Genomic DNA, 56180 nt, shown 5'->3' on the forward strand with positions numbered 1-56180 from the left:
CTGTCCGGCGCGGAGCCGGCGGACAACGGCGGATTCCCGCGGATGGCGCTCATGCCCGCCGACGCCGTGGCCACTGTGATGGGCGCCGGACCCGTCCGCCCCGGCCGGAGCGCGCCGTGAGAATCCTGGTCACCGGCGGAGCCGGTTTCATCGGCGGCCACATCGTCGACGCCGCGCTGGCCCGCGGATGGGAGGTCCGGATCCTGGATTCGCTGGATCCGGCGGTGCATCCAGACCAACCCCCGGGAAATCCCGGGGCGGCCCTGATGGTGGGGGACGTCGGCGATGCATCTGCCGTCTCGGCGGCGCTGGAGGGGATCGACGTCGTCGTCCACCAGAGCGCCAAGGTGGGCCTCGGAGTGGACTTCTCCGATGCGCCGGACTACATCCGCAACAATGACCTGGCCACAGCTGTGCTCCTGGCAGGCATGGCCTCGGCCGGCACGAAAAAGCTCGTGCTGGCCTCGTCCATGGTGGTCTATGGCGAGGGCGCCTACACCGACTCCGCCGGCCGGCTGGTGCGGCCCGGCCCGCGCCGCGTGGAGGACATGGAGCACGGCATCTTTGACCCCAGGGACCCTGCCACCGGCGAGCTGCTGCTGCCCGCACTGGTCACCGAAGACGCAGTGCTTGACCCGCGGAACGTCTACGCTGCCTCCAAACTGGCCCAGGAAAACCTGGCGTCGGCGTGGGCCCGTTCCACCGGAGGCACTGCCGCCGCCCTGCGGTACCACAACGTCTATGGCCCCCGGATGCCCAAAAACACCCCCTATGCGGGCGTGGCCAGCCTGTTCCGCTCGGCCCTGGCCCGTGGGGAGGCGCCGCAGGTGTTCGAGGACGGCGGCCAGCGCCGCAGCTTCATCCACGTGGCGGACGTGGCGGCGGCAAACCTGTGCGCCATTGAGGCGTTGGCGGAAGGCAGGGTCATCGCGGCGGGCAGCCTGAGGGCATACAACGTGGGAGCCCCGGAGGTCCACACCATCGGACAGGTGGCGGGGGTCCTGAGCGCTGTCGGCGGCGGCCCGGCCCCTGAGGTCTCAGGCCGATTCCGGCTGGGCGACATCCGGCACATCACCGCCACTTCGGCCCGGGCCACGGCCGAACTGGGCTGGGCTCCGCGGCATGGTTTTGAGGACGGCATGCGCGAGTTCGCCACCGCCCCGCTGCGCGGGGACCGGAGCTAGAGAGCCGGTCCCAGGCGCTCCTTGCCGGCTGGTATCCGCAACAAAAACTGGCACCCGCCCGCAATGTTGGCAACCTCCAGGGTGCCCTGGTGGGCCTGGACGATGCCCTGGACCATGCTCAGGCCAACCCCTGCGCCGCTGTAGCGTGATTTGGTGCGTCCGGTGCCCTTCTGCCAACCTGCGGCGAGCATCCGGGGCAGGTCCTCCTCCGGGATCCCGCCGCAGCCGTCTCGCACCTGCACTACCGCTTCGCCGGCTGATGAGGTCACGGCAATGGACACGGTGCTGCCAGGGGTGCTGTACAGGATGCCGTTGAGGACAACATTGCGGATGGCCCGGGCCAACGACGGCCCATCGGCGGCCACCATGGTGGGGGCGACGGCGTCGCCGTTGATGGTTATGGCCCGGCTGGCCGCGACAGGGGCGAGGTCGGCTATTGCGTCGCTGACGACGTCGTACAGGTCCAAAAGCTGGTGGTTCAGCACCAAGGTTCCGGCCTGGATCTTGGAGAGTTCCAGCAGGTCATTGACCAGCACGGCCATCTGGTCGGCCTGGCAAATGATTCTCTGGTGGTAGCCGGACACATCCTCGGCAACGCCATCCTCCAGCGCCTCGGCCATGGCGCGCATGCTGGCCAGCGGGGTGCGCAGGTCGTGGGAAACCCAGACCACCAGTTCGCGCCGCGCAGCCTCCACCGCCAGTTCCCGTTGCCTGGATTCTTCGAGTTTGTGGCTGGTGGCGGCGAGTTCGGCGGCCACCGCGGACAGTTCCGAGGTCATTTTCCGATGCGGCGCCACGCTCTCGCCGCGGCCGATTCTGGCGGCGTCGCCCGCCAGCCGGTTGGTGTTGTGCGCCACCCCCACGCCCAGCAGCACCGCGACGGCGACCGCCACAAACGAGGCGATCGCCAGAATAACCCACATCACCTGAAGGTCAGCCGCAGTAATGAACATGGCATTGAAGGCAGTCACGATTCCCGCCACCAGGATGGCCAGGGTGGCCAGGACCACCAGCAGGATCTGGACCACAATCGAGGCGCTGCGGAGCAGGCGCTGCAGGACCACAGTCACGGCGCCGATTGCCAAGGCCCATGCAAGCACGACCGCGATAATGGTGAACAGATCACCGCTAGTCATGGCTTGCCAACTCTGTGCCGTCGTCAAATCTGTAGCCCACGCCCCACACCGTTTTCAGCAGCAGGGGTTTGGTGGGGTCGGCCTCGATTTTTTCGCGCAACCGGCGGACGTGAACCGTTACGGTGGAGAGGTCGCCGAAGTCCCAGCCCCAGACGGCCTTGATCAGGACGTCGCGGCTGAAGACCTGGTTGGGGCGGCGCAGAAAAAACGCCAGAAGATCGAATTCCCGTGCTGTCAGGGTGAGGTTCTCATCGCGGTATCTGACGATGCGCGAGGCCGGATTGAGGACAAAGCCCGCCAGTTCCACGGGCTGCTCCGGGGTGAATTCCTTGATGCTGCGGCGAAGCACGGACTTCACCCGCAGCACCAACTCACGCGGCGAGAAGGGCTTGGTCACGTAGTCGTCAGCGCCCATTTCCAGGCCCAGGATACGGTCGTCCTCAGTGCCCAGCGCGGTGAGCATGATGATGGGCATGGACTGTGTGCGGCGGATCCGCCGGCACACTTCCGCCCCGTCCAGGCCGGGTAGCATCCGGTCCAGGATGATCAGGTCCGGGTTGCGCGTCTGGGCCAGATGGAGGGCACTGAATCCATCGCCTGCCATATCCACCTGGAAACCGGCCAGCACCAGATAGTCGTGCACCACCTGGGCGATGGTGGCTTCGTCTTCAACGAGCAGGATGCGCCGGTTGCCAACGTCCACCGCGTCAGCGTCGGGCTGGACAGTGTTCACGTTCCCAGCATAGGTTCCCGCGCGCCGCTGCGAGTCCGTTCAGGGCTGCCGGAGGGCAAGCGTCCCGGTTCCGTAAGGATTACCGCCTGCCGCTCCGGGCCCCGCGGATTCTACGGTCGAAGGGTGGAGAAAAAGCCGAACAATCCTCACGATGGAACCGGTACGGCCAGCAGGCGGGGCGGACCGGACGACGACGCCGCGGGCACGCCCGGCGTGCTCGATGAACGGCTGGCGGCCATCTGTTCGCTGAGTGCCGGCCCGCTGCTGATCCTGGGCATGGACACACCCCAGGCTTCGTGGGCACCACTCGAAGGGCTGCTGGCGGACTGGTCCGCCCCGGCGCCTGGATGGGCCCGGCGTCGGATGGCGGCTTTTGGGCTCTGGGCCTGCACCGGCCCGACGGCGGCCTGGTCCGGGGCGTGGAAATGTCCACCCCGCAGACCGAGGCGCACCAGCTGGCCCGGCTGGCCAGCGCCGGCCGACTCACCAACCCGAGAGGCGGCCCGGTAATGAGCACCCAGACAGCCTCCACCGATGCCGGCACTCGGGCGGGCGGCGCACCTGCAGGGGGCACCATCCCGGTTGCCTTGTTTGGGCAAGGAGGACACGAGCCCTACGAAGGAAGCCTGTCCCTCGGACTGGGGCACCTGACGCTGCGCCCGGAATCTGCCCGACCGGAACCCATCGGGCCGGTCCACTTCAGCATGTTCGGCTGGTCCGCCCCGGCCACCGCCTGCGAACGCGAACTGCTGAGCACCCTTAGCGGACCCGTTCTTGATGTGGGCTGCGGCCCAGGCCGAATGCTGGCCGCCGCCCGGGAACTGGGCTTGGCCGCAATGGGCATTGACACGAGCGCCCCAGCAGTGCGGCTGGCCACCAGCCGCGGTGGCGCCGCCATCCACGGCTCCATCTTCGACCCGGTCCCGCACGAGGGAGGTTGGGGTTCGGCCCTGCTGCTGGACGGCAATATCGGCATCGGCGGGAACATCCGGACGTTGCTGGAGCGTGTTGCCTCGCTGCTGGCGCCGGGCGGTCAGGTGTTGGCAGAAGCCGAAACCAACGATTCCCTCGACGTTGCCTATCTGGCCGTGCTGGAGGATTCGGCCGGACGCGTCAGCGCCGCATTTCCCTGGGCCCGCGCCGGCGCGAAAGCGCTGGCCGCCCATGCAGCCCGGGTGGGGCTGACCTCCGTCGCCACCAGGACGGGTCAGGGCCGGGTCTTCCTGACGCTGGAACGGTGCGTGTAAAGTCCGACGGCGGCCACGGCCGCTGCCGCGGCCAGCACCAGCACCAGCCAGAAGATGCCCAAGGCCTGCACATAGTCGCCCTGCAGGACTGATTCGTTGGCACCGCTTCCCGTGCCGTTTGGCTGGAGCACCTGCTGGGCCCGAATCAGTGGGGCTGCCAGCAAGGTCACCACCGCCCCCACCAGCAGGGCGCCGCGCACAATCCCCTGCTGGACAGGGCGCAGCCCATAGGTCAGCCGCGACAATCCGCCGCCAGCCAACGTTGTCAACGGGACCAGCACGCCGTCGTGCACCAACAAGGCCACGGCAAGCCAGGCCGCCACGCCCACCAACTGAGCAGGCGGCACATTGGCCAGGAATCCGAAAAGGGCATAGCCGAGGGCGGCCACGCCCAGGACGCCCAAAGCTGCCCGCACCCACCACCCTGTTCCGCGCTCCACCGTCGCCGGCGGACCCAACAGTGGCAGCCGCATCAGATCACCTCCACTTTGTGCACCCATTTGGTCTGCAGCACCCCCGGGCGGCCGGGGGCGATGATCCGTGCCGGATAGCCGTGGTCAAGGTCCAGCGGAGCGCCGTTGAGTTCGAGCGCCAGCAAGGTCATGTCGTCCTGGCTGTACGCTGCGGGCATGAACGAGCGCCCATACACGCCGCCCTGCTCGAGACTGGAAATCTGCAGCACGGCCTCCGCGGGCGCGCCCACCGTCGCCATCAGGTCCCGGACCCGGACACCGCGCCATTGGGCGTCCTGGCTCCAACCCTCCACACAGGCGATGGGCAGCCCGTAGCTATACTGGGGCAGGGCGGCCAGCTCGGCCAGAGTAAAAGTCTTCTGCACCGATCCCGAGGACACGGTCAGCACCCAGTCCGGGGCCAGTGCAGCGCCCGCGACACCGGCCTCGGCCGCGGTCCTGTTGATCGGCACCCCCTGCGGACCCGTGTCCATGCGGCGCGGCGCGAAGAGGTTCAGGCCCCCCAACCACGCGAAAGACTGGCCCGCCGTCGTCATAACCACCACAAGGGCGCTGCCGGTGATTGCCGCCAGGAACCCCCGGCGGCTCCACCCGGGTTCGGGTGCAGCAGCCGGGGTGGCGGCCGCCTCCGATCGACGGCTCCAGTGCGCCCGGATGAGGGGCAGCTTGACCGCAATATGCAATGCCAACGATCCAATGACCACCCAGGCCAACCAATAGTGGACATCCCTGAACGAGAACGGCCAAGGGTACCAATGGAATGTGTTGAGCAGGCCGATGGTGACCTCCACCAGCGAGGCGGCCACAAAGAGGGCAATCGACGCCCGCTCCAGGCCCTGCACCAAAGATTTGAGCGGCGGCCACCGCAGCAGTTCAGGGAACACGGACCAAAGCTTGGCCGCCAGCAACGGGATGGAAGCTATCCCGGCGGTGACGTGGATGCCCTGTGTGGCCGCATACAGCCACACCGGGCGGGTGGGGAAAAGCATCCAACCAGGCGGATCCTGCAGGAGGTGACTGAACAGCCCCGTCAGGAAGCACACCGCGAAGGCCAAGCCAAGCCAGCGGCCCAGCACCACCGTCAGCCGTTTACTCCGCAGGCGGGAGGAGAACCGTCTGTTCACCGACTCCATCCGCTGCTGGAGGAGGTCGGTCAATCTGTCCATACCCAAATCAGACCACTTGGGCCCGCCCCCGGTCCCGGGCCAGACCTTACAAAATGCGAACACTCCCTCGGTTCCATGGCCCAACGGCCCACACACGGTGCAGGATCAAGGGGTGAGCGAATCCACACCCCGCCGTGCACATGGCGGCCAGGCGCACGGGCGGGCGGGTAACATCCCGGCGGGAACCGGGCCTTCACACGCCGGCGCCACGGTGGCGACGGTGCTGCTGGTGGCTTTGCTGGCTTGCGCCGTCTGGTGGACCGTCACAACTGATCAGTCAGCGGAGTGGGTGTCCCCAGCAGGAACGCTGGCGGCCTGGGCACTTTTCCTCCCGGCCGCCCTGATGGCACGCCGGGTCCCAGCCCGGTACTCGGCCGCCGTTGTGCTGCTGGGCTCCCTGCTGCTGGGTGCCGCGGCCCTTTCTGCCCCGCCTGCCACCAGCAATGACTCCGCCCGCTATGCCTGGGACGGCATCGTCCAGAAGGCGGGAATTTCCCCGTACCGGTATGTGCCGACCGATGAGGCACTGCGGCCGCTGCGGCCGGCGTGGCTGTTCCAGGACGCCGGACCGGACCTTACCTGCCACACCAACCCCTTTCCCACCGGCACTGAGACCACCGCCAACATTCCCGGCGGCGGCACCCTGTGCACGGCCATCAACCGGCCCACCGTGCCCACCGTCTATCCGGCCGTGGCGGAGCTGTATTTCCTGGCCGTCCGGCTCATCCCCGGTGCCGAGGTGGGGTTCATTGCCTTCCAGCTGGCGGGGCTGCTGCTGAGCGTGGCCGTGACGGTGCTGCTGCTGGCGTTCCTGCGCCGCGCCGGCCGTCCGGCACACCAGGCAGTGTGGTGGGCGTGGTCCCCGCTGGTGGCCTTCGAAGCGATCAACGGCGCCCACGTGGACGCGCTCGGCGCGGCGTTGGCGCTGGCCGCCGCTCTGCTGCTGATGGGTCAGCGCTCGCTGGGTTCCGGAATGGCCTTCGGGGCGGCGGTGGCCACCAAGCTTATTCCCGCCATCAGCGCCCCGGCAATGCTCTACCGCCGGCCTTTCCGCTTTGTCGCCGCGGCCGCGGCCACCTTCGCCGTGGCATACGTTCCGTATGTCCTCGCCAGCGGCTGGGCGGTACTGGGCTACCTGCCCGAATACCTTCGCTCAGAGGGGTACGACGGGGAGGACAGCCCGCGCTTCACGCTGTTGAAGCTGGTGCTCCCGGACAGCTGGGCGACGCCGGCGGCACTGGTACTGCTGCTAGGTCTGGGCGTGTACGTCTGGCGGACAACCGACGCCGCCCGGCCGTGGGACGGGCAGGTTTTTATGGTCGGAGGGACGCTGCTGCTCGTCTCACCCAGCTACCCCTGGTACGCACTGCTGCTCCTTCCGTTCGTCGTGCTGAGCCGGCGCTACGAGTTCACCCCCATCGCCGCCGTGCTGGCCATGATGTACTTCACCGGTGCCGAACCACACGGCCAGCTCGTGGCCAGGCTAGGCCTGGGCGCCGCCGTCGTGCTGATCGTGGTTGCCACCGTCGTGAGACAGCGGCGTTCCCCGGTTCACGTGTGACATTCATAGGGCCTGCCCGTGCTGCCAGGGCGGGGTGCTTAGGAGAAAGACGATGGCAGCGATCATCACACCTGCGGCGAAGATGGTGGCCACGTGGATGGACAACGCGGTGCCGTTATACATCGTGACGCCAACAGCCAGCAGCGAGGTCACCAGGAGGACCAGGGCTCCCCAGTGCTGCCGACGCAGTCCGGCCAGAACCAGCAGGGCGGGAACCGCGTACCAGATCATGCTTGCCGTTCCCATGGAGTTGATCTGGCTGATGACGCCCTCCGTGCCCGGTATCGCCGCCACGACCGGCCCGGAGAATCAGTAGGGCAAGGGCAACGCTCGCGAGTGCCAGGACGAACATGGTGGACATGGGTCCACCATAATCCAGCACCTCAGCCCAGGTGGACAAAAACGCGAGCGGACACTTGAGGCCCCGGTTTCCCGGGGCCTCAAGTGTCCGTTCGCGCCATCCACCGTCAGCAGCCGGTCAGGTGCCGTTTGGGCCGTTCCTGCCGGTAAAGGTAGCGGCCGGTTTCCCTGAATCCCGCCTTGGCGTAGAGCTGCCGGGCGCCGGGGTTCGAAGCGGTGACCAGCAGCCAATAGCCGGCGAGGTTCCGGGCGGCGCCTTCGTCCAGGAGTGCCTGCATGATCCGCAGGGCATGGCCGCGCCGCCGGGCGTCCGGGCGGGTGGCCATGCAGTACAGCCCGCCCCAACCGCTAGCTGCCGCACCGGCAGGGACGGCCAGCCGGCCGACGGCGGCGGGAACGCCGTCGTCGGACCTCACCAGGGCATAAATCGACGGGCAACCGGCCAGGATGCTGCGTGCGGTTTCGCGCTCGGTCGGGCCGCCGCGGCCATCCACACTCCACCACAGCTCCAGCCACTCATCGCTGGGATCCGTGGAGATCTCGACGCCGGGTGGCGGAGCCGCGCCCTCCGGCCCAGTGCGGTCTGCCCCGGCATCCCGGCACATCACCAGAGTTTCGGACTGCCTGGTGAAGCCTTCCCCGTCGAGGACGGCATTCAGTCCGGTGAAGCGGGGATCATCGAAGACCTGGAAAATCAGCGGCAGGCGCCGGCCGCGGTACCAGAGCCGCGCGGCACGCAGGGCCTGGTGCTGCTGGTGAGTGTCGCCCGCCGGCTCGCGCGGCCAGACCGAATTGGCGCGCTGCGTCACACCGGAGGCCGCGCGAAGCACCCAGCCGACGGATTCCGCGCGGTCGGGGGCCGGCCAGGCGGCGTCCATCAGCGCCTCAAGCCCCGGCAAGGCCGGAATATGAACTGGAGCTGGAACCGGAGCCCCCATGCGAACCACCTTTCCGATGCGAAAGGCCCCCCAGTTTCCCGAGGAGCCCTTCCAATGCAGTGCCTAAGTTACTCGGCCTTTTTGGGCTCTTCCGGCTTCGTCTGCGGCTTGAAGTCCACGCCGGCTTCCTTGCGCTGCTGCGCCGTGATGGCCGCGGGAGCCTGCGTCAGGGGGTCGTAGCCGTTGCCGGTCTTCGGGAAGGCAATGACGTCGCGGATGGACTCAACGCCGGCCAGGAGTGCAACTACGCGGTCCCACCCGAAGGCGATGCCACCGTGCGGAGGGGCACCGAACTTGAAGCCTTCCAGCAGGAAGCCGAACTTGGTCTGGGCGTCCACTCGGTCCAGGCCCATCAGTTCGAACACCCGTTCTTGGACGTCACGCTCGTGGATACGGATGGAGCCGCCGCCGATTTCGTTGCCGTTGCACACGATGTCGTAGGCGTAGGACAGGGCCGATTCCGGGTCCTTGTCGAACGTGTCCATGAACTCAGGCTTGGGCGAGGTGAAGGCGTGGTGGACGGCGGTCCACTTGCCGGCGCCGACAGCCACATCGCCGGAAGCAACCGCAGCGGCAGCCGGTTCGAACATGGGAGCGTCCACCACCCAGCAGAAGGCCCAGTCCGCAGGGTTGATCAGGCCGGTGCGGTGGCCGATCTCCACGCGGGCAGCACCCAGGAGGGCGCGGGCCGCTGACTTCTCACCGGCGGCGAAGAAGATGCAGTCGCCCGGCTTGGCGCCCACGGCGTCGGCCAGGCCGGCACGCTCGGTTTCTGTCAGGTTCTTGGCCACCGGGCCGGCCAGTTCGCCGTCTTCCTTGAAGAGGACGTAGGCCAGGCCCTTGTGGCCGCGCTGCTTGGCGAATTCCTGCCAGCCATCGAGGGTACGGCGCGGCTGCGAGGCGCCGCCGGGCATCACCACGGCACCCACGTACGGAGCCTTGAACACGCCGAAGCCGGTGTCCTTGAAGAATTCGGTGAGCTCAGTCAGCTCCACGCCGAAACGGAGGTCCGGCTTGTCGGAGCCGTACCGCGCCATGGCGTCTGCGTAGGTGATGCGCTGGATGGGCGTGGGAATCTCGACGTCGATCAGCTTCCACAGCGCCTTGACGATGCTTTCGCCCAGGGCCATGATGTCGTCCTGGTCCACGAAGCTGGCTTCGATGTCCAGCTGGGTGAATTCGGGCTGGCGGTCGGCGCGGAAGTCCTCGTCGCGGTAGCAGCGTGCGATCTGGTAGTACTTCTCGAAGCCGCCCACCTGCAGGAGCTGCTTGAAAAGCTGCGGGGACTGCGGCAGCGCGTACCAGGAACCCGGCGCGAGGCGGGCGGGGACCACGAAGTCGCGGGCGCCTTCCGGCGTCGAACGCGTCAGCGTGGGCGTCTCGATCTCGACAAAGCCGTCCTGGTGGAGCAGCTCGCGGGCAATCCGGTTGGCTTCGGAGCGCAGGCGGAGGTTGCGGGCGGGGCCGGGGCGGCGCAGGTCGAGGTAGCGGTGCTTCAGGCGGGCTTCCTCCCCGACCTCCACGTGCTCGTCGATCTGGAACGGCAGCGGATCGGAGGTGTTGAGGACAACCACCTTGTCCGCCATGACCTCGATGGCACCGGTGGCCAGGGCGGGGTTCTCATTGCCCTCGGGGCGCTGGGAAACAGTGCCGGTGATCTGCAGGACGTACTCGTTGCGCAGGCCATGGAAGACCTCTTCCTCACGGACCACAACCTGGGCCACGCCGGACGCATCGCGGAGATCCACGAATGCAACACCACCGTGATCACGACGGCGGCCCACCCAGCCAGCCAGGGTTACGGTTTGTCCAATGTGCTCGGAGCGAAGGGATCCGAGGTCATGTGTGCGCAGCACAGCACGCCTTTCTGAAGACGACAGCAGGAAAACAAAGATAAAAACTGCATAGGATCGTTCCGGGAACAATCCCGTCTGAGTTTACCCGCTGGAAAGGCCCGCCTCCCCCATGCCCGAACACCAGCAGCTTCAACGCAGGCTCGGCGTGTTTGACGCCACGTCCATTGGCCTGGGCTCCATGCTCGGCGCCGGCGTTTTTGTGGTCTTCGCCCCGGCCGCTGGCCTGGCCGGAAATTTCCTGGTCCTCTCGGTCCTGATCGCGGGTGCCGTGGCCTACTGCAACGCAGTAGCCTCCGCAGAACTGGCTGCCCGGTATCCGGCCAGCGGAGGAACGTACGTATACGGCCGGAAGCGCCTGGGAGAATGGCCGGGTTTCCTGGCCGGCTGGGGGTTTGTCACCGGCAAGACAGCCTCCTGCGCCGCCATGGCCCTGACGTTCGGCCACTACGTCTCACCGGACTACGCGGTGCCGGTTGCCATCGCTGCGGTGGTGGCGCTGACCGCCGTGAACCTGTTTGGCATTACCCGCACAGCACTCCTGACCAGGATCCTGCTGTGTGTCGTCCTGGCCACCCTCGTGTTCGTCGCCGCGGCCGCGATCGTGGGGCCGCATCCTGTCGGTTCGGCAGGCGGAAGATCCGACGGCGGAGCTACCGCTGGCTTCGGGGGCGTGTTGCCGGCGGCCGGGCTGATGTTCTTCGCTTTTGCCGGGTACGCCCGCATCGCCACCCTGGGTGAGGAAGTCAAGGATCCGGCCAGGACCATTCCGCGTGCCATTCTGGCTGCCCTCGCCGGCGCCTTTGTTATCTACCTCGCGTTGGCCCTGCTGCTCCAAAACCACTTGACCGAAGGCCGGCTGGCCGCCACCACGGCACCATTGCTGGACGCTGTACGCAACTCGCAGCTCGCCGCCGGCGCGCCGGTTGTCCAGGCCGGCGCGGCTGCGGCGTGCCTGGGTGCGTTGCTGGCACTCATCACCGGTGTCGGCCGCACCACCCTGGCGATGGCGCGGGAGCGCGATCTTCCGGCGACCCTGGCCCGGGTGGGCGGCAAGCACACGGTGCCGTTCGTGGCAGAACTGGCCGTGGCCGCCGTCGTGATTTTCCTGATCCTGACCACCGACGTGATGACGGTGGTGGGGTTCTCCAGCTTCGGTGTGCTCATCTACTACGCGGTAACGAATGCCGCGGCGTACACCCTCGAGGAGCACCCGGCCCACGGCCCGAAGTGGCTCAACGTGGCCGGCTTTCTCAGCTGCCTTCTGCTGGCTCTCACACTGCCGGCCGCTTCGGTGCTGGGGATGGCCGCTGTCCTGGCGGTCGGAGCGGCCGGCCGGTTCCTGGTGCTCCGGCTGCGCCGCTAGCCTCGCTGGCCTGAAGCCACGCCGTCGTGGGGCACTTTGGTGCACCAAACCACGGAAAGAGACCCAGAATGCGGCGAGTCCGTGTCGAAGTGCCCCGTTTAGGCCGGCTGGACCGCTGCCGTTTTCACTTGCACGGAGAGGTCTTCCGACGGCGGCATCCACGTTGCGGGATCGGCGTCGGCCTGCTCGCCCGACCGGATGTCCTTGACCTGGTGCTTGCCGTCGTCGTCGGTGAACCAGACGAACGGGATCCCGCGGCGGTCCGCGAATTTGATCTGCTTACCGAACTTCTCTGCCTTGGCGGCCACTTCGGTGGCGATGCCCCGGCTGCGCAGCTGGGCAGCAACGTCCTGCGCGGCACCCCAGCTGTCGTCATTATTGAGCGCCACCAGCACGGCGGTAGGCACCGAACGGGAGGCCTTGGCCAGGTCCTGGCTCAGGATGCGCGACACCAGCCGGGTCACGCCGATGGAGAGGCCGACGCCGGGGAACTTGCGGTTGCCCTTGCTCGCCAGGGCGTCGTAGCGGCCGCCGGAGCAGATGGACCCGAGCTGTTCGTGGCCCACAAGGACCGTCTCCACTACCGTGCCGGTGTAGTAGTCCAGGCCGCGGGCGATGCTGAGGTCGGCAACAACCTTGCCCGGCGCGCGCTGCACGGCGGCCTCGATCACCTGTTCCAGTTCATTGAGGCCCTCCTCGAGGAGGTCATTCGTCACGCCGAGGGCGCGGACCTGGGCCACAAACGAGGTGTCCTCGGTACGGATTCCTGCCAGCTTCAGCGCTGCCTGCGCCTGGTCATCGGTGGCACCGAGTTCGGACTTGAGCAACTCCGCGACCTTGGCTGCGCCGATCTTTTCCAACTTGTCGATGCTGCGGAGCACGCCGGCTGTGTCGTCCAGGCCAATGCCACGGTAGAAGCCCTCGGCAAGCTTGCGGTTGTTGATCCGTAGACGGAAGTCCGGAATCGGCAGTGCGCTCAAGGCTTCGGCGATGACCAGGGCAATCTCCACGTCATAGCGGAACGGCAGCTCGCCGTCGCCCACTACATCGATGTCTGCCTGCGTGAATTCACGGGCCCGGCCTTCCTGCGGGCGTTCCCCGCGCCAGACTTTCTGGATCTGGTAGCGCCGGAACGGGAACGCGAGGTACCCGGCGTTCTCCACGACGTAACGGGCAAAAGGCACCGTCAGGTCGAAGTGGAGCGCGAGGGCGTGGGGGTCAGCCTTACCGGCCTTGCCCGCCTCGGAGGTGTCGGCGTCGTCGTCCTGAAGGCGGCTAAGGCCGTAGACCTCCTTATCAATCTCACCCTTGCGCAGCAGCTGGCCAACGGTTTCCACGGCACGGGTCTCGATCGACGCGAAGCCGTGCAGTTCAAAAACCTTACGAAGGGTGTCCAGCACGTGCAGCTCCACCAGCCGCTCCTCGGGAAGCCACTCGGGGAATCCTGACAGGGAGGCGGTGCGTGCCATGGGGGATGTTCTCCTCTTGATGAAGGCTGCCTGGGACTTTGCCCGGCATTCCACCCGAAACGGGCGGGGAACGGCGGCAGTCCGGCAACTCATGCATAAACTATGTGCGGCAGTCAGTTTATGCGTCTTCCGCCGGCATCTCTAATACGGCGGCCGGCAGCGCGGAAGGCTGCCGCAGACAACCGCCTCCGGGTTCAGTAGCGACCGGACGCGGCCCGACATACAGGAGGACCAGTGGCGGCCAGTTCACGCAGCGCCCGCGAAGCCAAACGGCGCATCCAGCAGATGGAGGCAAAGCGCGAGCTGCGGCGGGACCAGGAGAAACGGCGCAAGCGCGACAACCTCATCGCCGCCGGTGCCGGAACCGCCGCCGTCCTCCTCGCCGTCGTGCTCCAGCTGACTGCTTTTGCCGGCAACCCCACGGAAGACGAATTTGCCGCCTTAGAGGCCGGCCTGACCAGCCCAACCGACTCCCCCACGCCTTCCGCGCCCGCCACTAACGGCGCGAACATCCCGGCCCCTGACACTGCCGCCGGCAAGGTGTTCACTGGTGAACTGGCACTGAACGGGAACGTACTCGGCGTCGAAATCGACGGCACCAACGCACCCCAGGCCGCCGCGGTCTTCAAGGCACTGACGGATGAAGGTTTCTATAACGGCAGCGCCTGCCACCGCCTGACCACGGGCGAGAGCTTTGCCCTGCTGCAGTGCGGCGGCGCCTCGGCCTCCGCCGACCCGGACTACACCTGGGGACCCCTCGAAAACACCCCCGCAGACAACATCTACCCTGCGGGCACGATTGCCGTAGCCCGGTCCGGCGACAACGCCTACGGTAACGGCAAGCAGTTCTTTGTGGTCTACAAAGACACGGTGATTCCCGCCGACTCTGCCGGGGGCTATACGGTGGTGGGCAAGGTGACCTCTGGCATCGAAGCAGTGACCGCCATTGCCGCCGCGGGAATCACCCCCGGCTCCAGCGCATCAGACGGCGCACCTGTGCAACCAGTCACGATAGACTCGGTTTCTCTGAAGTAGGAAGCCCGGCCTTTATGGCCGCGGTGCAGTACGTGAGTATTTCCCTCCAAGCGAAAGACTTTTAGCGGTGACAGACAGTCAGAAATCCGACGAAACAGCAGCAGACCTGACCGAGGTAACGGCCCCCGTGGCTGACCAGGCAGACGCTGTCCAGGCAACCGCCGAACAGGCACCCGCCGAACAGGCCACGGTTGACGAAACCGTGGCTGAACCGGACGTGGATCAAGAAGGCGTGGCCGCCCAGGCCGAAGGTGACGAGGTCCCGGCGGCGCCGGCTGCTCCGGTTGAAGAGAGTGCGGCCGGTGATGAGGGCGCGGCTGAAGAAGCCCCGGCTCCGGTACCGGCGCCTGCTCCCGCACCCCGACCCGCCCCGTCGCCCGCAGCCTTCGCCGCCCGGCCCAAGCCGGCAGCAGTCGCGCCTGCGGCAGCACCGGCACCGGTCGCCTCCGCGACATCGCTGGCGGAAGCTGCAAAGTGGGGCCGTGTTGAGGGTGACGGCCACGTATTCCTGACGATCGACGACGGTGAGCACCCGGTGGGCCAGTACCCCGGCGTCAGCAATGACGAAGCCCTTGCCTACTTCGCACGGAAGCATGACGACATTGTTGCGCAGGTCCTGCTTCTGGAGCAGCGCATCAGCTCCAAGGCGCCCAGCACCGATATGCAGAAGACCGTCACGCACCTGCGCGAGCAGCTCGCAGAGCGGAACATGGTGGGAGACCTCCGTTCCACCGAAGCACGGCTGGACGCTGTTTCCACGCAGATTGCCGAACTCGAAAAGGCAGAGAAGGCGGAACACGATGCCGTTCGCTCCGCCGAGCTCGCTGCCCGCGAGGCCATCGTGGCCGAAGCCGAAGAGATCTCGGGCCAGGATCCCGCCCAGATCCAATGGAAGACCTCCAGCGCCCGGATGAACGATCTTTTTGAAAGCTGGAAGACAGCCCAAAAGAGCGGCATCCGGCTTGGCCGTAGCAACGAGGACGCATTGTGGAAGCGGTTCCGTGCCGCCCGCACCGTCTTCGACCGTCACCGCCGCGCCTACTTCTCCCAGTTGGACAGCACCAACTCGGCCGCAAAATCGGCCAAGGAGAAGCTCATCGCCGAAGCCGAGGCCCTGTCCTCGTCCACCGACTGGGGCTTTGCCGCTGGCGAATACCGCCGGCTCATGGATGAATGGAAGGCCTCCCCGCGCGCCAGCCGCAAGGACGACGACGCCCTCTGGGCCCGTTTCCGTGCCGCCCAGGACGTGTTCTTCACGCACCGCCAGGCAGCCAACGAGGAGATCGACCAGGAATACGCCGCCAACCTCACGGTGAAGGAAGCGCTCCTCGTCGAAGCGAACTCCATCCTGCCGGTCAAGGACCTGGCCGGGGCCAAGAAGGCGCTCCAGTCTGTCCGCGACCGCTGGGAAGAGGCCGGCAAGGTTCCCCGCGCCGACATGGGACGCATCGAAGCGGGCCTCCGCAAGGTGGAGGACGCTGTCCGCAACGCCGAAGAGGAAAACTGGCAGCGCTCCAACCCCGAGACGAAGGCGCGCACCAACAGCGCCCTGTCGCAGCTGGAAGCAGCCATTTCCGGCCTGCAGGACGATCTCGCCAAGGCGGAGAAAGCCGGCGACCAGCGCAAGATCAAGGGCGCGCGCGAAGCCCTCGAGGCGAGGCAGGCCTGGTTGGACCAGATCCAGCGCTCGGCCAGCGAGCTTTCCTAGTCAGTAGTTTGTAGGGCGCCTTTCGCACGGCGCATATTGCAGGACGCGCAGGCCCGGTCCCGGTTATCCACATAGCCGGAACCGGGCCTGTGCGCGTTAAGTGAAGACGCGGCAGGATGGAGGGATGGCCACCTCCTCACCACCCCAATACCCGGACCTGTATTCGCCCGGGAAGCCTTTCGCGTGGCCCGAACTGCAGTCGCTGGCGGCGGACGGTGTCCTGGCGAAGTTCCACCAGCACGGCTTTACGCTGCCGGACGCTCCCGCGTCACCCCAGGTTCGGGCCAGAACGGTGGCCAACGCGGTTCCGGCAGCGGTCAGGCAGCGCGTGGTGGCCGGGCGGATGACGGCGGCGTGGATCTACGGCTGTGCGGCTGAACCGGACCGGCTGGCCTTGCTTGTGGATGCGAAGCGGCGGATTTCGAGCCTCCGAAATACCCGGGGCTGCACGCTGCATGAAGTCAGGCTTGGTCCGTTCGACGTTGTCAGCATGGGCGGGCTGATGGTGTCCAGTCCATTGCGCACCGCCGTGGATATTGCCCTGCACGTCGACGCCCACCGGGCCTTGCCGGCGCTGGCGGGGTTGCTGGCCCGCCCGGAGCGGGACGTGCGGCTGCGCCTGCTGGTCCTGGCCATCGAGGCCAGCCCTCGGGTCCCGCACAAACGGGCCGCACTGGAAACGCTGGCCTTGCTAGCTCCGGCGCTTGTTGCCGGTGGTCCGGTAGACGTCGAACACGCCGTCGATGCGCCGCACGGCACTGAGGACGTGGCTGAGGTACTTGGGGTCGCCCATCTCGAAGGCGAACCGGGAGATAGCCACCCTGTCGGTGGAGGTGTTCACGCTGGCCGCCAGAATGTTGACGTGGTTCTCGGACAGGACGCGCGTGACGTCGGAGAGCAGGGACTTCCGGTCCAGCGCCTCCACCTGGATCTCCACCAGGAAAACACTTGACTGCGTGGGTGCCCAGTCCACCTCGACAATCCTGTCGGGCTGGTCCCGGAGATCCGAAATGTTCGTGCAGTCCGTACGGTGCACCGAAACACCGGAGCCACGGGTGACAAAGCCGAGAATCGGGTCCGGCGGAACGGGCGTGCAACAGCGCGCGAGCTTCACCCAGACATCGCCAACGCCGCGCACCACCACGCCGGAATCGGAGAACTTGGTTTTGGCCACCTGCGTGGGGATGCTGACTTCAGTGATGTCCTCGTCAGTGCTCTCGTTGCCGCCCAGGCTTTCAACGAGTTTCTCCATGACGGACTGCGCTGACGTGTGACCGTCTCCTACGCCGGCGTAGAGGCCCGAGATGTCAACGTACTTGAATTCTGCGGCTACCGCCGCGAGGGCCTCGTGCGTCATCAGGCGCTGCAGGGGCAGGTTCTGCTTGCGCATCGCCCGTGTCAGCAGTTCCTTGCCGCGGTCGATGGCTTCTTCGCGCCGTTCCTTGCTGAACCACTGCCGGATCTTGTTCCGGGCACGGGCGCTCTTGACGAAGTGCTGCCAGTCCTGGCTGGGCCCGGCGCCTTCGGCCTTGGAGGTAAAGATCTCAACCCAGTCGCCGTGGTTCAGCTCGCTGTTCAAGGGCACGAGCTTGCCGTTGACCCGCGCGCCGATGGTGCGATGCCCCACTTCGGTGTGGACGGCGTAGGCAAAATCCACCGGCGTTGATCCTGCGGGCAGTGCCATGACTTCACCCTTGGGGGTGAAGACAAACACTTCGCGGGCGTTGATCTCAAACCGCAGCGAGTCCAGGAACTCTCCGGGATCGGACGTTTCCTGCTGCCAGTCAACCAGGGACCTCAGCCAGCCCATGTCGCCGTCGCGGGGGCTGCCCGGCCCCACTGCCGTGCGGTTGGGCTGATCCTTGTACTTCCAGTGGGCGGCAACACCGTACTCAGCACGGCGGTGCATTTCGTGGGTCCTGATCTGGATCTCCACGGGCTTGCCGCCGGGTCCGATCACCGTGGTGTGCAGCGACTGGTACATATTGAACTTCGGCATGGCGATGTAGTCTTTGAACCGCCCCGGCAGCGGGTTCCAGCGCGAATGCATGGTGCCCAGGGCGGCGTAACAGTCCCGGACCGAATCGACGAGCACACGGACGCCCATGAGGTCGTTGATGTCGTCGAAATCCTTGTCCCGGACGATCATCTTCTGGTAAATCGAGTAATAGTGTTTCGGCCTGCCGGTAATGGTGGCCTTGATCCGTGCGGTACGGAGGTCCTCGGTGATCTGGTCCCGGATGACGCCGAGGCTTTTCTCCCGTTCCGGGGTGCGGTCGCCCACCATCCGGACGATTTCCTCATAGACCTTCGGATAGAGGGCCGCGAAGGACAGGTCCTCCAACTCCCACTTGATGGTGTTCATGCCCAAGCGGTGGGCAAGGGGCGCGAAGATTTCAAGGGTTTCGCGGGCTTTGCGGGCCGATGACTCCGCGGAGACAAACCGCCAGGTCCGGGCGTTGTGGAGCCGGTCCGCGAGCTTGATCATAAGGACCCGGATGTCCTTGGCCATGGCCACAACCATCTTGCGGACGGTCTCTGACTGCGCGGCTTCACCAAAGCTGACTTTGTCCAGCTTGGTGACGCCGTCCACCAGCATGGCAACCTCAGGACCGAAGTCCCTTTTCAGGTCTGCCAGCGTGTAAGGAGTGTCCTCTACCGTGTCGTGCAGCAGCGCCGCGGCGAGGGTGGTTCCGCTCAGGCCCAGCTCGGCGAGGATGGTGGCAACGGCCACGGGGTGGGTGATGTACGGGTCACCGCTCTTGCGCTTCTGCCCGCGGTGGCTCTGCTCAGCCACCTCGAAGGCGCGCTGGATGAGATCAAAATCTTCTTTGGGGTTGTTCGCGCGTACGGTACGCAGCAACGGCTCAAGAATGGGCGAATAGGTTGCCGTGCCGCGGCCTGTCAGCCGGGCCAGGCGGGAGCGCGTACGTTCGCGTCGGCCGGGAAACGTAGGGCGGGAACCCGAATTATCCACGGGAACAGCCGGCGCCGGACGTGCCGAAGCGGTCAGCCCGGTCTGAACTCCGTGGCCCGGGCTGTCATCCCCGCCTGCCGTTGGCACCGACGCCGAACGTTCTTCCAATGAAGCACCCCTCACGACTGTTTAATTACCTCAGTCTATTCCCCCGCCAGTTCACTTTTGTAACCGGCGCTTAAATGCGAAACGGGCCGGGCGACGTCGGTGTTCCGACGCCGTCCGGCCCGTTGTGGTGCGAAAGGTCAGGCCCCTGCGGGCGCAGCCGGTTCTTCGGTCCGGGCATTGTTCGCGGACCTGCGGTGTTCAACGCGTTTCGCCTGCTTCACCAGGTCAGGTTCGTTCTGGCGCAGCCGGGCATACATCGGGGCCGCAATAAAGATGGTGGCCGCTGTACCGATCAGGATTCCGACGAACAGAGCCAGCGAAAGGTCGCGCAGCGTGCCTGCTCCCAGAAGGCCGGCCCCGATGAACAGGATGGCACCGACCGGGAGGATGGCCACCATCATGGTGTTGATGGAACGCACCAGGGTCTGGTTGACGGCGAGGTTGACTTCCTCACCGAAAGTGCGGCGCGTGGACGCATCCAGATCAGCGGTGTTCTCACGGATCTTGTCGAAGACCACCACCGTGTCATACAGCGAGTAGCTGAGCACCGTCAGGAACCCGATGATGGCCGAGGGCGTTACCTCGAAGTCGCTGAGGGCATACACGCCGGCGGTGATGAACATCGTCACCAGCATTCCAGCCATCGCGGACAGCGACATCTTCCAGGTCCGGAAGTACAGCGCCATCAGCACCGCGGCCAGGGCCACGAAGACGATCAGGCCGATCAGGGCCTGCTTGGTGACATCCGCGCCCCAGGTGGGGCCGATAAAGGTCGACGTCACTTCGTTGTCAGTGACGCCGTAGGCCGAGGTGAGGCCTTCCTTGATCCGGAGGGTCTCGTCATCCGTGAGCTTGTCCGTCTGGATCCGCATGGTGGTACCGGCGACGTTGGCCACACGCGGAACGCTGCCGGCCACAACGTCTTCGACAACCTTTTCACCAAGGGCCGAGTCGGTGCTCTGCACATTGGAGACGGTGAACTCCGAACCGCCGCGGAATTCGATGCCGAGGTTGAAGCCGCCCTTGGCAATCGGAATGAGGATGGACAGAGCCACCGCAACCGCGGCGATGATGAACCACAGTTTCTTGGCCCCGACGAAGTTGTAGGAGCGCTTCCCGGTGTAGAGCTCGTTGCCGAAATTGGCGAAGCTGCTGGACATTACTTGTTCTCCTTGGCTGCGCTCTTGGAGGAGCCGGTGAGCTGCTCCTGCTTTTCCGCGAGGCGGCGTTCTGCTATGGTCATGCGTCGTTCAGCCTCGGCCGCCGCGCCGGTGTTCTTGGCGCGGACTACGGACGGCTTGGCCTCCGGCGTGCGCAGGCGCCCGGCACCGCGGTAGAGCGGCACAACACCCAGCTTCTTGGGGTCCAGGCCGGAGAGCGGGTGGCCTTCCCCGAAGAACTTGGTGCGCGCCAGGAGCTGCAGCGTCGGGTGCGTGAACATAAAGACCACGATGAGGTCGGCAATGGCCGTCAGGCCAAGCGTGAAAGCGAACCCGCGGACGTTGCCGACGGCCACAAAGTAAAGCACCAGGGCGGCCAGCAGGTTCACGGCCTTGGAGGCCAGGACAGTGCGCTTGGCCCGCTTCCAGCCGTTCTCCACCGCGGAGACCAATCCACGGCCTTCGCGGAGTTCATCGCGGATGCGTTCAAAGTAGACGATGAATGAGTCAGCGGTCTGGCCGATGGCGACGATGATGCCGGCCACGCCGGCCAGGGAAAGCCGGTAGTTTTCAGTCCAGCCCAGGAGGGCAATGGCCAGGTAGGTCAGCGCGCCGGCCACAACGAGCGAAGCGATGGTCACCAGGCCCAGGGCCCGGTACTGGAAGAGTGAGTAGACCACCACCAGAAGCAAGCCGATGATGCCTGCAAGGAGGCCCATGCGGAGCTGTTCGCCACCCAAGGTGGCGGAGATCTGCTGGTCGCTCTGGATCTCGAAGCTGATGGGCAGTGCACCAAAGCGAAGCTGGTCGGAAAGGACTTTGGCACTCTGTTCGGTGAAGCCGCCGGTGATCTGCGGACGTCCGTCGGTGATGACGGCCAAGGATCGCGGCGCGGAAATGACCTGGTCGTCAAGGACGATGGCGAACTGCGCCTTCGGGTCGTTGCCCGTTTCGCCGCCGGCTGCCACGTAGAACTGGTTCAGGCGTTCGGTGACCGTCTTGAACTTGGCGGTGCCTTCGTCGTCGAACTGGATGTTGACGGCCCAGTCGTTGGTGACAGCGCCCTGCGCGCCCTGCTGGAGCTGGAAGGAGGACGTGACAATGTTGCCGCCCTTGACCTCCACCGGACCCAGGATGTACTTGATGGCCGGCGTGGTCTCCGTTGCCGGCTCACAGGTAACCAGGGGTTTGGCGGGATCGGAGGCTTCCGGGCTCTCCGGCGCAGGATTGTTGCAGTCCATGGCTTCGAACTGCCGGTAGATGTCCGCGGTGATCCAGTTGATATCGCTGCCGTTGGCGGGTTCTGCCGTGGGCTTCGGAAGCTGGTCTTCGGGGGTGCGGGATTCCGTGGGGACAGGCGCGCCGTCCCCGTTCAGCAGTACGGGACGGAAGTTCATGTCCGCGGAGGCCTGGATCAGGTCCCGGGTTTCCTTCGTGGGTGTGCCCGGAAGGCTGACCACCACGTTGCGGCCGGACTGCGTGCTAATTTCCGCTTCGGCAACACCTGAACCATCCACACGCTGGCGGATTATGGCTACGGCCTGGTTGAGCTGGTCTTCATTGATGTCCGAACCGCCCTCAACCTTGGGCGCCAGGATCATCTGGGTGCCACCCTCGAGGTCCAGTGCCAGCTTGGGTGCCCAGCTTGCCTGTCCGGCAAGGGTGCCGCCGGCCAGGACGGCGGTCAGCACGGCGAGGACTACGCCGAGCCACACCAGTACCCTCAGGCCTGATTTGTTAGGGCCAGTTCGTGCCATTGTCGATCTTTCTCTTATTTACGGAGGAACCACCGGCCGGACTTATCAGTCCCGCCGGCGGTTGTCCCCAGCCGTAGAGGTGTTGTACGCGGGCTGCCGTGCGGCGCGGACTAGTTGTCCTTCTTGCCCTCGTCGTTGAGGCGCTTCAGGGTCTCGTCCGGGGTTTCGGCGGATGCTGCCGGCGTGCCTGCTTCTTCAGTGGTCAGCGAAGAGGCGTCATCGGGGACCGCCGGAGCCTCGGCTTCGACGGGCGGTTCCACAATCTTGGTCACGGCCTGGCGGTGTACCGTGGCCAGGTTTCCGGGTGAGAGCTCAAGGACAACCTTGTTCTCGGCGTCGTCCATGGAGACAATCCGGCCAAAGAGTCCGAAGCTGGTCATAACCTCAACGCCGGGCGCGAACTGGGACTGCAGCGTTGCCTGCTGCTCCTTGGTCTTCTTGTTGCGGCGGAACATCATGAAGATAAAGATTCCGAGCATTGCGAACAAGACGATGTTCATTGGATCCACAGGGAAGATTCCGTTCTGTACTGGCGTATCGGGTGTTGGCAGCGTCCGCGTCGTTCCCCGCTGCAGAAAATCCTGCCTGGCAGGAAGCGGCTTCTCGGAGCCGCCGCGGGAACACAGACCCGAACGTGCCGGGTGTCATACCAGTCTAAAGGGAAAAGCTGGGAGGACAGTGCTATTGACCGTTCGGCGCCCATTCGGCCGCCGACTCGGCGCTGTCCGCGTCCAGCTCGAAGAGATCCAACGGCTCCTGCCCGAAAACTCCGGCCGGTACGGCGAAGCCCAAGTGGGTCCAGGCCGGAGCCATGGCGATGCGGCCCCGGGGCGTCCGGCCCAGCAGACCTTCGCGCACCAGGAACGGTTCCGCCACCGTTTCCACGGTCTCGGTTTCCTCCCCCACCGCAATGGCCAGGGTGGAAAGTCCCACGGGTCCCCCGCCGAACTTCGTAATGAGTGCTTCCAAGACTGCCCGGTCCAGCCGGTCCAGGCCCCGCTTGTCCACCTCATACATGTCCAGGGCAGCGGAAGCGGCGCGGGCATCAATCTGGTCGATCCCATGAACGAGCGCCCAGTCCCGGACCCGGCGGAGGAGGCGGTTGGCGATACGCGGCGTACCGCGGGACCGGCCGGCAATTTCGCTGAATCCCGCGGAGTTGACCTTGAGGTCCAGCAGGCCGGCGGAGCGCCTGAGCACCAGCTCGAGCTCGGCCACGCTGTAGAACTCCAGATGCCCGGTGAAGCCGAACCTGTCCCGGAGCGGGCCGGGCAGGAGACCGGCGCGCGTGGTGGCACCTACCAGGGTGAAGGGCGGGAGTTCCAGCGGTATGGCGGTGGCCCCGGCGCCTTTTCCCACCACAATGTCCACACGGAAATCTTCCATGGCCATGTAGAGCATCTCCTCTGCCGGCCTGGACATCCGGTGGATCTCGTCCAGGAACAGGACCTCCCCTTCGGAAAGGGAGGAAAGGATGGCGGCGAGGTCGCCGGCATGCTGGATGGCGGGACCGCTGCTGATCCGCAGCGGCGCGTTCATCTCCGCGGCCACGATCATGGCCAGGGTGGTTTTGCCCAGGCCGGGAGGGCCGGAAAACAGCACGTGGTCCGCGCTGCGTCCACGCATCCGGGAGGCCTGCAGGACCAGCGAGAGTTGCTTGCGGACCCGGTGCTGGCCTACGAAGTCATCCAGGTTCTTCGGCCGGAGGGCGGCTTCAATCGCCCGTTCCTCGGGTTCCTCCCCGGCCGCCACCACTGAAGGCTCAGCCACGGCTGCCTACGCGGTTGCCGGCCCGCGCGCCGTCCTGGCCCAGCCAGCGCAGCGTGGTCCGCAGGACCTCGGCCACATTGCCGCGGAATTCAACCTCGGGATCGTCCGCAAGGGCCTTCTCGATGCTGGCCGCCGCGTCCTTTTCCGACCAGCCGAGGCTGGTCATGGCCGCCACGACCTGCGGCTTCCAGGCTGCTTGGGCCGGGGTGGACGCGCCGGCGGCGCCTACCGTGCCGTGCGGCACCAGCTTGCCGGCCAGTTCCAGCACGATCCGCCCGGCCACCTTGGGGCCGATGCCGGGCACCGTGGTGAACGTCTTGCTGTCACTCGTGTGGGCAGCAACCCGGATCGCTTCAGGCTCGTGCACGGCCAGGACCGCCAGTGCGAGCCGCGGACCCACGCCGCTGACGCTGAGGAGGACATCAAAGACTTCGCGTTCGTCGTCGGTGGCGAAGCCGTAAAGGGTTAGGGAATCCTCCCGCACGATCAGCGACGTGAAGAGTTTGCCTTCCTCGCCGGTGCGGAGGCGGCTGAGGGTCTGCGGCGTGGCGTTGACGCTCATGCCCGCGCCGTTGAGGTCGATCACGGCAGCGGAAAGGCCTACGTGCGCTACTGTTCCGCGAAGGAAACTGATCAAAGCCGGGCTCCTGGTGTACTGCCGGGCTCTGGGGAGCAGGACCGGCTATCCGAACATATCTACGAATACCCTAGCAAGCGCCTTGGACATTCAGCGTGCGCGGCGCGCTTTTGCCTCGGCGTCGGCCCAGGCGCGCTGGGCCGGCGTCAACGACTGGCTGCCGGGGCCCGTGGTGGCTACGGCGGCTCCGCTGCCCGCGCGCCAGGCGTGCGTGATGGCCAGCGCCAGGGCATCTGCAGCGTCCGCCGGCCGCGGCGGCGCGTCCAGCCTGAGGATTTTTGTGACGAGCTTGGTCACGGCTTCCTTGTTCGAGGTACCGCTGCCGGTCACTGCGGCTTTCACTTCCGACGGCGTGTGCAGCGCCACCGGGATCCCGCGCCGGGCCGCGGCGGCAATCACCACCCCGGAGGCCTGAGCAACCCCCATCACCGTGCTGACGTTGAGCTGGGAAAAGACGCGTTCGACGGCGAGAACGTGCGGTTCGTAGCGGTCCAGCCACTCGTCGATGGCCAGGGCAATAACCAGCAGGCGTTGGTCCAGGCTCTCCTCGGGAGAAGTGCCCACCACCCCGACTGCCACCATGGTGGCACGCCGGTTCCGTTCGACGTCGACCACGCCGATGCCGCAGCGGGTGAGGCCCGGGTCAACGCCCAATACGCGCAAGGTCACCCTGAAACGTCTCCCCTAGGCCGCAAGGCCGAAGGTCACTCGGCTTCCAGGGCGGCCTGGACTTCGTCGCTGAGGTCGGCGTTGCTGTAGACGTTCTGGACGTCGTCGAGCTCTTCCAGGGCGTCCACGAGCTTCATGAACTTCTTGGCAGCCTCGAGGTCCAGCGGAACCTGCATGGACGGCACAAACTCGGCCTCGTCGGTCTCGTACTCGATTCCGGCGTCCTTGAGGGCATCGCGGATGGCTTGGAGGTCGGTCGGCTCGGAGTGGATCTCGAAGCTTTCTCCGTTGTCCTTGACTTCCTCGGCTCCGGCGTCGAGGACGGCCATCAGTACGTCGTCCTCGCTCAGGCCGTTCTTCGGCAGCGAGACGACGCCCTTGCGGCTGAACAGGTAGCTGACCGAACCGGGATCAGCGATGGTGCCGCCGTTGCGTGAAATGGCCAGGCGGACTTCGGAGGCGGCACGGTTCTTGTTGTCCGTGAGGCACTCGATCAGCAGCGCCGAACCCTGCGGGCCGCGGCATTCGTACATGATCTCGGTGTAGTCCACCACTTCACCGGTTAGGCCGGCGCCACGCTTGATGGCACGGTCGATGTTGTCAGCGGGCACCGACGTCTTCTTGGCCTTGGTGACGGCGAGTTCCAGACCCGGGTTGCCCTGCAGGTCCGGTCCGCCCATGCGCGCAGCAACTTCGATGTTCTTGATCAGCTTGGCAAACGATTTAGCACGGCGGCTATCAAGAATGGCCTTTTTGTGCTTGGTTGTTGCCCATTTGGAGTGTCCAGACATGCTTTACGCGTCTCCTCTGATCATGCGGATAAAAAGTTCATGTACGCGTTTCTCCCCAGTCACTTCCGGGTGGAAGGAGGTGGCCAGCAGGTGGCCGGAACGCACTGCAACAATTCTAGCCGTCCCCGGCAGGCTTGCGGCGTGGGACGCGTGCTCAGGGTCTGCGGGCTCCACCTGGGCAAGGATTTCCACGCCCGCGCCGGCGCGTTCCACCCAGGGGCCTCGGATGAACACTGCATGAACCGGGGCAACACCGGATTCGGTGGCGCTGAAGTCCAGGCCCTTGAAGTCCAGGTCCGTTTCGAACGATTCGCGCTGGCGGCCGAAGGCGTTGCGCCGCACCGTGATGTCCAGGCCGCCGAAGGTCTGCTGCGGGTTGCCGGCCAGGTCCGTGGCCGGGTCGGCGATCTCGTCGGCGAGGAGGATCATGCCGGCGCAAGAACCGTAGACTGGCAGTCCATCGCGGATCCGGTCCTTCAACGGTCCGGCCAGCTCAAAGGCGCGGGCCAACTTGTCGATGGCCGTGGATTCGCCGCCGGGAATGATGAGGCCGTCCAGGCCCTCCAGTTCGGAGGGTCGGCGGATTCCGACGCCGGCGGCGCCGGCGGCTTCCACGGCCCGGAGGTGTTCGCGGAAGTCGCCCTGAAGTGCCAGGACGCCGATCCGCAGGCCCGAGCCCACGCGTGCAGAAGCAGCCGAAAGGGGGTTTGTCATCCAATCAGCATAATGTGCATGGGTTCCGGGGCGGCGCCGGAAACGCTTCCCGGGACGGGTTCTATGCCGTTGCTGGGATATATTACAGAGCATGCTTTACATCAGTGTTCCGCTCGGCAAGCTGGTCCGCCGGGTGTCCCGGCTCAGGGGTGGTGGGTCCGCGCTGCCCGGGCTGGTGGTCGAGAAAATCGACCCCGGCTTTATGCAGCGGACGCTCGCCACGCTCCCCCACGGCGTGGCCGTAGTCAGCGGAACCAACGGCAAAACCACCACCACCAAAATGGTGGTGGAACTCCTGGAAAGCCAGGGCCTGAAGGTCTTCACCAACCGCACCGGCAGCAACTTCACCCGCGGCGTGGCGGCCTCCCTGCTCGGCGAAGTGGACTGGCGCGGCAGGCTCACGGCCGACGTCGCCGTCCTGGAGCTCGACGAAGCCCACGCCACGCATTTTGTGAACCGCGTTCCGCCCCGGTACAGCCTCCTGCTCAACGTCCTGCGGGACCAATTGGACCGGTTCGGCGAGATCGACAAGACGGCCCAGCTGCTGCAGCACATCGCCGACAAAACCACGGGAACAGTGGTCCTCAACAGGGAAGATCCCCGGGTGGCCCGCATCGCGGAGTCCCTCACCGGCCAGGACGTGCAGTACTTCGGCCTGGACGATTCCCTCCTCAGCACCTTCCCCAACGACGACGACATGCGGGCGGCGCCCGGCAGCCCCGCCCCCGCAACGCTCCCCCAGAAGCCAGCGGCCGACGTCGTACTCCGTAAAGTGGGGCCGGACACCGCCGATTTCGAGTACGACGGCGCCACGGTCACCACCGGGATGAGGCTCCGCGGCGTCTACAACATCTTCAATGCGGCTGCGGCGCTGACCCTGGCCCGCAGCATTTGCGGCGGCGGTGCAGCCACCGCAGACCACGCCACCCTGCTGACGGCGCTCTCCCAGGTGGAGCCGGCGTTCGGCCGCGGAGAGAGCCTCACGGTGGACGGCCAGCCGCTGGACCTGGTCCTGGTCAAGAACCCCAGCGGTTTCCGGCTGGGGCTGAAGTCCTTCCCCGCGGGCGGCTACGCCACCATGATCGCTATCAATGACAACTATGCCGACGGCCGGGACATGTCCTGGCTCTGGGACGTGGAATTCGATTCGCTCCGCGGCGGCGGCGTGGACCAGCTGACCGGGTCCCGGGCCTATGACATGGCGCTGCGGCTGCAGTATGACGACGTCCGGATCGGCGGCGTCCAGCCGGAGATCGCGCCCGCACTCGCCGCGTTCATCCGGGACGCCAAGGGCAAGCCGAAGCGGATCTTCTGCACCTACACAGCCATGCTGGCCATCCGCCGCGAGCTGTCCAAAATCACCACAGTGGAGGTGGTCTCATGACCGCTGAATCAACCGGCGTCCAGCCGGACAGTAAGGGCACCATCCGGGTCCTGCAGCTCTACCCGCGGGACATGAACATCTACGGCGACTGGGGCAACGCACTGGTCCTCAAGCAGCGGATCAGCTGGCACGGCTACACCCCGGAGCTGCTCGAGTACAACGTCGGCGACGAATTTCCCGCCGACGTGGACCTGATTGTCGGCGGCGGCGGCCAGGACAGCGGACAGCTCATCATCCAAGACGATTTGCACTCACGGGCCGGCGTCCTGAGCGGGCTTGCCGAGGACGGCGCGCCCATGCTCGTGATCTGCGGGCTTTATCAACTGTTCGGACGCTTCTTTAAGACCCGCCTGGGCACGGTCATACCGGGGATCGGCATCCTGGACATGGAGACCCACGGCACCGCGGAACGCCTGATCGGCAACGTCAAAGTGGCCACGGAAGAGTTCGGCGAGGTGCTGGGATACGAGAACCACAGCGGGCAGACCACGCTGGGTGCGGGCGTGCGGCCGTTGGGAACCAGCGCGAAAGGAACCGGCAACAACAGCAGCGAGGGCCACGAGGGCGCGCGCTACAAGAATGTGGTGGCCAGCTACCTGCACGGTTCGCTGCTGCCCAAGAACCCCGCCATCGCCGACTTCCTCATCAGGACCGCCGCCGAGCGTAAATACGGCACCTTCACGTCCGGTGCACCGGACGACCGCTACGCAGAGCTGGCCCGGGAGCACGCAGCGCGCCGGCCGCGCTGAACGTCGCTTATGGTTGCGGCGCTGAGTAGCGCCGCGCTGACGGTTTCCCCGTCGAAGCGCCTCAGGGTTCCTTGCTGATCAGCAGTTCGTGCGCGCCGGCAGCCGCCGCGCCCATCGAGTCCACCACCGTAGCGGTCCTCAACCTGGTGGCAGCGTCGGCCTCGGGTGTTGCACAGACGCCCTGCGGCGCGTCGGCTGCCACCGAACACCAGCGGTACGGGTCGCGGACAATCACCGAGGGGGCCCAGGCAAGGTCCGACGCCGTCCACTTGCCGGCCGCGTCCTGGCTGAACTGTGCCCGCACCAGCAGGCCCTCGTTGTTCACTACGTACCAGGGTGACAGTTCCGTGACCCCGTTGCCCAGCCCGTAGACGATCCAGGTTCCCTTGTAGTTTTCGATGGGCAGCACGGAGTGGGTGTGGTGGCCGTAGATCATGGTGAACTGGCCGCTGTCCACCAGGGCATGCGCCACTTCCTGCTGCTGGGCGTTGGCTTCGCTGGCATACTCGTCGCCGGCGTGCATGGCACCGAGCACGATATCTGCACCGAGGGCCCGTGCCTTGACGGCCTTGGCGATCATGGTAGTTGCATCGAGCATGTCCACCTGCCAGTCGTATTCAGGGTATTGGCCGTTAAGCCCGTAGGTCCCCTGGATGATGGCGATCTTGGCGGCGCTGGTCTGCAGGATCAGGATTCCCTGGGACTCGGTTTCGGTGCGGTAGGAACCGGTGTGCTTCAAGCCCGCCGCATCCAGGGCGTCCAGGGTGCGCAGTACGCCGTCAGTGCTCCGGTCGATCGTGTGGTTGCTCGCGGTGGTGCAGGCCTGGTACCCCACCGCCTTGGACGCCGTGATGATCTGCGGAGGGACGTTGAAGGACGGGTACGCAGAGAACGGCCCATCGGGCCCGGCCACGGGAGTTTCCTGGTGGCAGATGGCGAGGTCGCTGGCCTGGATGTACTTGCGTTGGCCTTCGAGGAGCGGGGTGAAGTCCATCCCCGGCTGACCCGCGGCGGCGGCGTCATCGCGGGCCTGCTGCCAGAGCTGGGTGTGGACCAGCATGTCGCCGGTCACCAGAACGGACGTGCAGCGCAGAGTGGGACACGCCGGCCCCGCGCCGGGCGTGGGAGTAGGCGTCGGGGTGGGCGTCGCCGTCGGGCTTGGCTGCCTTGTCCCGGCGTCGGGACTCGCGGCTGTACCGGAGGAAGGCGCGGTCTGTTCAGCGATCAGGCCGCACCCGGCCAATACGGCGGCGAGGATGCCGGCGGAAACCGCCCCAGCGCAGCGGGCAACAATGCCACGATTTTTCCCCATAGACGTGATTCTAGGTTTTGAAGTCCCAGGAAGCCCGCATTTGGCTCATTGAGAACCACGCCCGGATATGAAAGCCCTGACGTTGTGACGAATCCGCTCCTCGCTGAGCTCCAGGCCGTCGTGGACAATCCGGAGCCCGCAACATTTGAAGCCGCAGGCGCAGACTGACCTCCCCCGCCGCCGTCGTCCTCTGCCTGCCGGAGTCCACGCCGAAGCGCTAAGCTTCACGTATCGGCGCCGTCCGCACCGAACAGCGGCAGTGGAGAAGCAATGGCGGCAGACCCTCTCCGTCTGGGCCGGGAGGCTTTCAGGCGACAGGAATGGGCGAATGCACACGCCCTCCTGACGGATGCTGACCGCCAGTCGTTGCTCGAACCCGACGATCTCGAGCTCGTGGCCAATGCGGCCTACCTCGTCGGCCACGACGACGAAGGATCAAGGCTACTGGCCCGCGAGTATCGGGCACGACTGGCCCACACGGACCATTCGGGGGCGGCGCGAAGCGCTATCTGGCTTGCCCTGCACTTTATCCTCAGCGGCGAAGAAACGTTGGCGAATGCGTGGCTGCAACGGGCACGGCGTGCGCTTCCGGACGACCTGGACTGTGTGGAGCAGGGACTGCTGCTTGTGCCGGCCGGCCTTGAAAGCGCCGCCCAGGGGGATGCCGCGACAGCAACCGCAAGTTTCGGGACCGCGCTGGAAATCGGCCACCGCTTCGGACACCAAGACCTTGCCGCCCTGGCAAGGACGGGCCTTAGCGAGTCGCTGATCGCAACGGGTGATACACGGCAGGCAATGCCGCTTTTGGACGAAGTCTTTGTGAGCGTGACCGCCCATGAGCTTTCCCCGGTCACCGCCGGGATTGTGTATTGCGCGGTCATTGAAGCGTGCATGGACGCCTTCGATCTGCCTCGGGCACAGGAGTGGACGGCCGCATTCACCCGGTGGTGCGCATCCCAGCCGGACATGGTCCCCTATCAAGGTAATTGCCAGATCCACCGGGCACGGATCATGCAGTTTCAGGGAGCATGGCCGGATGCATTCGATGCTGCCCAGGATGCCTACCGCCGGCTCGTCGGCCCGCTTACCCGGCCGGGAATCGGTGCTGCGCTATACCAGCTTGCCGAACTGCACCGTCTGAGAGGCCAGTTCGCCGAAGCCAAGAACACCTATCTGCAGGCCAGCCGCTGGGTAAGGGATCCGCAGCCCGGTCTCGCGCTGTTGCTGCTTATGCAAGGCCGGACAGAGGCCGCCGTGGCGGCGATCCGCCGGTCCCTTGCGGAGACAACGTCTCCGCCGGAGCGTTCCAGGCTCCTCGGTGCCGCCATTGAGATCATGCTGGCGTCGGCTGACCTTTCCGGCGCACGGGCCGCCGCCGAAGAACTGGGGGCGAGGGCCGGGGCCTTGGGCAGTCTGTGGCTGAATGCGGAGACTGCCCAGTGGGAGGGAGCCCTACTTCTCGCGGACCAAGAATACGCGGCGGCTTTGGGAGTGGCACGCCAGGCATGGTCAGCATGGCAGCGGCTCGACGCGCCCTATGAGTCAGCACGCACCAGAGTGCTTATGGGGCGGGCTTATCGCGGGCTGGGCGACGGGCACTCGGCCGAGCTGGAGTTTGATGCCGCCAGATGGGCTTTCCTCCATCTTGGCGCAGGGCCGGATGCAGCGAACGTGGACACATATTCGAACCGGCAACAGGCTATTAGGGCGAATCCGCTGACCGTCCGGGAGACTCAGGTGCTGCTCCTTGTTGCCAGTGGAAAGTCCAACCGCGAGATTGCAGCTGAACTGTTCCTCAGCGAAAAGACGGTTGCCCATCACGCCAGTAATATCTTCACGAAGTTGGACTTGACGTCACGTGCCGCCGCAACCGCCTATGCCTACGAGCACGGGCTTATCAACCGAAGCTGACGCAGACTGGGCACAATTTCCCATCTTGCCATCACGGGCAGTTCTACCGATGCGGCGGCGGGCTGCAGACCATAGCATCCTCATTAAGGAGTCTGAAAGGCCAATGGAGGTGCCGTGATGATCAGGGAATCGCACAATGCTGCCGAGGCGGGCAACCGCATCACCGATGTGGAAGTCGGTGGGCTCGACGTCTTCCCGGTGATCCTGACATCCGTGGATCTGGCCAGGCTCGGATCACTGCTGGCAGAGCCAGTGTTACGCCCAGGCGACTCGGGCTGGGGTTCGGCCGTCCTGCTCTGGAACGGTCTTGTGACGAAGGAACCAGCCCTGGTGGTCCAGCCGACATCGGCGCGGGAGGTCTCGGCCGTTGTTATGTTCGCCGCGGAACACAGGCTGCAGATCAGCACCAAGGGCGGCGGCCACAACATCGCCGGTACCGCCATCGCCGACGGAGGCCTCATGTTGGATATGTCGAGGATGAACTCAGTCGAAGTGGACCCGGTGGCCAGGCTCGCCCAGGTTGGCCCGGGCTGTCTGCTGCAGGACGTCGACCGGGCCACGCAGGAACACGGGCTGGCCACTGTCCTCGGATTCATCTCCGAAGTGGGTGTGGCGGGCCTGACCCTCGGGGGCGGCCTCGGCTATCTGAGCCGCAGGTTCGGGTGGACCGTGGACAACCTTGAGGACGTTGAGATTGTCACATCCGACGGGCTGGTCCGTACCGCCAGCCGTAACGAGAACCCGGATCTGTTCTGGGGCGTTCGCGGCGCGGGGGCTAATCTTGGCGTGGTCACGCGCTTCGCGCTCCGGCTGCACCAAGTGGGACCCACAGTGTATGGCGGTCTCATCGCCTGGCCTTTCGAACGCTGCGACGAAATCCTCCGGACGTACCGGACAATCACGTCCCGCGCGCCACGCGAGCTGGCCGTGTGGCTGATCCTCATGACTGCCCCGGCGGAACCTTTCATTCCTGAACGGTGGCAGGGCAAGAAGATCTGCGCCATGGCAGTTTGCTACAGCGGCGAACTCCAAAACGTCCCGGAAGTTATGGCATCCATCCGGGAAATTGGTGATCCCGCCGTGGATCTCCTGGCGGAGCAGCCGTACACACAGGTCCAGTCCTATCTGGATGACAGTGAGCCGAAGGGCCTCCACTACTACTGGAAGACGGAGTATGCCGACGGGCTGAGCGACGGTCTGCTCTCCACCATCCGCGAGCTCTTCGATGGCTGCCCCATAGAGGGGGCCGAGCTCGGTATCCTTCACCTCGCCGGCGCCCTGAATGAGCACCCTGAGGATGACGGTGCGGTGGGCAACCGAAACGCCCGGTACGTCATCGGATCCAATGGCATGTGGGACCCCGGCGATCCCGCCGCGAACACGTACCGAACGTGGATCCGGGAATCATGGGAGCGGCAACGTCCGTTCACTGCCGGTCGCAGTTACATCAACTTCCAGACAGCGGACGAGGGGCAACAACAGGTCCGGGCCGCCTACGGCACCAACTATGAACGCCTGGTTCAGGTGAAAACGAAGTACGATCCCGATAATTTGTTCAGAACCAACCGCAACATTGCCCCATCCGTTCCTGCCAGCGAATCCACAGGCGGCTGAAGGAGCCAACGCACGACGGCGGCGGGTCACCTTTGAAGGTGACCCGCCGCCGTCGTACTGCTTTAGAGCTGCTACCAGCCGCGCTCGGAAAGGCGGTGCGGCTGCGGGATCTCGTCCACGTTGATGCCCACCATGGCTTCGCCGAGGCCGCGGGAGGCCTTGGCGATGACGTCGGGGTCATCGAAGAAGGTGGTGGCCTTGACCACGGCAGCGGCACGCTGGGCCGGGTTGCCGGACTTGAAGATGCCGGAGCCGACGAACACGCCGTCGGCGCCGAGCTGCATCATCATGGCAGCGTCGGCCGGGGTGGCAATGCCGCCCGCGGTGAACAGCACCACCGGCAGCTTGCCGGCAGCGGCAACTTCCTTGACCAGCTCGTACGGGGCCTGCAGTTCCTTGGCCGCGACGTAGAGCTCGTCCTCGGGCAGGGCGGCAAGCTTGGCGATCTCGGCACGGATCTGGCGCATGTGCCCGGTCGCGTTGGAAACGTCGCCGGTGCCGGCCTCGCCCTTGGACCGGATCATCGCCGCGCCCTCGTTGATGCGGCGCAACGCCTCACCGAGGTTGGTGGCGCCACAGACGAAGGGAACCTTGAAGTTCCACTTGTCGATGTGGTGGACGTAGTCGGCCGGGGTCAGGACCTCGGACTCGTCAATGTAGTCCACGCCCAACGACTGCAGGACCTGGGCCTCGACGAAGTGGCCGATCCGGGCCTTGGCCATGACCGGCACGGAGACGGCGTCGATGATCTTGTCGATCATGTCCGGATCGGACATGCGGGACACGCCGCCCTGGGCACGGATATCGGCCGGAACACGCTCCAGCGCCATCACTGCAACGGCACCGGCGTCTTCGGCGATGCGGGCCTGTTCAACGTTGACGACGTCCATGATGACGCCGCCCTTGAGCATCTCAGCCATGCCGCGCTTGACGCGGTTGCTGCCCGTGACGCTGTTCGCGGACGAACCGGCTTCGCTGCTTACATCAGGTGTAGACACAAAAACCCCTATGGGTAGATAGATGATCTTCGCCGGGCGTGAGGGCGGCAGGAAGCCGGAAGTACACGCACCGGGTTGCCGGATCCATTGACCGGGCAGTCACAATACTAGTCCCACGGCAGGCGGCGGGCTTAATCAGCCTTAATCCGAAGCCGCGGACTCCGCAAAGGCCTGGCGATGGACCGTGGCTACGCGCTGGATGATGGTGATGAGGCTGGCCAGGGCCAGCAGTCCGAGAGTCACCAGAAGAACCACTTGGGGCAATCCCAGGCCAGTGAATCCGGTGACCACCAGCACCGAAACCAGTCTCTCGGCGCGCTCGGCGATGCCCACATTCGCCGTGAAGCCAAGGGATTCGGCCTTGGACCGCGCATAGGAGACCACCATGCCCAGAACCAGGCAGAGCATGGCTGCAACGGCGATGGCGTAGTCGGCACCCCCGGTGAAGAACCAGATGGCCACACCCGCGAACAGTGCGCCGTCGGCGATCCTGTCCAGGGTGGAGTCCAGGAAGTTTCCCCAGCGGCCGCCGGTGTCCCGCAGCCGGGCCATTATGCCGTCGAGCACGTCCGAGAAGATGAACGCGGTAATGAACAGGGTCCCCCACCAGAGCTGGCCGAGGGGGTAGAAGACCAACGCACCGACCACCACGCCGGCGGTTCCGATGACCGTCACCGCGTCAGGGGAGACACCGATTTTCAGGAGCCAACGCGCAAGCGGAGTGAACAGCGCGGTGAAAAACCCGCGCGCGTGCCTATTTAGCATCCGTCTCCCCGGGCCAGGCCTCTGCAACCTGCTGGCGGACTTCATCCAGGGTCTGCGTGACGGCCTTGGTCTGGGCAATGATGGGGAAGAAGTTGCCGTCCCCGCCCCAGCGCGGAACGATGTGCTGGTGCAGGTGCGCGGCGATTCCTGCCCCGCCAACGACGCCCTGGTTCATGCCGAGGTTGAACCCGCCCGGGTTCGCTACTTTGCGCAGGACCCGCATGGCCGTCTGGGTGATCTCCGCGAATTCCGCGGTCTCCTCCAGCGTGAGGTCCGTGTAGTCCGGGACATGCCGGTACGGGCAGACCAGGAGGTGGCCCGGATTGTAGGGAAAGAGGTTGAGGACCACGTAGCAGGTTTTCCCCCGGTAGACGATCAGGGCTTCCTCGTCAGTCCGGCCCGGACCCACGCAGAAGGGGCAGTCGTCCTCGTTCTTGAACTGCTGCTGGCCGCCCTTGATGTAGGCCATCCGGTGCGGAGTCCACAGGCGCTGGAAAGCATCCGGCACGCCCGCGAGCTCAAAGTCATCTGTCAGGCCGGCATCCCCTGGATAGCCTGCGCCTGTGGTCTCCTGCACCGTGTTCTTATCCGTTTCCGCTAGCTGGTCCGGTTACGGACGGCTTCTGTGATCCGCTTGACGGCCTCGGCCACCGGCACGCCGTTGTCCTGGCTCCCGTCGCGGAAGCGGAAGGACACCGCGCCGGCCTCGGCGTCGTCGCCGCCGGCAATCAGGACGAACGGGATCTTGTCCTTGCTGGCGGTGCGGATCTTCTTGGGGAACCTGTCCGACGACGTGTCCACCTCGGCGCGGATGCCCGCCGCCTTGAGCTGGTCGACGACGTCGAACATGTACTCGTTGAACGTTTCGGCCACCGGGATGCCCACCACCTGGACAGGGGAAAGCCACGCGGGGAACGCGCCGGCGTAGTGCTCGGTGAGCACGCCCATGAACCGCTCGATGGAACCGAAGAGCGCACGGTGGATCATCACCGGACGCTGGCGGGTGCCGTCGGCTGCCTGGAATTCCAGTTCGAAGCGTTCCGGGAGGTTGAAGTCCAGCTGGATGGTGGACATCTGCCAGGTGCGGCCGAGGGCGTCCTTGGCCTGGACGGAGATCTTCGGGCCGTAGAAGGCAGCTCCACCCGGATCCGCGACCAGTTCCAGGCCGGATTCCTGGGCCACCTCGGCGAGGGTCCGGGTGGCTTCTTCCCAGGCGGCGTCCTCGCCGACGGACTTCTCCGGGTCCTTGGTGGACAGTTCCAGGTAGAAGTCGTTCAGGCCGTAGTCCTTCAGCAGGTCGAGGACGAACGTCAGGGTCTTAGTGAGTTCGTCCTTCATCTGCTCGCGGGTGCAGTAGATGTGGGCGTCGTCCTGTGTCATGCCACGCACCCGGGTCAGGCCGTGGACCACGCCGGACTTTTCGTACCGGTACACCGAACCGAATTCGAAGAGGCGCAGGGGCAGTTCGCGGTAGGACCGTCCCCGCGAGCGGAAGATCAGGTTGTGCATGGGGCAGTTCATCGGCTTCAGGTAGTAGTCCTGGCCGGGCTTGCGCACGGTGCCGTCCTCATTGAGTTCGGCGTCGATGTGCATGGCCGGGAACATGCCCTCCTTGTACCAGTCCAGGTGGCCCGAGACTTCGTACAGGTGGCCCTTGGTGATGTGGGGGGTGTAGACGAACTCGTAGCCGGCGTCGACGTGGCGCTGGCGGGAGTAGTCCTCCATCTCCTTGCGGATGATGCCGCCCTTGGGGTGGAACACCGGCAGGCCGGAGCCCAGCTCGTCCGGGAAGGAGAACAGGTCAAGTTCGACGCCGAGCTTGCGGTGGTCGCGCCGCTCAGCCTCCGCGATGCGCTCCTGGTAGGCCTTGAGCGCGTCCTTGGTGGGCCAGGCGGTGCCATAAATGCGCTGCAGCTGCTGGTTCTTCTGGTTTCCCAGCCAGTACGCCGAGGAGGACCGGGTCAGGGCGAACGCATTGGAGATGAGCTTGGTGTTGGGCAGGTGCGGGCCACGGCAGAGGTCGCACCAGACGGTGGTTCCCTCTTTGCGCTCGACGTTGTCGTAGATGGTGATGTCCCCGGCGCCGACCTCGACGTTGACGCCCTCGCCGGCCTCGGCGGCGTTGTTCTTCTTGCCCAGGAGTTCGAGCTTGTAGGGCTCGTTCTTCATGGCCTCGCGGGCCTCGTCCTCGCTGACCACGCGGCGGACGAACTTCTGGTTCTGGTTGACGATCTTGAGCATCATCTTCTCGAGGGTCTTGAGGTCCTCGGGGGTGAACGGTTCAGCGACGTCGAAGTCGAAGTAGAAGCCGTCTGTGATGTACGGGCCGATGCCCAGCTTGGCGTCCGGGCGCAGCTGCTGCACGGCCTGGGCCATCACGTGGGCGGTGGAGTGGCGCAGGACGTTCAGGCCATCCGGGGAATCGATGGTGACACCCTCGATCTCGGCGCCCTCGGGCAGCTCCTGGTCCAGGTCCTTCAGCTCGCCGTTGACGCGGGCAACAACAACATCGCGGCGCTCAAAGAAGAGTTCCGCACCGGTTGTCCCGGTAGTCACCTTGGTCTCTTCGCCATCGACGATGAGGGTGATCTGCTGGGCATCTGACACGAGTGTCTCCTATTCAAAGTTTTAGGCTTCATAGCTTGCGGCATACGGGGACCACAGCCAGCCACCGTCAATGCTATCGGTTTCCCGGGAGGCCTACTAACGGGACCCACGGCCGCTCAGCCGCCCATTCCGGTAATCGCCAGGCTTCGGCTGATTCCGTCCAAAGGATGCGGCACATCGGTGCTCTCCACCCGATCCGCCGCGAACGGCAGGGATTCCACCCGGCTCAGGTCCCAGGCCATGCTGGCGCTCAGGCTGATTCCCCGGGGACCTGTCCGCCGGGTAGTGCCCCGGATCAGCAGCAGCCTGGTGCCGAACAGCAGCAGCCCCGCCTGCTCCTGGGCTTCATGGAAGAACACGGAGTCGACGCAGCCGGTGCCGTCGTCGATGCTGATGAACACCACCCGCCGGCCGCCACGCATGGGCGGCGTCTGGGTGGCGATGCGCACCCCGGCCACCAGCACTTCGGTGCCGTTGCGCAGGCTCAACAGTTTGTCTGCAGTGGTGACGCCCAGCCGGTCCAGCATGGGCCGGTGGCTGTCCATCAGGTGCCCGCTGACATCGATGGCCATCAGGTCCAGTTCTGCCCGGACGTTTTCCACCAGGGTGGGCGCAGGTAGCCCGGGTTTGACGTTCCGCAGCTCCACATCCCCCAGCGGCAGGGACAGCTGCCCTTCCATGATGTCGATGCCCTTCCGGGTCCCGCCCGCGGCTTGGAGCTGCTGCAGGTGCTGGACGAGGTCCGCGCGGTTTGCGGCGCCGCCTGATTCGCGGTGCAGGGAGTCAAAGGCACCCAGCTGGGCGAGCCTTTTGATGCTTGGCTTGCTCAGCCTGGACCGGGCCCGGAGGTCAGCCAGGGAGTCGTAGGGCTGGCCGGCGACAATCCGCTTGAGCTCGGTCCCGGACAGGCCATAGATGCCGTTAAGGCTCAACCTGATCCCCAGCTTGCCGGCGTCCGGCCCGTCCGCCACCCGTTCCACCCGGTACTCGGCCTGGCTGCGGTTGATGTCCAGCGGCAGGATGGGGATGCCCAGCCTGCGGGCCTCGGCCACCAGCAGCCGTTTGGGGTACATGCCGGGATCGTGCTCCCACAGCCCGGCCAGGAAAGCCTCGGGGTGGTGCGTCTTGAGCCAGGCGGACTGGTATGTGGGAACGGCGAATGCCGCCCCGTGCGCCTTGCAGAAGCCGAAGCTGCCAAAGGCTTTCAGTGTCCCCCAGACCTTGTCCACCACTTCCGGGGAGTACCCCTTGATCCGGGCCTCCTTGCGGAAGAACTCCTCCACTTTCAGCTCGAGAACCTCGTTGCCAAGCGCCCGGCGGAACTCATCTGCGCGCGCCAGGCCGCAGCCGGTCATCACGTGGAACGTTTTCAGGATCTGTTCATGGAAGACAGTGACGCCATGCGTTTCCTGCAGCACGGGTTTCAGGTCCGGGTGCGGGTAGACCTCCGGCGCGAAGCCGTGCCTGTGCTCCAGGAAAGGCCGCACCATGTCCGATTTCATGGGGCCCGGCCGGAACAGCGATATATCGATGATGAGGTCGTTGAACTCACGCGGCGCCAGCTTGCCGATCAGCTCACGCTGCCCGGGTGATTCGATCTGGAAACAGCCCAGGGTGTGGGTGCTGCGGATCAGTTCGTAGGTTGGTTCATCATCCAGCGGCACGGCGTTGAGGTCGATGTGGCCGTTCTCGGCGATGTAGTCCGGCCCGGTCCCGTCCGGACCTGCGGGGTGGGCCCCCGCCGCCACCACTTCGGCTTTGGAGGGATGGATCCGGATGACTTCCCGGACGGCAAACGCCATGGCGCTCTGCATCCTGACCCCCAGGACATCAAGCTTGAGCATGCCCATGGGATCCATGTCGTGTTTGTCGAACTGGCTCATGGGCAGCCCCAGTCCGCTGGGCTGGACAGGGGTCCGGTCAAGCAGCGTGGCATCGCCCAGGATCACCCCGCAGGGATGCATGGAAATATGGCGGGGCAGCCGGTCCAGCCGTTCGGTGAGGTCCACCAGCAGGTCAAGCTGCTGGTTTTCGGCGAAGTCCCGTTGTTCCACCCGGCCGGCGAACTCCCGCAGCTCAGGTTTCTCAACCAGTGCCTCACGGAATTTCCGGGCCGAGAAGCGCCACAGCTGCTTGGCGATCTCACCGACGTCGTCATTATCCATCCCCAGGGCCATCCCGGCGTCACGGACGGCACCGCGGGCGCGGTACCCGTTCTGCATGCTCATCAGCGTGACGCGCTCGGAACCGAAGCGGTCAAAGATCCGGCGGTACACGTTGTGCCGTTCGGCGCTTTCGACGTCGATGTCGATGTCCGGCAACGTGGCCCGGTCCCGGGACAGGAAGCGTTCGAAGATCAGGTCGTGCTGCAGGGGGTCCACCTGGCTGATATCAATCAGGTAGTTGACCAGGCTGGAGGCCCCGGAACCGCGGGCGGCCGCCCTGACGCCCATGTCCTGGATCATCCGGGAGACCTCCGCGACCGTGAGGAAATAGGAGGAGAACCCGAGGTTCCTGATGATCCCCAGCTCATGCTCCAGCCGCGAGCGCATGTCCTTGTGGGCCGGGCCTGATATTCCCGGGAACCGCCTGCTGATCCCGGCCTCACAGCGTTGTACCAGTTCAATATGCGGGTCCTGGCTGATGCCAATGACCGATGCCTCGGGGACTACTGGCTGCTTCCATCCCATGTCAGTCACCGGGTCAATCCGGCAGAAGTCGGCGAGCGCCTCGGTCTGTGCCATCAGCTGTTTGAGGTCCGCTGCGCCATACCCTGCGGCGCGGATGATTTCCTTGCCGAGCTGAAGCATCTGCGCCGATGATTTGAGCCAGGCCTGCCCGTTGGGCTGGAGCAGCGGTTCGGCCGCGAGTTCGGGGAGGGACTTCAGCGTCCGGGCGGAGTCGAGCACGTCCGCCGTGGCGGCACCGTCTTCTGCGCAGTAGCGGACCGCATTGGTGAGTACGGCTGGCACGTGGTGTTCTTCCGCGAGTTTGAGCATGCGTACTGCGTGGGCGGTGCTCAGGGGCGCTCCGGGGGCGGTGAGCTGGGAAACGACTTCGGCCACCAGGGTTCTTGGGGGCATGGCGTCCAGCCAGCTTTTGAAAAGAGTGCGCGGACGGAGGTAGCGCCGGCCGCTCATGGCCCGTCCGACGTCGGAATCCGGGCCGATCAGGACGGTCAGGACCGGTTTCAGGGTTTGGGGGTCGAGCGTGCGGGAGGCGAGTTCGGCGCGTGTGACCGCCACCGGCACCGTTCCCCCGGCTTTGCCGGAGGTACGGGCATGGGCATCGGACACCAGCCGGCACAGTGCGCGGTAGCCCGCCCCGTTGTTGTGGCCGCGGGCGAGCACCACCACCCTGCCGGCGAGCTGGGTGCGGTGGTCGCCGTCGTCGTCGAAGACCGCAAGGTCCACTCCCACGATGGGGTCGATGCTGGCTTCCATGCAGGCCTTAAGGTGCTTGATGGTGCCGTAGAGGCCGTCCCGGTCCGTGCAGGCGAGCGCGGTTGCGCCGTCCGCGGCGGCAACTTGGGTCAGTTCGTCGGGCCAGGCCACGCCATAGTGTGCGCTGAAGGCCGTGGAAACGTGAAGGTGGGAGAAGCTCATGCTGTTTGGGGCCGGAGGGCGTCGTGGATCTGCAGGAGCCTCCAGCAGCCGCTGCCGACATGCCTGCTCAGGTCCAGGGTGAGCGGCTCCCCTTCATCCCGGGGCCCGGCACTCCGCGGGTCCGCCCGCACTTGGACGCGCCAGATTTCGTGGTCCACCAGCCCCGGCCCGCTGCCGAGGGGCGCACGGCGTTCCTCGGCCCACCACTGCCGGCGTTCGTACCACCGGACAGGCTCGGCGCATACCGTGTAGTGCCGCCCGGCCCACTGGAGTTTCAGCGGCTGGCCGGCGGGGGTGCAGACGACGTCCACGGACTCGCTGAACATACCCATGGGCGCCTCCCGGAACTGAACGGAGCTGATGCAAAGTGCTGCTGCAAAAGCAGGGTATTCGAATACATGTTCGAATAAATCCAGTCTACGACGGTGCTCCGACAAAACCTAGACAGGGGTGGACGGACGGGCAGCAGGAGGGCAGGATTATGGCATGAGCACCAATGACGCACTCCTCAAGCACGTAAGCATCAAGGCCCAGGACGAAAAGCTCGTGGCAACCTTCGATATCGACGGCAACATCCCGGGGGCAGGTGCGTACGTAGTGGGGCTGGTGGCGGCGAGCCCTGATTACTCATCACAAAGACGCTTGGGCATTGAGTTCATGAACGGGGAGGCCATTGCCTTCTACTCGTTCAGCCATGACCAGAGCGCCGAGGAAAACTACGATCTTGGCGGCGTGACGCACTCGGGCAGCACCATCACGGGCAACTTCCCCGTCGCGGCCGTCCATGGCCTGGGCAAGGGGCACATTATGTCGGCCTTCAGCGAGGCTGACGGCAGGGAGTTCCAGTCGGGCGTCGCCGTCGACGAATCGCTCTAGGCAACACCGGGACAGGTGCTGCCGGAACCGTGTCCGGACAGCACCCGGGGCGGCGTCAGCTGCTTTCTTTGTGGACCTTCATTTCGAGTTCAATGAACCCCGAGATCATGGCCCGGTAGGTTGATTCCACGATGTCCGGATCAATGTCCTTCTTTTCCGCGGCGGCCCGGACATGCGCAATCACCCGTTCCACCCGGCCGGGCGCGCGGACTTCAGCGTCGTCCCCCTTCAGGGTCCCGGCGATCCGGATCAGGCGTTCACGCCGCGCAATGAGCGTGACAATCTGCTCGTCAACTTCGTCGACCGCAATCCGAACGGCAGCGAGCTGTTCCTTGTCGGCCAAAGCGTCCCTATCGTGTCCTTGAATTGTTGCCATCTTCTGACAGTATCGAAGCATGCAGCCCAGAGTCGACTTCATCTCACTAGGCGTTCGCAGTGTTGACGCCTCCCGCCGGTTCTACGCGGAGGGCCTCGGCTGGCCTGTCCAGCGCGAGTTTCCCGGCGATGTGGTGTTCATCCAGGTCAACCACGGCCTCATCCTTTCCCTGTGGGATGCCGCGCAGATGCACGCCGAGGCCGGGGTAGGCGCTCCCGGCCCGGTCCCCTGCATCACGCTTAGCCACAACCTGCCCAGCACCGAGGCGGTGGACCGAGTCATGGCGGAAGCGGCATCGGCCGGGGCCACCATCGTCGCCGCACCCGTCACTCAGCCTTGGGGCGGGTACAGCGGCTATTTCGCCGATCCGGACGGCTTCCGCTGGGAGATCGCCTATAACCCCACCTGGGGAGTGGACGACGCCGGCAAGGTCACCGTTTAGGGGCACGTCGCCCCGGGTGCCGGCTTAGAAGAGTGCTTCCACCGGCCGGATGAGTTCCGGGGAGTTGTTGCGTACGTCACCCACCTCGGTACCGACCGAATCCACATGCCAGTCAGCCGCGACTTCCTTCACATGGGCCCGGACCAGGTCCACGAGGAAGGCGGCGTCATCGATCTGCGGATCAAGCCACGACGCCATCGTTGCCCGGTCCATGGGCAGTGGCACGCGGTCGTGCAGGGCAGTGAGCTTGCCGAAAATTGTGGACTCAGCACCGGGCGGCGGGGTGTCTGCGGTCAGGATGGACGTGGAGAGCATCCACCGTCCGGGATCGCCGTCGGCCTTGGACGGATCCTTCCACCACTCATACAGGCCCGCGAACACCAGCCCGCCGGTCTTGCCTGGATGAACGTAGTAGGGCTGTTTGGCTTTGCCGGTGCCCTGCTTCCATTCGTAGTACCCGTCCGCAGGGACAGCGCAGCGGCGTGACTTCACGGCCTTGCGGAAGGCCGGCTTCTCCAGCACAGTCTCGCTCCGCGCGTTGATCATCTTGGGACCGATCCCCGGATCCTTCGCCCAGGACGGTACCAGGCCCCAGCGGGCCACATGCAGCTGCCGCACGGGGCTGTCGTCGATCAGCCGTTCCAGGACGATTGGAACGGCGTCGGTCGGCGCCACGTTCCAGGACGGGGGAAGGTGCACTTCTTCTTCCAGCTGGGCATCAAAGTCGGCCAGCAAATCGCCCACGGCCCGTGCCATCACATAGCGTCCACACATGGCTCCAGCATGCCATCAGCGTTATGTACTGTCATCCGACACGGCTTCCGCCGGGCATTCGAAGGGCCGGCTCAGGGAATAGTCCGCCGCGGGTTACCGTTGACAGGAACGAACCCCCTCAACGAAATCAGGAGAGCTCCGTGGACTTTACCCCCGAGAACGGCACCATCACCATGTTTTCCACCACCTGGTGCGGCTACTGCAACCGGCTGAAGAAGCAGCTGGACGCGCAGGGCATCGGCTACACGGAAATCAACATCGAAGAGGTGGAGGGCACAGCCGACCTCGTGGAGAAGCTCAACGGCGGCAACCGCACCGTCCCCACCGTGCTCTTCCCGGACGGCACGGCCGCCACCAACCCTTCCGCCGCCGAGGTAAAAAGCCGCCTCGCAGCCTGAGACCTGCAGCCCATGTGGTAGACAGAACGGGACCAACATCCGTGTTGGTCCCGTTCTTGTCTATCTGCATTGAGGGAGCCTTTCGTGGTCCATAAAGTCAAAGGTGTCATAGCCCGCTCCAAGGGCGCCCCGGTCACTCTGGAGACCATCCTGGTCCCGGATCCGGGCCCGGGCGAGGCCCTGGTGGACATCATCACCAGCGGCGTCTGCCACACCGACCTGCACTACAAACTGGGCGGTATCAGCGATGACTTCCCGTTCCTCCTGGGCCACGAGGCCACCGGCGTGGTCAGCGCCGTGGGCCCCGACGTCACCAATGTCGTCCCGGGCGACCGTGTGGTACTGAACTGGCGGGCCGTCTGCGGCAATTGCCGTGCGTGCAACCGTGGCCAGGCACAGTACTGCTTCAACACCCACAACGCCACCCAGAAGATGACGCTTGAGGACGGCACCGAACTGTCCGCCGCCCTGGGCATCGGCGCGTTCACCGAAAAGACACTCGTGGCTGCCGGCCAGTGCACCAAGGTGGATCCCGACGCCGACGCTGCCGCGATCGGCCTGCTGGGCTGCGGCGTCATGGCCGGACTGGGCGCCGCGATCAACACCGGCGGCGTCAAGCGCGGCGATACCGTCGCCGTCATCGGCTGCGGCGGCGTGGGCGTGGCTGCCATCGCCGGCGCCGCGCTCGCCGGAGCCACCACCGTCATCGCCGTCGACATTGACGCGAAAAAGCTGGAGCGCGCCAAGGAACTCGGCGCCACCCACACCGTGGATTCCTCGGATTCGGACCCGGTGGAGAAAATCCGGGAGCTCACCGGCGGGTTCGGCGCTGACGTGGTGATTGACGCCGTCGGCCGCCCCGAAACGTACAAGCAGGCGTTCTACGCGCGCGACCTCGCCGGCACCGTTGTGCTGGTGGGCGTCCCGACGCCGGAGATGACCCTTGAACTGCCGCTCCTGGACGTTTTCGGCCGCGGAGGATCGCTGAAGTCCTCCTGGTACGGCGACTGCCTGCCGTCCCGGGACTTCCCCATGCTGATCAGCCTCTACAAGCAGGGCAAGCTGGACCTGGATGCCTTTGTTACCGAGCGGATCACCATCGACCAGGTGGAGGAAGCGTTCGAGAAGATGCACTCCGGTTCGGTGCTGCGTTCGGTGGTGGAACTGTGAGCCTCCGGATCGAGCGACTCGTCACGTCCGGAACATTCTCGCTCGACGGCGGCACCTGGGATGTGGACAACAACGTCTGGATCGTGGGCAACGAGGAGGAATGCGTGGTGATCGACCCCGCGCACGACGCCAAGGCCGTTGCCGCCGCCGTCGGTGGCCGGAAGCTCAGGGCGATCCTGCTGACCCACGGCCACGACGACCACATCCGTTCGGTGGGTGACTTCTGGGACCTCGTCCAGGCCCCGATCCACCTCCACGAGGCCGACTGGATGCTGTGGAAGAGTGTCTACCCGGACGTGGAACCCGACGTCGCCATCAAGCACGGCGACGTCATTGAGGTGGCGGGGGCCAGCCTGACGGCCCTGCACACCCCCGGGCACTCGCCTGGCTCGGTGTCCTTCCACCTGGCTGACGGGCCCGACGGCGAGGGCTCGCTCTTCAGCGGCGACACCCTGTTCCAGGGCGGCCCCGGCGCCACGGGAAGGTCCTACAGCGACTTCCCCACCATCATCGAGTCGATCCGGACGTGGCTGCTGCCGCTCCCGGCCGAAACGGTGGTCCGGACCGGGCACGGCGACAGCACCACCATCGGAGCCGAAGCCCCGCACCTGGACGAGTGGATCGCGAGGGGCCACTAAAGGCCCCGGCAAGCGTCGGCTACGCCTCCCCAGTGTCCAAACCGGCATAGCTGCCGAAGTCGGCATGCTGGAGGGAGGCGTGGCCCGCGTACGCCGCAACAACGGCGTCCTCGACATCCTGGACCGTCAGCCCAGGCACCAGATCGTTGGCCGCGCCGGCGGTGGCCGGGTCCCAGTCCAGGCCCAGGGCTGCATAGCTGTCCGTCAGGACGCTGCGGATGGGGGCCGAATTCTCCACCACGATCACGGAACTGAACAGCCACCCGCCGCTCACCACGCGCTGCGCTGTGCCCACGAGTTTGATCCGGTGCGCCGGGTCGGCCGGGTGGGTACCGTGAACGCTGAACTCCCCCGGGCAGTACTCCCCAGGAATTTCGCCCACTGCTGCCTGCACACCGATGTTCCGTAGGGACTGCGCCAGCAGCTCTCCAAAGAAACTGAACCGGTCCTTGGAACCGGCAATGGCGTCCCCATGGGGCATCACATGGTCCACCACCAGCGTGCCCTCGTGATAGGCGGCGGCGCGGCCGCCGGCCTTCCGCACCAGAGGTGCGAATCCGTGCTCCCGGCAGGCCTGGGCGGCCGCGTCGAAGCCGGGCAGTCGGGTATCCCGCTGGCCGAAGGCAACAGTGGGTGCGGGCCGGTACAACCGCAGCGTGGGGCCGATCCTGCCGGTCTTCGCCTGGGTCAGCAGTTCGAGGCCGAATTCCAGGTCACGTGCGGCCCCGAGGGAACGATCCTGCCGCACCACGGTGAGCGTCCGGAGTCCCGCTTCGGCGTCCTGCATGTTGCTAAGCTCCCTTATGGTCATATTGCAATTCCTTGTCGTCGCGGCTGCATTCGCGGCCATCGACGCCGTCTGGCTCAAGCTGATGAACCCGTTCTACCGAGGCCACATCGGTGACCTGCTCGCAGACAAGCCACACTTAGGTTACGCCGTGGCTTTCTATGTCATGTACATAGCGGGGGTTGTCTTCTTTGCGCTGCGGCCGGCGCTCGACGGCGGCAGCTGGCTGACCGCCGTCGGCTATGGGTCCGCCCTGGGTGCCTTTGCCTACGCGACGTACGACCTCACGAATGCCGCCACGCTCAAGGCGTGGCCGCTGCAGCTCATTGTTGTGGACATCCTGTGGGGTGCCGCCCTGACGGGACTGTCCACCCTCGCCGGCTGGCTGGTGTTCCGCTCCACCTGACATCCAGCGGAGTAATACTGCACCGTCTCCCATCGGGTGGCTAAACTCAGGAACTGGGTCCACCCGCTACTCCTCAGAAGAGGTAATCCACTGATACGCGTCATTAGCTACAACCTCCGCAAGCACCAGGCCAGTGGGGAACTGGTTGATCTTGCCCAGAATTTCGGCGTCGATGCCCTGTGCCTCCAGGAGTGTGACACCTCGGACCTGCCGGACACGCTGGGTCCGCTGCAGCTCGCCGACTCCACCAAGGGCAACCGCCTGGGGCTGGCGATCTACTACCGGCCCGACCGCTTCACGGCCCACGGCACCAAGACCTTCGCGCTCAAGAAGTCCCTGCACGACATGGTCCTGGCGCCCGCCCATGAGCGCCTCATCGGCACACGCGTGCGGGACAACGAGACCGACCACGAACTGGTGATCGCCTCGTTCCACGCCGCTCCGCTGACCGCCACCAACTCCCTGCGGCGCAACCAGATCCACGCGGCCCACGCCGAACTCCTGGGTATGGGCACCGGGCTCATGACGCTGATGGTGGGTGACTTCAACTACCCCTTCTTCACGAAGAACCTCAACGAACACATGAAGAACACCGGCTACGAACTCTCCCTCAGCGACCGCAGGACCTACACACGCTACAAAGTGTTCAAGGGCCACTTCGACTTTGCCACGTCCCTGGGACTGAACATCGAGAACGTGGAAACACTGCCCCGCGGCGCCTCCGACCACCTGCCCATCCTGGTGACCGCCGAATACGGGCAGGACTCGACGCCGTCCCAGGAACCCCCGGCTTCCTGACTTCACCCATTTGGAGGCCCGCGTGCGGCACGACTGGATCAAGGCGCTACCGGGCGTTGGTGTTGCGCGTGGCTACAAACGGTCCTGGCTGAAGTCGGACCTGGTGGCCGGGGCAGCCTTGAGCGCAGCCCTCGTGCCGGCAGGGATGGCGTACGCCCAGGCCAGCGGGCTTCCTGCGGTGAACGGGCTGTACGCCTCCGTGGTGCCCATGATCTTCTATGCCGTGTTCGGGCCATCCCGGGTTGTCATTGTGGGACCGGATTCAGCGCTGGCACCCATGATCGCGGCCGCCATCCTTCCCTTGGCCGGGCGGGACCCGGAGCAGGCCGTGCCCATGGCAGGAGTCCTCGCGATCCTGATCGGCGTCTTCCTGATCGCCGGGCGGCTTTTCAAACTGGGGTTCGTCACCGGCCTGCTGTCCAAACCAATCCGGGTCGGTTACCTGAATGGCATTGCCCTGGCAGTCACCGTCAGCCAGCTTCCGCGGTTGCTGGGCATCAACGGCTCCGGGGAAACCCTCGTGGAGCGCCTTGGATCCCTGTCCGAGGCCGTCCTCAGCGGCGGGATCAACCTCGTTGCCCTGGCCATCGGGGCAGGAAGCCTGGCCGTGATTGTGGCCGGGCGTTTCCTGCCGGGGAAGGTGCCCAGCGTCATGTTTGCCGTGGCCGGAGCCATTGCCGTGGTGGCGGCGCTGGACCTCGCAGGGCAACTGCCGGTGGTTGGCGCCCTCCCGCAGGGACTGCCCTCGCCGGCGCTGGGAGGCGTTGGCTGGGACGAGGTCCTGGCGCTCGTGGGTCCCGCTGCCGGCATCGCGCTGATCGCCTTTGCCGACACCTCCACCCTGTCCAAGAGCCTCGCCGCGCGCCGCGGGGCGAGGGTTAACGGCAATGAGGAAATGGGAGCGCTGGGCATCGCCAACGTGGCCACCGGGGTGCTGGGCGGCTTTCCGGTGTGCGGAAGTTCCTCCCGCACACCGATTGTGCTCGACGCCGGGGCGAAGACGCAGCTCAGCGGTGTGGTGGCAGCCTTGCTCGTGGTCCTTTTTATGCTCCTCGTGCCGGGGGTCACGGCTTTCCTTCCGACGGCGACGCTCGCTGCCGTGGTGATCGTGGCGGCATCTTCGCTGGTGGACGTAAAGTCGTTGGTGCGGCTGGTCAGGATGAGCCGGATGGAGGCCATCCTCCTGCTGGTCACGTTCCTCGGCGTCGCCTTTGTAGGGGTCCTGCCGGGAATTGCCGTGGCCATTGGACTGTCCCTGGTGGCTTTTGTCCGGCGTGCCTGGGATCCCTATCGTACCGAACTCGCCAGCGTTGACGGTGTTCCCGGCTTCCACGATCTGGACCGGCACCCTGAGGGGAGACGTGTTGAGGGCCTGGTGATCGCACGTTTTGACGCACCACTGTTTTTTGCCAACGGCGAAGTGTTCGCGGACCACATCCGCAGCCTGGTGGACGGCGCCCCGTGGCCCGTGGAGCGCGTCATTGTGGCGGCAGAGCCCATCACCGACCTCGACACGACGGCACTGGAGGAGCTCGCACAGCTCGATGACGAATTGGCCAGGGATGGCATCAGCCTCGTCTTTGCCGAGCTGAAGGGCCCCGTCAAAGACCGGCTGGTCCGTTTTGGTGCCAGTGCCAGGTTCAGCGCAGACCATTTCTACCCGACCCTCCACAACGCGGTACGCGCCTACAGGGAGTCGACGGGCAGGGATTAGCCGCCAGCCGGAACGTCAGGACGGCCGCCCGTCCCGTCGCTCACGGCATCAGGTCCGGCGCAGCGTCAGGATCTGTTCGGCACGGCCGAAGGGCCCCTGGAGATCGTGCAGGACCGTGGACGTGAGGCCAATCCCGTCGCTGCCGAAGGAGACGGCGTTGTCCAGGCCCAGCCATTCGCCCTCGGGCCTGCGGTACATGTGGATCTGCAGGTCCAGGTTGGGGAAGGCATAGCTGTCTTTGCCCGGGGGAACCCTGGCCGCGATGCCGTTGGCCGTGTCAACGAGGCCCATCAGGCGGGCCAGGTCGCCGCTGTCGGCTGTATCCGTCAGGGGGTGCTGGGTGCGGATCCAGACGATGCCGGCACCGGGCCTGTGACCCTCGGCCGCCCGCATCTCCAACGACCGGATGTAGCCGCCTGGCCAGATAGCGGCGCCGTCGAACGGCTTGCAGTCATCCGGTGCCGGAATGCTGGTGTCCTCGACGGCGGCAACCATGGACGTGTCGCTGGTGATCATCCGCCACGCGGTGGCGCGGATGGCCACGCGGCCGTTGGCAACAAGTTCTGCCTGCAGGAGCTCGATGGTCCGGCCCGGGCGGAGTGTGGTGGTATCAATGTGGAACCCGCCACCCGGGATCAGGCCCAGGATCTCGTAGCTCAGCCGGGCCATGCGCATGTCGGCGCGGGGCTCGTGGCGCTCCAGGCTGTCCGCCATCAGGCCGGAAGCCGGCGCCATGTGCTGCTCGTGCTCGTTCCAGGCCCCCTGGGCGTGGATGGTGGAGCGGAAGTGGCCGCCGCCCAGCGCCTGGTAGTAGAAGTCGCCGTCGGCCAGTTCCGGGAGTGCAGCAGTCAACATTGACCCTTTCGCTTGTTCATGTGGGGCTCAGCCCACCCTATCCGCATTGCCTGCATCCGCCCGCTCGGCAGCGCTCCCCCGCGACCGGCGCCGCCGTCGTACCAGCAGCCACGCGATGAGCCCGGCCGCCGCGGCCGCCAGCACGGCAATCCCCCATGGCGATCCGGCAGCCAGCACCAACCACGCCTCCACGGCGGCGAGCCCGATGGTGGCATAGATCAGGGCCCAGAGGATGGAACCGGCGACGGCGGCGGGAAGGTAGCGCCGCAACGGCATCTTCGCAGCACCGGCGGCGAGGTTGACGGCTGTCTGCAGGCCGATGGTCAGGAACGAAAGCGTCACGGCGTACGGTCCCCACCGGCGGACCAGCTCTTTCGCCTGGACGGCACGCCGGCCGTTCCAGGACGACGCGAACCGGGTGTGATCCACGCCGGCCGCCGCTCCCCGGCCGATCCAGTACGTCGCATTCACACGCAACATAACAATGGCGAACAGGCTGGCCGCCGCCACGCCGAAGGGCAGATCCAGGAACTGGTCCATGGGTCAGGCCGCAGGCTGGGGACGGGCCCCGACGACGGACTGCAGGTCCGCGAAGATGTCGCCGTTGAGCCGGAAGGCGTGGGCGGCGTGGGCCAGCACCTCTTTGGTCCGGTCCGTGTCCAGCGCCAGGGCGTCCAGCCGGAGCCGGTAGCCGTCCTTGTACTGCTTCATCTTCCCGATGCCGGGAAAGAGGTAGAAGTTCAGGCCGTCGTCCGGGATTCCGTAGTGCCGCTGGACCAGGCGGTGGATGATCTGCCCGCCGGACAGGTCCCCCAGCAGCCGGACGTAGTGGTTGGCGAGCATGAACTCGGCACTGTGGTGGTCACGGATCAGGGTGGCGTAGGCCGTCGTGGCGGGGACGGTGACGATCCGGCCGTCCGCCAGCCGGTCCTGCCAGCCGGCTCCGTAGTGGAACGCCATGTCCGCCTCAAGGGCAGCCATGCGTTCCAGGGCGGGGTCCAGGAACCCTGCCAGCAGCGGATCGGAACCGTACGTGGACCGTGCCACCGACTCCATGGCGCCGTACACCGTGTACAGCTGGGCAGTGAGGGCAGCGACGGCGGTGGCGTCCAGCCCGCCCTCGAGCAGGTCGCCCATGAACGGGGACGATTCGGCCTCTTCGTGGGCCGCGCTGGTGGACTGTTTGAGCAACACGGAGAGCGGGGCGGTCATGTTCTTCCTCACGCGCAGCAGGGGGTCGGAACACCATTATGGCGCACCGCACTTAGGCTACCCTAATTTATCCGCTCCAGCATGCGCGCCCGCAGGTCCGGCCACGATCTTGCGAAACCGGGATGGAGCACTTTCCGGTCAACGTCATCCAACGGAACCCACTGGAGTTCGAGACTTTCCGGATCGCTGATCACAGGCTCAAAAGGCGCGGTCACCAGCACAACAACGGTGGTGTAGGACCAGTAGCCAAAGTCCAGCACAGCCGTGAAGAGGACGCTGACATCCGCGGCCGGCACCGCTGCTTCCTCGTGCGCCTCGCGGAGGGCCCCAATAACTGCGTCCTCGCCCTGGTGCAATGCTCCGCCGGGCAGTCCCCAAGTACCACCGTTGTGGCTCCACAGGGCGCGGTGCTGCAGGAGAACGCCCTTGCCGGGGTCATAGGCCAGGACGCCGGCGGCACCGAACCTGCCCCAGAACTTGCCGCGGGCGCCCTCCACCCAGGCGTCACCGGGGTCCCGCGGACCGGTCCGGACCGGCGGAAACGTGAGGTGCGCATCAGGGGACGTGGCGGCCAAGGAGTGATCCATTCCACCAGTCTGACAGGTGCCCGATGGCCCTGACGCGCACCGCCCGCGGCGCGTCAGCCGGGCTGTCCCCCGTGACCGCGTTCGACGGCGAAATCACCGCCGGGATACATGACGGTTTCGTGTCCGTCGTCGAACCGGACCAGGTAGGGCGGATGACCCTCCTGACCGCGGACTTCAACGATCACCCCGTGCCGGTCCGAAGATCCGACGGTCCTCCCCCGGACGATAATCCTGTCGCCCTGCGCTGCCTCCATGGCAATCACCTCCAAGCCCCAGAGTACGACTGACGGGGACCTGGGAACAGGGGTCAGCCGCGTCCCGGTCCTCGGTTCCCGGAAATGCGCTGCAGGTCAGTACCCTCACGACGCGATGAGCCGGGCAGCATGGCGCAGCGCGTCGTCGGGGTCCTGGTGCCAGCGGGTGATGACGACGTCGGCGCGCTGGCGGTCGCTTTCGCCCAGACCCTGCAGCAACGGAACCACAACGTCGGCAATCAGGGGGAACGCCAGCTCACCGGTCTGCGCGGTTCTGATGAAGCCCTCCAGCCGGGTCAGGTCAGAGTGGCGGAGGAGTGCCACCCGGGACTGGAGCAACACAACGGCGGCGAGCCGTCGCTCATAGATCGGCCGCCTGCCTGGACCGGGCCGGCCCCAGAGGAGAGATGCCAAAGAGGTCACCTCATCATGGCCAAGGTCCTTGAACTTCCTGCCGGCGTCGCGGACGGTGCCGCGTACGGCTCCCACCGACGAGCCATAGGACCCCAGTGCACCGCCCGCCCGGGACTCCACGTCGTCGGCCCGGTACCAGGTGCCCTCGTTCTGCAGGGTGGCGTCGATGAAGCTGGCAGCCTCCTGCACGCGCTCGTTCACGGCCCCCTACCGCCCGTGCCGGCCGGTCGCGGCGTGGAGGATGCAGAACGGCGTCGACGGGCGGGCCTCGAGCCGCCCGTCCGCGATGGCGTCTCCGCACACGGCGCACGTACCGTAGGTGCCCGCCGCGATCCGCGCCAGGGCCGCGTCCACCTGCTCAAGGCCCGCGCTGCTCTGCCTCAGGAGCGCCGAGGCCTGCGAGAGCTCGAACGCAATGGTGGAACCTTCGGGGTCGTGCTCGTCATCCACGTTGGAATCCTGGCGCGCAGCGTTGGCCGAGGAGATGTCCGCACGGAGCGCGGGGAGCAGCTCGAGTTTCCGGGTGCGCTCCTCTTCCAGCAGGACCCGGAACCGTTCAAAATCGGGCATGGGAAAAGCCTAGTGGTTTGGGTCTCGACAAGCGCCGCCGGCGGGAGGATGCTGGCAAGCGTAAGCGCCTCAGATGCGGTCTGGCAGCCAGGGACAGAAAGCTGCCGGACACAAAACCAACAGAGAGTCTGCGTGTCATGCCTACAAACATCGTCACCGAGCTGGCAGTCAAGTCCCACAACACACCGGATGAGAAGCGCCGGCCGGAGAAAACGGAAGTGGACGTCGTCAACCTGGGCGGCTACACGGTTGGCCGGTTGACGTTCAGTCCGGGCTGGCGCTGGTCGGACTGCATCAAGCCGGTGGTCCAGACCGAGTCCTGCCAGAACAACCATGTAGGTTACTGCGTTTCCGGTGCGCTCAACGTCGAGACCACCGATGGCAACCGGATCAACATCAGCGCCGGCGACTCCTATACCATTCCGCCAGGGCATGACGCCTGGGTGGACGGCGACGAAGCCTTCGTCGGCATTGAATTCTTCAGCGCCGCGGAATTCGCCAAGGCCCCGGGAACCTGACCCGACTGCCGTCCCCGGCAGGTCAGTACCAGTTGTTGGCCACGGAATGGTTCCACGCGCCGCACGGTGACCCGTAGCGGTCAGCGATATAAGACAGGCCCCAATTGACCTGGGTCCGGTAGCTCGTGAGCCAGTCGCTGCCCGCGCTGGCGTACTTGCTGGCCGGCAGCGACTGGGCGATCCCGTACGCGCCGGAGTACGGGTTGGTGGCGGTGGTCAGCCAGTTGGACTCCTTGGTCCACAGTGACGCCAGGCACGGGAACTGGTCCTGGCCCCAGTCGTAGGCGGCCAGCTGCCCGGCTGCGTAGTTCTTGGCGCCGGCGGGGTCGTTCACAGCGCCTCCCGGCACGGAAGGCACGACGACGACGGGCGGCGGGACCGGCGTCGGGCTCGGGACTGGAGGCGGGGCGGGTACTCCCGGTACAGCAGGTGGGGCCGGCGCCGGTTTCTGCGCGGCGGCGAGGGCAGCTGCCTTGGCTGCCGCCTCCGCCTGTTGGCGCGCCTGTTCCTGGGCCGCGGCCCGTTTGGCGGCCTGCGCCGTTTCGTACGCGGCCAAGGCCACCTGGCCCTGCCGGAACTCGCCCTCCACCGCAGCGGTGGTGCCCTTGAGGGAGGCCAACTGCGCGGTCAGTTCCTGGCTGTGCTCCTGCTGCTCCGCGATCTGCCGGGACATGGCCTGCTGGGCGGACCGGGCGGCGTCGAGCTTGGTCCTGGCTTCGCCGGACAGCCGCTCACGTTCGGCCCTGGCTGCCTGCTCCTGATCGGCCAGGGCGCGGGACGTGCGTTCGGCGGCTGCAGATTTGTTCACCAGGGCAGCGGTCTTGTCGCTGACGATCTGGACGACGTTCAGGCCCTGGATGCTGTTGGTTTGTACGGCGTCGAGAGCCACGAAGAAACCCATATTGGTGCCGCCGGTCTTGTATGACTGGGCCGCCAGGGCACCGATTTCCTTTTTGTACTGTCCCAGTTCGGCCGCGGCGCGTTCAGTCTGCGCGGTCAGTGCGTCCACTGTGGAAGTGGCGGCCTGAAGCGCCGCTTCGGCCAGGGCGTACTCCGCGGCGGACGTCACGGCCGCATTGCCCAGTGCCTCCGCTTCGGTCTGGAGCCCGCCCAGCAGCCCGTTGATCCTGGTGACCTCTGCCGCTTTGCCAGCCTCGCTTTGCTTGGCGTTCTGCACGTCCTGCCAGGAGGGATACCCGCCCGGGGGTGCGTCGTCGGCAGCATGTGAGGGAAGCAGCGCGGCCGACCCCACGAGGGCGACCGCCAGCAGGCCCGCGAGGGCGGGCAGCCGCATTTTTAGAACAATCCGGGACATAGTTGGTGAGCTTACCGGGCATATGCGGATTACGGGGCCGGCACCGTCGTCCAGAGCACTGAAAAGAACTGTTTTTGCCCGACTTGAATCAGCTTCCTGGACTTGTGATGGATACTTCGCCGCTGCCGACGCTCGGCTTGAGGCAGTCAGCAATCCGTTCGGCGTCGTCTTGTGTCGCTGTGTCGCGCAACTTGATACTCAGGTGCGTGGAAGGCAAATCAAGCGATTCGATCGATTGTTCGACGATCGGGTCTTCTAGGCAGTGCTCGATTGCGGCACCGCCCCGTGGTCCGAGCACCGAAACATGCCAACGATCCGA

At 65.9% G+C, this 56180-nt stretch carries 56 protein-coding genes and 1 pseudogene (1 of these 57 running past the window's edge); 21 read left to right on the top strand and 36 right to left on the bottom strand.

Annotated elements, in window-relative coordinates:
- On the top strand, nt 1-120 hold the 3' portion of the coding sequence (locus tag AC3IT0_RS12070; RefSeq protein WP_489320038.1) for an MTAP family purine nucleoside phosphorylase. The gene continues 801 nt to the left of window position 1, outside the view; only the last 120 of its 921 coding nucleotides appear in the window; the start codon falls outside the window, past its left edge; its stop codon occupies nt 118-120.
- A complete protein-coding gene (locus tag AC3IT0_RS12075; RefSeq protein WP_489320039.1) occupies nt 117-1184 on the top strand; it encodes an NAD-dependent epimerase/dehydratase family protein in 1068 nt (355 codons plus the stop codon). Before AC3IT0_RS12070 ends, AC3IT0_RS12075 begins: the two co-directional genes overlap by 4 nt.
- Here AC3IT0_RS12075 and AC3IT0_RS12080 read toward each other — a convergent pair.
- The 3 genes from AC3IT0_RS12080 to AC3IT0_RS12090 form a co-directional block, all read right to left on the bottom strand.
- Nucleotides 1181-2320 carry a sensor histidine kinase gene (locus AC3IT0_RS12080; RefSeq protein ID WP_489320040.1) on the bottom strand — a complete coding sequence of 380 codons (1140 nt, stop codon included), beginning with the start codon at nt 2318-2320 and terminating at the stop codon, nt 1181-1183. The genes AC3IT0_RS12075 and AC3IT0_RS12080 overlap by 4 nt on opposite strands.
- Entirely contained in the window at nt 2313-3053 is a 741-nt protein-coding gene (locus AC3IT0_RS12085) for a response regulator transcription factor (RefSeq protein WP_489320041.1), read from the bottom strand. The genes AC3IT0_RS12080 and AC3IT0_RS12085 overlap by 8 nt, the downstream gene beginning before the upstream one ends.
- A gap of 146 nt (nt 3054-3199) precedes the next feature.
- Nucleotides 3200-3331, bottom strand: coding sequence for a hypothetical protein (locus AC3IT0_RS12090; protein WP_489320042.1), 132 nt, complete (start codon nt 3329-3331; stop codon nt 3200-3202).
- An 18-nt stretch (nt 3332-3349) separates the two neighbouring features.
- Between AC3IT0_RS12090 and AC3IT0_RS12095 the strand changes: the two genes are divergently transcribed.
- Complete coding sequence (locus tag AC3IT0_RS12095; RefSeq protein ID WP_489320043.1) at nt 3350-4300, top strand: DUF2064 domain-containing protein; 951 nt, start codon at nt 3350-3352, stop codon at nt 4298-4300.
- Here AC3IT0_RS12095 and AC3IT0_RS12100 read toward each other — a convergent pair.
- On the bottom strand, nt 4261-4773 hold the full coding sequence (locus AC3IT0_RS12100; RefSeq protein WP_489320044.1) for a hypothetical protein: 513 nt from the start codon (nt 4771-4773) through the stop codon (nt 4261-4263). The two genes, AC3IT0_RS12095 and AC3IT0_RS12100, sit on opposite strands and share 40 nt — an antisense overlap.
- The gene (locus AC3IT0_RS12105) at nt 4773-5939 is read right to left on the bottom strand and encodes a molybdopterin-dependent oxidoreductase (RefSeq protein WP_489320045.1); all 1167 of its coding nucleotides are present in this window, start codon (nt 5937-5939) and stop codon (nt 4773-4775) included. Before AC3IT0_RS12105 ends, AC3IT0_RS12100 begins: the two co-directional genes overlap by 1 nt.
- Nucleotides 5940-6051: 112 nt before the next feature.
- Between AC3IT0_RS12105 and AC3IT0_RS12110 the strand changes: the two genes are divergently transcribed.
- Nucleotides 6052-7500: a glycosyltransferase 87 family protein gene (locus AC3IT0_RS12110; RefSeq protein WP_489320046.1), complete on the top strand. Its 1449-nt coding sequence runs from the start codon at nt 6052-6054 to the stop codon at nt 7498-7500.
- A gap of 3 nt (nt 7501-7503) precedes the next feature.
- Here the strand turns inward: AC3IT0_RS12110 and AC3IT0_RS12115 are convergent, their stop codons facing one another.
- The 3 genes from AC3IT0_RS12115 to aspS all read right to left on the bottom strand — a co-directional run bounded on the left by AC3IT0_RS12115 (nt 7504) and on the right by aspS (nt 10654).
- Nucleotides 7504-7794 (bottom strand): hypothetical protein, encoded by a 291-nt coding sequence (locus tag AC3IT0_RS12115; RefSeq protein WP_489320047.1) that lies wholly within the window; start codon nt 7792-7794, stop codon nt 7504-7506.
- Between the two features lie 173 nt (nt 7795-7967).
- Nucleotides 7968-8798 carry a GNAT family N-acetyltransferase gene (locus AC3IT0_RS12120; RefSeq protein ID WP_489320048.1) on the bottom strand — a complete coding sequence of 277 codons (831 nt, stop codon included), beginning with the start codon at nt 8796-8798 and terminating at the stop codon, nt 7968-7970.
- A 68-nt stretch (nt 8799-8866) separates the two neighbouring features.
- On the bottom strand, nt 8867-10654 hold the full coding sequence (aspS, locus tag AC3IT0_RS12125; RefSeq protein WP_489320049.1) for an aspartate--tRNA ligase: 1788 nt from the start codon (nt 10652-10654) through the stop codon (nt 8867-8869).
- Between the two features lie 109 nt (nt 10655-10763).
- Between aspS and AC3IT0_RS12130 the strand changes: the two genes are divergently transcribed.
- Nucleotides 10764-12017: an APC family permease gene (locus AC3IT0_RS12130; RefSeq protein WP_489320050.1), complete on the top strand. Its 1254-nt coding sequence runs from the start codon at nt 10764-10766 to the stop codon at nt 12015-12017.
- Nucleotides 12018-12115: 98 nt separating this feature from the next.
- On the opposite strand, the gene hisS is transcribed toward AC3IT0_RS12130, so the two are convergent.
- Nucleotides 12116-13486, bottom strand: a complete 1371-nt coding sequence (hisS, locus tag AC3IT0_RS12135) for a histidine--tRNA ligase (protein WP_489320051.1) — start codon at nt 13484-13486, stop codon at nt 12116-12118.
- Between the two features lie 234 nt (nt 13487-13720).
- On the opposite strand from hisS, the gene AC3IT0_RS12140 reads away from it, so the two are divergent.
- The 3 genes and pseudogenes from AC3IT0_RS12140 to AC3IT0_RS12150 all read left to right on the top strand — a co-directional run.
- Entirely contained in the window at nt 13721-14521 is an 801-nt protein-coding gene (locus AC3IT0_RS12140) for a peptidylprolyl isomerase (protein ID WP_489320052.1), read from the top strand.
- A 67-nt stretch (nt 14522-14588) separates the two neighbouring features.
- Complete coding sequence (locus AC3IT0_RS12145) at nt 14589-16229, top strand: DUF349 domain-containing protein (protein ID WP_489320053.1); 1641 nt, start codon at nt 14589-14591, stop codon at nt 16227-16229.
- 343 nt (nt 16230-16572) lie between these two features.
- Nucleotides 16573-16827 (top strand): annotated as a pseudogene (locus tag AC3IT0_RS12150) (type IV toxin-antitoxin system AbiEi family antitoxin); the annotation flags it as partial.
- 93 nt (nt 16828-16920) lie between these two features.
- On the opposite strand, the gene AC3IT0_RS12155 reads toward AC3IT0_RS12150, so the two are convergent.
- The 9 genes from AC3IT0_RS12155 to pdxT form a co-directional block, all read right to left on the bottom strand.
- Nucleotides 16921-19314 carry a RelA/SpoT family protein gene (locus AC3IT0_RS12155; protein ID WP_489320054.1) on the bottom strand — a complete coding sequence of 798 codons (2394 nt, stop codon included), beginning with the start codon at nt 19312-19314 and terminating at the stop codon, nt 16921-16923.
- A 137-nt stretch (nt 19315-19451) separates the two neighbouring features.
- Nucleotides 19452-20474, bottom strand: coding sequence for a protein translocase subunit SecF (gene secF / locus AC3IT0_RS12160; RefSeq protein WP_489320055.1), 1023 nt, complete (start codon nt 20472-20474; stop codon nt 19452-19454).
- Nucleotides 20474-22231, bottom strand: coding sequence for a protein translocase subunit SecD (gene secD / locus AC3IT0_RS12165; protein WP_489320056.1), 1758 nt, complete (start codon nt 22229-22231; stop codon nt 20474-20476). Before secD ends, secF begins: the two co-directional genes overlap by 1 nt.
- Before the next feature lie 110 nt (nt 22232-22341).
- Complete coding sequence (yajC, locus tag AC3IT0_RS12170) at nt 22342-22731, bottom strand: preprotein translocase subunit YajC (protein WP_489320057.1); 390 nt, start codon at nt 22729-22731, stop codon at nt 22342-22344.
- Nucleotides 22732-22912: 181 nt separating this feature from the next.
- Nucleotides 22913-24001 carry a Holliday junction branch migration DNA helicase RuvB gene (ruvB, locus tag AC3IT0_RS12175; RefSeq protein WP_489320058.1) on the bottom strand — a complete coding sequence of 363 codons (1089 nt, stop codon included), beginning with the start codon at nt 23999-24001 and terminating at the stop codon, nt 22913-22915.
- Complete coding sequence (gene ruvA, locus AC3IT0_RS12180) at nt 23994-24638, bottom strand: Holliday junction branch migration protein RuvA (RefSeq protein ID WP_489320059.1); 645 nt, start codon at nt 24636-24638, stop codon at nt 23994-23996. The genes ruvB and ruvA overlap by 8 nt, the downstream gene beginning before the upstream one ends.
- A 90-nt stretch (nt 24639-24728) precedes the next feature.
- On the bottom strand, nt 24729-25307 hold the full coding sequence (gene ruvC / locus AC3IT0_RS12185; protein WP_489320060.1) for a crossover junction endodeoxyribonuclease RuvC: 579 nt from the start codon (nt 25305-25307) through the stop codon (nt 24729-24731).
- A 35-nt stretch (nt 25308-25342) separates the two neighbouring features.
- Nucleotides 25343-26098 (bottom strand): YebC/PmpR family DNA-binding transcriptional regulator, encoded by a 756-nt coding sequence (locus AC3IT0_RS12190; protein WP_489320061.1) that lies wholly within the window; start codon nt 26096-26098, stop codon nt 25343-25345.
- A gap of 3 nt (nt 26099-26101) precedes the next feature.
- Nucleotides 26102-26812 (bottom strand): pyridoxal 5'-phosphate synthase glutaminase subunit PdxT, encoded by a 711-nt coding sequence (gene pdxT, locus AC3IT0_RS12195; protein ID WP_489320062.1) that lies wholly within the window; start codon nt 26810-26812, stop codon nt 26102-26104.
- Nucleotides 26813-26903: 91 nt separating this feature from the next.
- Here pdxT and AC3IT0_RS12200 point away from each other — a divergent pair, with 91 nt between their 5' ends.
- Nucleotides 26904-28196 (top strand): MurT ligase domain-containing protein, encoded by a 1293-nt coding sequence (locus AC3IT0_RS12200; RefSeq protein ID WP_489320063.1) that lies wholly within the window; start codon nt 26904-26906, stop codon nt 28194-28196.
- Entirely contained in the window at nt 28193-28945 is a 753-nt protein-coding gene (locus AC3IT0_RS12205) for a type 1 glutamine amidotransferase (RefSeq protein WP_489320064.1), read from the top strand. The genes AC3IT0_RS12200 and AC3IT0_RS12205 overlap by 4 nt, the downstream gene beginning before the upstream one ends.
- 61 nt (nt 28946-29006) lie before the next feature.
- On the opposite strand, the gene AC3IT0_RS12210 is transcribed toward AC3IT0_RS12205, so the two are convergent.
- On the bottom strand, nt 29007-30257 hold the full coding sequence (locus tag AC3IT0_RS12210; RefSeq protein WP_489320065.1) for a CapA family protein: 1251 nt from the start codon (nt 30255-30257) through the stop codon (nt 29007-29009).
- A 366-nt stretch (nt 30258-30623) separates the two neighbouring features.
- Between AC3IT0_RS12210 and AC3IT0_RS12215 the strand changes: the two genes are divergently transcribed.
- Nucleotides 30624-32168 carry a LuxR C-terminal-related transcriptional regulator gene (locus AC3IT0_RS12215; RefSeq protein WP_489320066.1) on the top strand — a complete coding sequence of 515 codons (1545 nt, stop codon included), beginning with the start codon at nt 30624-30626 and terminating at the stop codon, nt 32166-32168.
- 117 nt (nt 32169-32285) lie between these two features.
- The gene (locus AC3IT0_RS12220; protein ID WP_489323783.1) at nt 32286-33782 is read left to right on the top strand and encodes an FAD-binding oxidoreductase; all 1497 of its coding nucleotides are present in this window, start codon (nt 32286-32288) and stop codon (nt 33780-33782) included.
- Between the two features lie 71 nt (nt 33783-33853).
- Here AC3IT0_RS12220 and pdxS read toward each other — a convergent pair whose 3' ends face one another.
- From pdxS to AC3IT0_RS12250, 6 genes are all read right to left on the bottom strand, one after another.
- A complete protein-coding gene (gene pdxS, locus AC3IT0_RS12225) occupies nt 33854-34780 on the bottom strand; it encodes a pyridoxal 5'-phosphate synthase lyase subunit PdxS (protein WP_489320067.1) in 927 nt (308 codons plus the stop codon).
- 141 nt (nt 34781-34921) lie between these two features.
- On the bottom strand, nt 34922-35545 hold the full coding sequence (gene pgsA, locus AC3IT0_RS12230; RefSeq protein WP_489320068.1) for a phosphatidylinositol phosphate synthase: 624 nt from the start codon (nt 35543-35545) through the stop codon (nt 34922-34924).
- A complete protein-coding gene (locus tag AC3IT0_RS12235) occupies nt 35535-36122 on the bottom strand; it encodes an HIT family protein (protein ID WP_489320069.1) in 588 nt (195 codons plus the stop codon). The genes pgsA and AC3IT0_RS12235 overlap by 11 nt, the downstream gene beginning before the upstream one ends.
- Before the next feature lie 20 nt (nt 36123-36142).
- Entirely contained in the window at nt 36143-38152 is a 2010-nt protein-coding gene (gene thrS, locus AC3IT0_RS12240) for a threonine--tRNA ligase (protein ID WP_489320070.1), read from the bottom strand.
- A gap of 116 nt (nt 38153-38268) precedes the next feature.
- The gene (locus tag AC3IT0_RS12245; protein ID WP_489320071.1) at nt 38269-41757 is read right to left on the bottom strand and encodes a DNA polymerase III subunit alpha; all 3489 of its coding nucleotides are present in this window, start codon (nt 41755-41757) and stop codon (nt 38269-38271) included.
- Nucleotides 41754-42089: a DUF6504 family protein gene (locus AC3IT0_RS12250; RefSeq protein WP_489320072.1), complete on the bottom strand. Its 336-nt coding sequence runs from the start codon at nt 42087-42089 to the stop codon at nt 41754-41756. Before AC3IT0_RS12250 ends, AC3IT0_RS12245 begins: the two co-directional genes overlap by 4 nt.
- A gap of 154 nt (nt 42090-42243) precedes the next feature.
- Between AC3IT0_RS12250 and AC3IT0_RS12255 the strand changes: the two genes are divergently transcribed.
- The gene (locus AC3IT0_RS12255; protein ID WP_489320073.1) at nt 42244-42633 is read left to right on the top strand and encodes a hypothetical protein; all 390 of its coding nucleotides are present in this window, start codon (nt 42244-42246) and stop codon (nt 42631-42633) included.
- Between the two features lie 55 nt (nt 42634-42688).
- On the opposite strand, the gene AC3IT0_RS12260 is transcribed toward AC3IT0_RS12255, so the two are convergent.
- Entirely contained in the window at nt 42689-43009 is a 321-nt protein-coding gene (locus AC3IT0_RS12260) for a chorismate mutase (protein WP_489320074.1), read from the bottom strand.
- A 19-nt stretch (nt 43010-43028) separates the two neighbouring features.
- Between AC3IT0_RS12260 and AC3IT0_RS12265 the strand changes: the two genes are divergently transcribed.
- The gene (locus tag AC3IT0_RS12265; protein WP_489320075.1) at nt 43029-43451 is read left to right on the top strand and encodes a VOC family protein; all 423 of its coding nucleotides are present in this window, start codon (nt 43029-43031) and stop codon (nt 43449-43451) included.
- A gap of 24 nt (nt 43452-43475) precedes the next feature.
- Here AC3IT0_RS12265 and AC3IT0_RS12270 read toward each other — a convergent pair whose 3' ends face one another.
- Nucleotides 43476-44207, bottom strand: a complete 732-nt coding sequence (locus AC3IT0_RS12270) for an SOS response-associated peptidase (RefSeq protein WP_489320076.1) — start codon at nt 44205-44207, stop codon at nt 43476-43478.
- A 158-nt stretch (nt 44208-44365) separates the two neighbouring features.
- Here AC3IT0_RS12270 and AC3IT0_RS12275 point away from each other — a divergent pair, with 158 nt between their 5' ends.
- The 3 genes from AC3IT0_RS12275 to AC3IT0_RS12285 all read left to right on the top strand — a co-directional run bounded on the left by AC3IT0_RS12275 (nt 44366) and on the right by AC3IT0_RS12285 (nt 46431).
- Nucleotides 44366-44623 (top strand): mycoredoxin, encoded by a 258-nt coding sequence (locus AC3IT0_RS12275; RefSeq protein WP_056340387.1) that lies wholly within the window; start codon nt 44366-44368, stop codon nt 44621-44623.
- Between the two features lie 84 nt (nt 44624-44707).
- Entirely contained in the window at nt 44708-45793 is a 1086-nt protein-coding gene (locus AC3IT0_RS12280) for an S-(hydroxymethyl)mycothiol dehydrogenase (protein WP_489320077.1), read from the top strand.
- On the top strand, nt 45790-46431 hold the full coding sequence (locus AC3IT0_RS12285) for an MBL fold metallo-hydrolase (protein ID WP_489320078.1): 642 nt from the start codon (nt 45790-45792) through the stop codon (nt 46429-46431). The genes AC3IT0_RS12280 and AC3IT0_RS12285 overlap by 4 nt, the downstream gene beginning before the upstream one ends.
- Before the next feature lie 19 nt (nt 46432-46450).
- Here the strand turns inward: AC3IT0_RS12285 and AC3IT0_RS12290 are convergent, their stop codons facing one another.
- Nucleotides 46451-47242 (bottom strand): lipoate--protein ligase family protein, encoded by a 792-nt coding sequence (locus tag AC3IT0_RS12290; RefSeq protein ID WP_489320079.1) that lies wholly within the window; start codon nt 47240-47242, stop codon nt 46451-46453.
- On the opposite strand from AC3IT0_RS12290, the gene AC3IT0_RS12295 reads away from it, so the two are divergent.
- From AC3IT0_RS12295 to AC3IT0_RS12305, 3 genes are all read left to right on the top strand, one after another.
- Nucleotides 47235-47624 (top strand): DUF2177 family protein, encoded by a 390-nt coding sequence (locus AC3IT0_RS12295; protein WP_489320080.1) that lies wholly within the window; start codon nt 47235-47237, stop codon nt 47622-47624. The two genes, AC3IT0_RS12290 and AC3IT0_RS12295, sit on opposite strands and share 8 nt — an antisense overlap.
- Before the next feature lie 93 nt (nt 47625-47717).
- A complete protein-coding gene (locus tag AC3IT0_RS12300) occupies nt 47718-48422 on the top strand; it encodes an endonuclease/exonuclease/phosphatase family protein (RefSeq protein ID WP_489323784.1) in 705 nt (234 codons plus the stop codon).
- Between the two features lie 22 nt (nt 48423-48444).
- Nucleotides 48445-50136, top strand: coding sequence for a SulP family inorganic anion transporter (locus tag AC3IT0_RS12305; protein ID WP_489320081.1), 1692 nt, complete (start codon nt 48445-48447; stop codon nt 50134-50136).
- A 48-nt stretch (nt 50137-50184) separates the two neighbouring features.
- Here AC3IT0_RS12305 and AC3IT0_RS12310 read toward each other — a convergent pair whose 3' ends face one another.
- The 7 genes from AC3IT0_RS12310 to AC3IT0_RS12340 form a co-directional block, all read right to left on the bottom strand.
- Nucleotides 50185-50988 carry a thioesterase family protein gene (locus AC3IT0_RS12310; protein WP_489320082.1) on the bottom strand — a complete coding sequence of 268 codons (804 nt, stop codon included), beginning with the start codon at nt 50986-50988 and terminating at the stop codon, nt 50185-50187.
- A 30-nt stretch (nt 50989-51018) separates the two neighbouring features.
- Nucleotides 51019-51531 (bottom strand): DedA family protein, encoded by a 513-nt coding sequence (locus AC3IT0_RS12315; protein WP_489320083.1) that lies wholly within the window; start codon nt 51529-51531, stop codon nt 51019-51021.
- A gap of 3 nt (nt 51532-51534) precedes the next feature.
- Entirely contained in the window at nt 51535-52203 is a 669-nt protein-coding gene (locus tag AC3IT0_RS12320) for a biliverdin-producing heme oxygenase (protein ID WP_489320084.1), read from the bottom strand.
- A gap of 62 nt (nt 52204-52265) precedes the next feature.
- On the bottom strand, nt 52266-52790 hold the full coding sequence (locus AC3IT0_RS12325) for an NUDIX domain-containing protein (RefSeq protein WP_489320085.1): 525 nt from the start codon (nt 52788-52790) through the stop codon (nt 52266-52268).
- A 53-nt stretch (nt 52791-52843) separates the two neighbouring features.
- Entirely contained in the window at nt 52844-53044 is a 201-nt protein-coding gene (locus AC3IT0_RS12330; protein ID WP_489320086.1) for a DUF1918 domain-containing protein, read from the bottom strand.
- 105 nt (nt 53045-53149) lie between these two features.
- Nucleotides 53150-53659 (bottom strand): DNA alkylation repair protein, encoded by a 510-nt coding sequence (locus AC3IT0_RS12335; RefSeq protein WP_489320087.1) that lies wholly within the window; start codon nt 53657-53659, stop codon nt 53150-53152.
- 6 nt (nt 53660-53665) lie between these two features.
- Nucleotides 53666-54028 (bottom strand): TraR/DksA family transcriptional regulator, encoded by a 363-nt coding sequence (locus AC3IT0_RS12340; RefSeq protein ID WP_489320088.1) that lies wholly within the window; start codon nt 54026-54028, stop codon nt 53666-53668.
- 137 nt (nt 54029-54165) lie between these two features.
- Here AC3IT0_RS12340 and AC3IT0_RS12345 point away from each other — a divergent pair, with 137 nt between their 5' ends.
- Entirely contained in the window at nt 54166-54546 is a 381-nt protein-coding gene (locus AC3IT0_RS12345) for a cupin domain-containing protein (RefSeq protein ID WP_489320089.1), read from the top strand.
- A gap of 22 nt (nt 54547-54568) precedes the next feature.
- On the opposite strand, the gene AC3IT0_RS12350 is transcribed toward AC3IT0_RS12345, so the two are convergent.
- Entirely contained in the window at nt 54569-55861 is a 1293-nt protein-coding gene (locus tag AC3IT0_RS12350; RefSeq protein WP_489320090.1) for an aggregation-promoting factor C-terminal-like domain-containing protein, read from the bottom strand.
- Between the last annotated feature and the right edge of the window lie 319 nt (nt 55862-56180).

Source organism: Pseudarthrobacter sp. KH_020_B, from assembly GCF_057840185.1.

Coding starts and splice junctions, on each gene's coding strand:
- AC3IT0_RS12080 (WP_489320040.1), bottom strand. CDS start 2,320: ATGACTAGCGGTGATCTGTTCACCATTATCGCGGTCGTGCTTGCATGG.
- AC3IT0_RS12090 (WP_489320042.1), bottom strand. CDS start 3,331: ATGCCCAGGATCAGCAGCGGGCCGGCACTCAGCGAACAGATGGCCGCC.
- AC3IT0_RS12100 (WP_489320044.1), bottom strand. CDS start 4,773: ATGCGGCTGCCACTGTTGGGTCCGCCGGCGACGGTGGAGCGCGGAACA.
- AC3IT0_RS12105 (WP_489320045.1), bottom strand. CDS start 5,939: ATGGACAGATTGACCGACCTCCTCCAGCAGCGGATGGAGTCGGTGAAC.
- AC3IT0_RS12120 (WP_489320048.1), bottom strand. CDS start 8,798: ATGGGGGCTCCGGTTCCAGCTCCAGTTCATATTCCGGCCTTGCCGGGG.
- AC3IT0_RS12130 (WP_489320050.1), top strand. CDS start 10,764: ATGCCCGAACACCAGCAGCTTCAACGCAGGCTCGGCGTGTTTGACGCC.
- hisS (WP_489320051.1), bottom strand. CDS start 13,486: ATGGCACGCACCGCCTCCCTGTCAGGATTCCCCGAGTGGCTTCCCGAG.
- secF (WP_489320055.1), bottom strand. CDS start 20,474: ATGTCCAGCAGCTTCGCCAATTTCGGCAACGAGCTCTACACCGGGAAG.
- secD (WP_489320056.1), bottom strand. CDS start 22,231: ATGGCACGAACTGGCCCTAACAAATCAGGCCTGAGGGTACTGGTGTGG.
- yajC (WP_489320057.1), bottom strand. CDS start 22,731: ATGAACATCGTCTTGTTCGCAATGCTCGGAATCTTTATCTTCATGATG.
- AC3IT0_RS12190 (WP_489320061.1), bottom strand. CDS start 26,098: ATGTCTGGACACTCCAAATGGGCAACAACCAAGCACAAAAAGGCCATT.
- pdxT (WP_489320062.1), bottom strand. CDS start 26,812: ATGACAAACCCCCTTTCGGCTGCTTCTGCACGCGTGGGCTCGGGCCTG.
- AC3IT0_RS12200 (WP_489320063.1), top strand. CDS start 26,904: ATGCTTTACATCAGTGTTCCGCTCGGCAAGCTGGTCCGCCGGGTGTCC.
- AC3IT0_RS12205 (WP_489320064.1), top strand. CDS start 28,193: ATGACCGCTGAATCAACCGGCGTCCAGCCGGACAGTAAGGGCACCATC.
- AC3IT0_RS12210 (WP_489320065.1), bottom strand. CDS start 30,257: ATGGGGAAAAATCGTGGCATTGTTGCCCGCTGCGCTGGGGCGGTTTCC.
- AC3IT0_RS12220 (WP_489323783.1), top strand. CDS start 32,286: ATGATCAGGGAATCGCACAATGCTGCCGAGGCGGGCAACCGCATCACC.
- pgsA (WP_489320068.1), bottom strand. CDS start 35,545: ATGCTAAATAGGCACGCGCGCGGGTTTTTCACCGCGCTGTTCACTCCG.
- AC3IT0_RS12245 (WP_489320071.1), bottom strand. CDS start 41,757: ATGAGCTTCTCCCACCTTCACGTTTCCACGGCCTTCAGCGCACACTAT.
- AC3IT0_RS12250 (WP_489320072.1), bottom strand. CDS start 42,089: ATGGGTATGTTCAGCGAGTCCGTGGACGTCGTCTGCACCCCCGCCGGC.
- AC3IT0_RS12255 (WP_489320073.1), top strand. CDS start 42,244: ATGAGCACCAATGACGCACTCCTCAAGCACGTAAGCATCAAGGCCCAG.
- AC3IT0_RS12260 (WP_489320074.1), bottom strand. CDS start 43,009: ATGGCAACAATTCAAGGACACGATAGGGACGCTTTGGCCGACAAGGAA.
- AC3IT0_RS12265 (WP_489320075.1), top strand. CDS start 43,029: ATGCAGCCCAGAGTCGACTTCATCTCACTAGGCGTTCGCAGTGTTGAC.
- AC3IT0_RS12270 (WP_489320076.1), bottom strand. CDS start 44,207: ATGGCACGGGCCGTGGGCGATTTGCTGGCCGACTTTGATGCCCAGCTG.
- AC3IT0_RS12295 (WP_489320080.1), top strand. CDS start 47,235: ATGGTCATATTGCAATTCCTTGTCGTCGCGGCTGCATTCGCGGCCATC.
- AC3IT0_RS12290 (WP_489320079.1), bottom strand. CDS start 47,242: ATGACCATAAGGGAGCTTAGCAACATGCAGGACGCCGAAGCGGGACTC.
- AC3IT0_RS12315 (WP_489320083.1), bottom strand. CDS start 51,531: ATGGACCAGTTCCTGGATCTGCCCTTCGGCGTGGCGGCGGCCAGCCTG.
- AC3IT0_RS12320 (WP_489320084.1), bottom strand. CDS start 52,203: ATGACCGCCCCGCTCTCCGTGTTGCTCAAACAGTCCACCAGCGCGGCC.
- AC3IT0_RS12325 (WP_489320085.1), bottom strand. CDS start 52,790: ATGGATCACTCCTTGGCCGCCACGTCCCCTGATGCGCACCTCACGTTT.
- AC3IT0_RS12330 (WP_489320086.1), bottom strand. CDS start 53,044: ATGGAGGCAGCGCAGGGCGACAGGATTATCGTCCGGGGGAGGACCGTC.
- AC3IT0_RS12340 (WP_489320088.1), bottom strand. CDS start 54,028: ATGCCCGATTTTGAACGGTTCCGGGTCCTGCTGGAAGAGGAGCGCACC.
- AC3IT0_RS12345 (WP_489320089.1), top strand. CDS start 54,166: ATGCCTACAAACATCGTCACCGAGCTGGCAGTCAAGTCCCACAACACA.
- AC3IT0_RS12350 (WP_489320090.1), bottom strand. CDS start 55,861: ATGTCCCGGATTGTTCTAAAAATGCGGCTGCCCGCCCTCGCGGGCCTG.